This is a genomic window from Paraglaciecola arctica BSs20135 (genome assembly GCF_000314995.1).
GTDB lineage: Bacteria > Pseudomonadota > Gammaproteobacteria > Enterobacterales > Alteromonadaceae > Paraglaciecola > Paraglaciecola arctica.
The window spans coordinates 1-44,145 of record NZ_BAEO01000049.1 but is presented as its reverse complement, the minus strand read 5'-3'; the positions used below and the strand labels follow the sequence as shown (position 1 = coordinate 44,145).

The following is a 44,145-nucleotide window of genomic DNA, read 5'->3' as shown; positions in this document are numbered from 1 at the left end:
TGTGCTCTCTGTGCCCTCTGTGTTTCAAAATCCTTTATTCTTTGGCTTTTCGACATTTAAAAGCTTTCTACCACAGAGAACACAGAGCGCTGCGCTGCACAGAGGAAAAAAATGTTAAGAACAATTAATTGCAAGAATTTATGGCTTTGTTTTTTTCGGCCAAGCCGCCACTCGCCTTTGCTTTTCTCTGTGTACTCTGTGGTTCAAAATCTTTTTTTCTTTGGTTTTTCAGTATTTAAAAGCTTTCTACCACAGAGAACACAGAGCGCTGCGCTGCACAGAGGAATAGAATTAAATTGGCAGGGATGGTTGTGAGTAACTTTGTTGTTGGTATTAGTGGTGGTATTGGTAGTGGCAAAACTACTGTCACTGATTTGTTTGCAAAATACGGGATTGATGTGATCGATGCCGATGTGATTGCCAGAGAAGTGGTTGAACCTGGAACACCTGCTCTAGAAGCTATTGTTGCTAAGTTTGGTGAGTCAGTATTAGATCAAGCTGGTAGCTTGGACAGAGCTAAACTTCGCACTTTGGTTTTTGAGGATACTGAAGTTAAAAATTGGCTCAATCAACTTTTGCATCCTGCTATAAGAGAACAAATGTTGTTACAGACGCAACAAGCCAAATCGGCTTATTGCCTTTTGAGTGTGCCATTGTTGGTAGAAAATAAATTGTATCAACAAGTGGATAGGGTAGTGATTGTTGATGTAGATGAGCAGACTCAACTGCAAAGAACACTGTTGCGTGACAAAACCAATGAGCCACAAATCCGGGCGATTATGAGTGCTCAAGCAACTAGACAGCAACGTTTGGCAGTGGCTGACGATGTGATTGATAATAATGGCAAAGCTGATGATTTAGGCAAACAAGTTGCGCAATTACATCAAGGTTATCTGCAACTTGCGAAACAAAATACAATCTCCAATTAAATACAGATTAATTTTAGCCTATTGATTTGATTAAAAATTCTTTACAATGTTTATCCACTGCAGTAATTGCAGTTTAATTAAGATAAACAGGTGATCATGTCTCAAGCAATTTACGAATTTCCACTCAATGAAAAGGTGCGTACCTACCTTAGGCTTGAGCAGTTATTTAAGCAGCTCGAGCAAGGAAAAACAGCCAGTGAAGATTGGCAATATATTACTTTTCTAGACAGTCTTTTCACGTTACTTGATTTGTCTGAACGCATCGATTTGCGTAGCGACGTATTGAAAGACATTGAGTCACACGAAAAAAATCTAGTTATTTGGTCGCAACACCCAAATATCGATGACGACGCATTACAATTTGCCCTACAAAAAATTCTACGTTTACGTGAGTCATTAAAAAGTAATAAAAAAGTTGGCGCAGAGCTCAAAGAAGATCGATTTTTGGCCTCGATTAGGCAGCGATTTTCGATCCCCGGTGGCACCTGTAGTTTCGATTTACCTAATTTACACTACTGGTTACAGCAGCCAAGTGAAAACAAACAACAGGATATCAACAACTGGTTGCTAGAGCTCACTCCTATCCAACAAGCAATGGAAATCACCCTTTCATTTTTACGTGAAAGAGGGCGTTTTGGTGCAATTGAAGCTGAGAAAGGTTTTTACCAAGGCATTGCAGAAGATAAAAATGAGTTAATCCGCGTGTTGTGTGCAACTGACGAAGGGTATTACCCTATGTTGTCAGGCAATAAATATCGTTACGCAATTCGTTTTACTTTATTTACTCCTACCATGCAGGGTAATTCATCGGTAGACAGTAAAGTGAGCTTTAAGCTGGCGAGTTGTTAAACCTTTAAATTTCCCATTTTTGAGAATATGTATTTCAATGACCATAGTTAATTGTCCCAATTGCAAAAAACCGGTGGAATGGATCCCAACTAGCCTTTTTCGGCCATTTTGCAGTAAAACTTGTCAGCTAATTGATTTAGGTGAATGGGCTGACGAGGCTAAGTCCATCCCTTGTGGCGCCAACAAAGATCAAGAAACCATTAAATTGCCTGACTTCGATATTGAAGACATTGAGGCAATGCTAAGTGAGCAATCCGAAGATTTTTTTAAAGAATAAATTGATTCAATAATTAGATTAGCTTAATCGATATTAATTATTTTAAATGATTAATCGAACTGTGTATCTTTGTGACATTGATTTTTTATTTACTTATTAACTTACTTACCAATCTATATAGGAGACTAATATGTCTAACCCAAATTTTGCAGACAAATCAGGACAAGCAGTACCACAATGTAGCTTTGCCGCACGTGTAAATGACGAGTGGGTAAAACTCACTACAGACGAATTGTTTAAAGGTAAAACAGTCGTTGTTTTCTCTTTACCTGGTGCTTTTACGCCAACTTGTTCTTCTACCCATTTACCTCGCTACAATGAATTGGCTAAAACATTCAAAGCCAATGGCGTAGACGAAATTATTTGTGTATCTGTTAACGATACATTCGTCATGAATGCATGGGCAGCAGATCAAGAATCAGATAACGTGACCCTTATTCCTGATGGAAATGGCGACTTTACTAATGGCATGGGCTTATTAGTAGACAAGTCTGAAATCGGTTTTGGAAAACGTAGCTGGAGATACTCTATGCTGGTAAAAGACGGTGTGGTAGACAAAATGTTTATCGAACCTGATTTACCTGGCGACCCCTTTGAAGTATCAGATGCAGATACTATGCTGGCCTACGTTGCCCCTGAAGCTAAGGCTTCTGTAGCGACTGCTATTTTAACCAAGCCAGGATGTCCTTTTTGCGCCAAAGCAAAAAAATTACTTGATGAAAAAGGTTTTGAATACGAAGAATTGGTTATGGGTAAAGAAGTATCCTTTACTTCACTCAAAGCACTTTCTGGTAACGAATCTTGGCCTCAAGTTTTTATTGGTGGCAAGTTAATTGGTGGTTCTGACGATTTAGAAGCTTACTTCGCTTAAGACTTTGTTTGTTAAAAATGGCGCATTTATGCGCCATTTTTTATGTGGAATGGTTTAGTACAAGTGGATATAGTAGGCGCGTTTTTATTTATGGAAGCACCTTAACTATGAAGTTATCTACGCTATTTTTTTTAATTGCAGCTAATAGCTCCTTTTTCGCACAGTCCCAAAGCATTGAAGCTGAATTTGATAGGTTTGATAAACTTTATCAACAACAATTAGGCAGCACACAAGGCTGTCAATCTCCTGAACTTAACGTATTTCGAGTCTGTTCCGCAGCATTGAGAAATGACGGCAACGCGCCATTTATTTTACATCATAATAAAGTGACCTCTAAGGTAGTGGTGTTATTTCATGGTCTCAGTGATTCCCCTTTTTATTTGCGTTCTATCGCTAAAGCTTTATATCAACAAGGCAATAATGTGGTGGTTGGTTTATTACCTGGCCATGGCAAAAAACAAGCTGATGTGGACATGCGAGATCCCAATTTAGCTGACCGCTGGCGTCAACATTTTGCTGAGGTTGTCGAGCTTTCGGCTGATCTCGGTGAGAACCTTTATTTGGGCGGATTTTCTACTGGTGGCACAGTAGCAACAGAATACGTGTTGCTACATGCAAATGAGGTCAAAGGCTTAATGTTGTTTTCTGGGGCCTTGGCCTTGGATCCAAAAATTGAATGGTTGTCAAAAATATGGGGAAGCCAACGGTTAGCAAAATGGCTCGATGGTGACTATCAAACTTCAGGGGATAATCCTTTTAAATATCCACAAGTGTCTAGATCCGCAGCCCTTGAATTGGCAGAGATTATTTTTTCCATTAGAGAATTAATAGAGCAAGGCAAGGGACCTAATTTACCTATTTTTGTTGCTCACTCAGTTGTAGACAAAACCATCCCTATTTTAGGTGTGAAAAATTTAATGAAAGCGAATCAGGGACTTAATGTCTTCTTTGAAATTTCTAAAGAATATGATGTCTGTCATGCCGATGTGGTTATTAACCAAACACAGTTCACTGAAGTTGAGTATAAACCAACGGCTTTAGAAGAAGTGTTGCCATGCAGCACACCCTCAATTAATCCACTACATGCAGAAATGCTTGAGTCATTGTTGACCTTTATGGCGACTAACTAATGAATAATTGGTTGCTGCTGTTTCGAGGTATTAATGTTGGGGGCAATAACATTGTTCCTATGAAAAAGTTAACTGAAGTTTTGATGTCGATGGGATGTGCTGAGGTTAAAACTTACATACAGACTGGTAATTTTTTAATAGAACACCAAGAGAATAATCAAAGCAAGTTGTCAGCTAATATCGCTGATGAGGTTGAAAAATCCTTTGGGTTTAAGCCTCAGGTATTGGTTTTGAGTTTAGATGAATTTACACAAGCTGCTAGGCAAAACCCATTTCCCAAAGCTGAGCTTGAGCCTAAAAGTTTACACCTTTTTTTCCTATCTCAAGCTGCCCAGTCTGTAGATCTGAATGATTTGTTTTTACTTAAGAAACCTAGTGAATCCTTCGAGCTTGTCGGTCAAGTTTTTTATTTGCATGCGCCTGAGGGGATTGGTCGTTCTAAGTTGGCAGTAAAAGTAGAAAAACACTTGGGTGTGGCTACTACTGCAAGAAATTGGAATACGGTGCAAAAATTACTAGGGCTTGCTGGAATTGAATGAAAACTAAGGGCAACTATAGCTACCCTTAGTTTTTAAAGCGCCACTCTAAAAATTATCGATACGATGTTTTTTAGAATGGATAGATGTTTTGATCAATTTACCAAATTTACGATCTTTTTGATGAACTTGGGCCAAAGTCATGCTGTTTCTGGCTTGTTCACTTAATATTTTTTGATAGTTCGTTAATCTGCGTTCTTCCAATAATCCTGCTTTTATCGCTTGTTGCACCGCGCAACCAGGCTCTTGATGATGATGACAGTCAGCAAACTTACACTGCCTAGCCAAGTCTTCAATATCAGAAAATACCTCTTTAATGCCGTCTTCGCAGTCAGTTAATTGTAGTTCGCGCATTCCCGGACAATCTAAAATTAATCCGCCTGATACAGCAAAAAATAATGATCTTGAGGTGGTGGTATGTCTACCTTTGTTATCGTCTTGACGTATGGCAGCCGTTTTTTCCTGTAAACCACATAGGGTATTCGTTAGTGTTGTTTTACCCACTCCTGACGAGCCTAATAACACTACCGTTTGACCAACACCACACCAATCAAATAAGCCTTGGCAACTCTCAGAGTCTAAAGCATTAACTGTCAGTATCACTAGATGGGACTGTAAGTCATGTAATTGCTCTAAATACTCATCTAATTGACTTTGGTTAACTAAATCAGCTTTGGTTAAGACCAAAACAGCGACTGCACCAGCTTCTTTACATAAGGCTAGATAACGCTCAATTCGCGACAGATTAAAATCTTGATTAAAAGAACTGACTATAAATGCAGTATCTACATTAGTCGCAATTAATTGATGGCTATTTGCCCCAGGTGATTTACGTTGAAACACACTTTGTCGCTCCAATATAACTGGTATATCGACAGCGTTATTCGAGACTAATAACCAATCACCAATGGTGGTTCCTTGTAGGTTAGGGTATTGGGCTAAGTCTAGATTGAGTTCACCGTCTTCCCCAAGTACTACTAGTCGATTCCTAAATACTTGGGTGATCCTATGGGGTTTAGTTTGTTCCAGATCGTCTAAAGTCAGTTGTTGATTAAAAAATGTTTTCCAGCCTAGTTGGGCTAAAGTGTAATATTTTTCAGACATGATAAATCCTGTTGTCTTTATAGGTAAAAGGGGAGTCCCTCAGACAACGGGTAAAAATCAGAATATAAGACTATTCTGTTAAATAGCTACCCGTCGCACACTTCTAGTAGGGCAGTAACAACAATCATCAAAAATCTCCTTAGGCATTCCATATATTTATTACTGATAAAAATAACAGCGAGATGAAGGGGTGTAAAGCTAAAACCTGTATATGTCTGCCGATGGCTATAAAATTCTATAGTTAATCATCAACCAAAGAAATGGCGAATTGTTGAAAGCGTTTTATTCTAGAGTCGGTTTATATACCTATACCTTAAAACCATGTACTAGACTCAATCATCTAAAGGATAAAACATGTCAGAACAATACACACTTTATGGCTCGCCAATGTCCTTATATACGGGTAAGGCTAGAGCTTATTTGACTTTCAAGGCATTGCCTTACACAGAAGTGTTTTCTTCGATAAAGGTTTATAAAAGTGTCATTGTTCCCAAAACTGGCGTCCGTTTTGTACCTGTTGTCAAAACACCTGAAGATGAATATTTACAAGATACCGCACAAATTATCGATACCCTTGAGCAACGTCATTCTGAACGTTCGGTTATTCCCACAACCCCTAAACAGAAGTTAGTCTCTTACCTTTTTGAAACCTGGGGTGATGAATGGTTAGTGATACCCGCTATGCATTACCGTTGGAATAAAGCCAACTTCCCCTTTATTTATGAAGAGTTTGGGAAAGTTATAGCACCAAATATGCCTGGCTTTATTCGCGCTTTTATCGGCAAAAAAATTGGTGCTAAGTTTAAGGGATTTGTGCCTATGTTAGGCATTACTGATAAGAGTATTCCTGCCATAGAAGACTGGTATGAAAATCATGTGTTGCCTCTATTGGATAAACATTTTTCTGAGCATGATTATCTATTGGGCAATAAACCTTGTTTAGGTGATTTTGGTTTAATGGGTCCTTTGTATGCACATTTATACCGAGATCCCGAGCCTGGGGCGTTAATGAAAAAAATAGCGCCTAACGTGGCCAAATGGGTTGAAAGAATGAATCAACCTCAAGACGTTGAAGGAGAATATTTGGCTGATGATATTATCCCCGAAACTTTACTTGAGCTGTTGTCTCGTATCTTTAAAGAGCAGTGGCCAGTGCTAATTAATACAGTGAAAGAGTTAGATAAGTGGGCTGAGTCCAATCCGCAAGAGGTCGAGATCCCTAGAAGCATAGGAGAACACCAGTATACTATTGGTGAAATATCTGAACAGCGTGCCATTGGCACTTTTCATCAATGGAAAGTGCAACGAATATTGGATTGTTACCACCAATTTGATGAGCAGCAGAAAAAGACAGTTGATACTTTTTTGCAATCCGTTTGTGGATTAGAGAGTATGCAGTTAGATATTAAAAAGAAACTGAGTAGAATTAACAATAAATTAGTATTCAATTAAATTGAATTAAACCCATTAGAGGAAAATAAATGCACATTGTTTGTTCCCATTGCCTTGCAATAAACCGTATACCAGAAGACAAAAGTCATACTCAGGCCAAATGTGGTAAGTGCCAGCAAGCGGCTTACTCTTCGAGCCCTGTTGAGTTGACTGATGCTTCATTCTATCGTTACATCGAAAAAAATGATTTGCCTGTGATTGTGGATTTTTGGGCAAGCTGGTGTGGACCCTGTAAAGCAATGGCTCCAGTGTTTACGAATATTGCTAAACAGTCTGAAGAATTGTTATTTGCTAAAGTGAATACTGAACAAGCGCAACAAGTTTCGGCAGATGCCTCTATTCGTAGTATTCCTACGCTGATCTTTTTTCTACATGGTAAAGAAATCGATAGAGTGTCTGGTGGCTTAAGTGAGTCACAATTAAAAAGCTGGATAATGCAGTGTCTGCAAAAATTGGGTTAACTAATGCTTGTAAATTTCCCCAAACGAATCTTTAGTTTGGGGCAAAGAACTTTATAGGTTACTTGGTTTCTTCTTGCCATTTAACAGCCAACCTATGGGCGTCCGTTGTACTAAGATTAGATAGCTTACTAAACCAATCAGAAGTGTCCCGAAAGAGCTAAGTAAAAATTCAACTAGCAATGGCCATTCTTTATCGAGCAAGTAAAATTGCAACAACAACAATACTGGTAAATGAATAATGTAAATCCAGTAAGAAGAGTCTGCAATTAATTTCATGGTGCTGTTTTGTTTATTAAACAGACTACGTCCAACTATTAACAAAAACAGACTCATAAAGGCACTGATGTAAGCCTGCAAGGTTGCAAGTCCTGTTTGTTTTAAATCAATAGATGGCGAAGTCGCCATAACAGTCATGATTTCTTGCATGCTGTTATGCCTTGGAAACAATTCAAAAAACAGGATGTAGGCGACTACACTAACTCCTAACATTACCCACACATAGGGTCGAAGTTTGTCTAAAAACTCTTGATGACTAAATAATCCAAAACCAAACAAAAAGAATAAACCGAAGAAACCAAAGGACCATAACTGCGGCATAAATTGTTCCGGAGCAGGGATAGGTGCGTGTTGTGTCATTAGAGCGGGTACCAATAAAAGAGGGCCTAACAACAAGAACAGTTTTGGCATTTTGATGAGCCGCGACATCCAATCAAATTTAAGGAATTTCACCACGACCACAGTCACAAAATAAAAAAATGTTAACTGGTATAGAAACCACAAATGCGTAGTGGTGACTGGTGGGGCAGGGGCATCAGGGTATTGTGCCATCATTGCAATAAAACCTAAGATGGGGGATTTTGCTTGAACACTTTCTGTTGCCCAACCAATCAGTATTACAAAAGAGAGGATCACCAAAGGTAGAAATATTACCAAAGGTAAAGTGATCCGAATTAAGCGATTTTTTATCATCGCAGCTAACCCTCTTTTTTGGATCAACAAGGCCGTAAAAAAACCGGCTATCAAAAAGAATAAAGGCATACGGAATGTGTGACTGAAAAAAGCGATAAAATCGACTATCACTGAATTCTGGGGGCTTGCTGTAAACCAAACCTCTTTAAGTGAAGGACTGTAAGCTAATGCTGCGTGGAAAAATATACCAAGTAACATGGCAAACGCCCGTAAATTATCCATATAGTGGACACGACTATGACTACCCATAATGAGCACCTTTTATAGTAAAGTTAAGTAAAATTGAACTAGGTTTTAGTTGGCTTAAATCAGCCTAAGTTAAGGCCTATCTAAAGAAAGCAGGCCTTTCGGGATTTGATGAAAATGGTGGTACCTATGACTATTGCGATAATCAAAATTTCAGCAACAATCAAGGTATAAACGCTTGAATTAAATACGGCTGTTTCGGATTCAATATTGCTGCCAATAGATTGAATGCCGGCAATCGCAAATATAAACATGTTAAAAAACAAGTTAAGTACAATCATTGTCACCATAGTGACCGCCATAGAACCGCTTAACACGCCGGCACAAAGCAATAGTGTAGTCGCGACCAATATTTCTACTGCACAGATTATCAACATAGGCAGCATACCATTTGGTAAATGGCTGAAATATATGATCAGCACAGTGGTGATAACAATGATCCCCCAACTCACCATATAAATAGCTAGACCGCCAATTATTTTAGATAAGGCGTAATCCAAAGGTTTAATCGGCAGTGCCGTGATGAAAGATAATTGTGACTCTTTCTTTTCTGTCACCACTATATTGATGGCTAAATGGGCGCTGGATCCAATCAATACTGTGATTAATCCTATGAAGCCTAAGTAATAAACAGTATAAGAAGGCACTACCATTAGGCCTGCTGAAATAATACCTAGTAGCGCATACCCCAACATATAATCTTTATATAAATGCCAATCTTTGGTGATGAGTTTTGTGATCATAAAGGTATTCATTATTTGGCTCCTATATTCTGAGCTTGTCTGCGGTGATTAACGTTGGCTAAGAAAATTTCTTCTAAAGTCATATTTTCTACTGCTAATACTTTAATATTTTGTTGCTGATATGCCTCTAAAATTGAGTGGCAGAAATGGTTGCTGATCACCGAGGCCAAGCGTCCATCTTGCTCAATTTGTACAATATTACCCATAGGCACCATGGGCTTATCAGAAGGTAATTCGACCTGTATTCGTCGCCAGTTTTCTAAGAAGGTTTCTTTGTCATTGGTATCGATTATTGCTCCGCGATCGATAAAGGTAATTTGATCCGATATTTTCTCAACATCCGCAGTATTGTGAGAAGAAAACAATACGGTGCGTTCCTCATCTTTTAAAATAAGGGCTAATTCATTATTCACTTCTTGGCGTGCTACAGGATCCAGACCAGTTGTTGGCTCATCCAACACCAAGAGTTTTGGTTTACGTGCTAACACCAATAATAACTGTGCTTTGATATGCTGACCTTTAGAAAACTGTTTAATTTTTTGCTCAAGGTTAAGATCAAATCGCTGTAACAGTTCTTTAGCGTAGTTATCGTCCCAACCAGGGTATATCGATTTGATAAACGCCATATGCCAGCCAAGATTTTTACCGCCATATAACTTCATCTCTTCTGAGCTATAACCTACGTGATGTTTAATCTGAGTCTGGAATTTAGGCATTTCTTGCCCTAAAACCGTTGCTGTGCCGTTATCAGCTTGCATTAAACCCATGATGATCCTGATAGTGGTTGATTTACCAGCACCGTTGGCACCAACAAATCCCATTATCTGCCCTTTGGGCAAAGTGAGATTGACATTGTTAAGGTCAAAATAGTTAAAATGTTTATTCACATTTTGTAGTTGGATCGCTAACTCATTCATTGTTCATTTCCAGTGGTATTTAATAACACTTGATTCATTCGTTCTTTGGTTTCATCGTCGCTTAACCCTAGTTGGCGTGCGCTGAATACCACCTGTTTTAACTTTTCATCCAGTTCAGATAACTGTAAATCTGCACGAACTGTTTCAGACTCGGCGATAAAAGATCCCCGCCCTTGCTGGGTCACAATTACGCCCTCAAGTTCCAATTCTGAATATGCCCGTTTAACCGTAATAACACTTACACCGGTCACAGAGGCCATTTCCCTAATAGACGGTAAATGAAATCCTGTTTGCCAGTCACCGACCATTACCTTTTGTTTAATCTGCCCCATGATCTGCTGATACATAGGTCTGCTATCTGTTTGTGAAAGAAACAATTTAATCGTCATTAAATATCGTTGCTGTGTATATCTGATATGCACAGTATATACAGCTATGCACAGTTGACAAGTATTTCGTTTAATATTTATACAAAAACAGCTGAGTAATATTCTAATTGTTCTTAACGTTATGAAATTTAAGGATAAATTAATATTTTAAGTTTGGAAGATATCGATTCGACCTAAATATTAAGTAAATTTTCAAGATATGCCGTAGAGTATGTTGGTGGATTTTTAAACATTATGGCTACACCGGTTAAGGTTTTTTCTGAAGGACTGTGTATAACGGCACAGCTACTGAACCTAAAATAGAAGGAATTATCATGAAAAAAACTGTTTTTGTAACATCTCTTATCTTGGTACTAAACGCCTGCGGATCAGCTGACAAAGGAGTGCCAACACAATCCAATACTCAGCAAGCAAAGGCACAAGAGCAACCGCTTGTGCAGGGTAAATTTGAAGAGGTAATGAATAACATTACAAGAAGTTGGCTAAAGGCATCACCGCAAAGTGCTAGTGCGTTAGGTGTTTCTGAAGATATAGCTGGTGGACGCTACATCGATAGGCTCGGGCTTACAGGCCTGGCCGGTCGTGAACAGACATTGGCACTGGTCAAATCTTTCGTTAAACAACTAGAAGCGCTTATACCTAGCTCGCTAACACAGCAGCAGAAACAAATGGTCGAAGTGCAGCTTTTCCGTTATCGCCAAATCTTGGAGATTGACCAACTTGTCGATTATGGAACCCCTTATCTTACCCAATATGGACCTGTATTTGAGCCCTATGCTGTAGCGCAAATGAATGGTCCTCATGTTGAATTCACTAGTATGCTGGAAAATGATCACCCAGTAACCAATCGTGATGAGGCTGAAGCCTTCATCAAGCGTCTTATCGCCTCATCGGATATGCTGGCTGGCTTGAAAGAAGGAGTGTTAGCCGATGCCAAAAAAGGGGTGGTGCCGCCAGATTTTATTATTAAAAAAACCGCAGCTATGTTGCGTAGCTTGATTGCTGTTGAGCCTCAGGCAAACCCCATTTTTACCTCATTCAAAACACGGGTTGAAAAAAATGCAATTGAGGGTTCTGAAGAACTTCAAGCGCAAGCGCTAGAAGCATTAAGCTCACATACTTATCAAGGTTATGCCGCCCTTGCGGATACTTTGGGATCACTGTTGGCGGATGCGCCGCATACTGCGTCATTATCAAGTTTACCTAATGGCGAAGCGTTATATAAAGCCATGATACAACTAAATACCGATACCCAGATGACCGCAGATGTTATTCATAAAATCGGTTTGGACAACGTGGCGCGGATCCATGCAGAGATGGACTTACTAATGCTTAGCGCTGGTCGAACCAATGGCACTGTGCCAGAACGTTTAAACGCTATGTCTAAAGATCCAACCTTAGTTTATCCCGATACAGAAGCCTATAAACAACAAACGCTGCAGGAAGTGCGCGATATGATTGCAGCCTTCGACAAAGTGGCACCAGAATATTTTGCAACACTACCCAAAGCTAGCGTAGAGGTGCGACGTGTTCCTTCATTTCGAGAAGAAACCAGTGCAGCTGGTTATTACAATGGCCCATCAGAAGACGGCACTCGGCCGGGGATTTACTACCTTAACTTACGCTCAACTAGTCTAATACCTACCTATGGTTTGCCCACTATTACTTATCATGAAGCCGTACCCGGACACCATTTCCAAGTGGCACTTGGTTTGGAACTCAAAGGGTTTCCTCTGCTACATCGCGTTAATACCAACACCAATGCATTTGCCGAAGGGTGGGGCCTGTATGCTGAGCGTCTAGCGTGGGAAATGGGTATGTATAAAGACAAACCGCTAGAAGACATTGGTCGATTATTTGATGAGTTGCATCGAGCTGTTCGTCTGGTAGTGGATACTGGCATGCACGCTAAAGGCTGGAGTCGTGAGCAAGCGATAGAATATATGGCGGCCACTAAGGGATCGGATGCATCCGGTAATGGCTCAGAAGTGGTTTCGGAAATAGAGCGCTATGTGGCTATGCCCGGTCAAGCTTTGGGCTACATGATTGGCATGCAAAAGATATTAGCGTTACGCAGCGAAGCAAAGGCTCAGCTAGGTGATGCTTTTGATATTCGAGCGTTCCATGATGCAGTGTTAACGAAAGGCGGCATGCCACTGCCTTTGTTAGATCAGGATGTGCGAGAAACTCTTGGTTTGTCTAAAGACTAATATAACAGAGAGCTAACTCGAAGTGCGCTGAGTTGAAAGAAGTTGAACATGAATGCGATGAGGATAAATCCGTGAGCAAATATCCTCAACGTTTCATATGCAAAGTGCTAAAAATTTACTGGTGTTTTTCTCAAATTAATTTTACTTCTGTGCTGCTACAACTGAAATTTCAACTAATAATTCAGCTCTAGCCATGGATGCTTGAACGCAAGCTCTAGCTGGAGCATGACCTTCTGGTACCCAGTTATCCCACACCGCATTCATAGCCGCAAAGTCTTGCATGTCTTTAATATACAGAGTGGCTGAGAGCATATGTTCTTTATCACTGCCTGCGTCCAATAACAGTTGTTCAACCTTGTCGAGCATGGTTTGGGTTTGGTGTTCTATGTCTTGAGTGGCATCTGCACAAACTTGGCCACACAGGTAAATAGTACCTTGGTGGATCACAATTCGACTCATGCGTTGTTTGGTTTCTTGGCGTTGAATGCTTGTCATTTTTACAGTTAGCTCCTGATATTTTTGAAACAGAGATCATAGCAAGATTGAGAGTTTTGATTCGTTTTATATAAACATATATGACTCATACGACTATCCATAAAAAAAGCGCCATAACTTATAAAAGAAATGGCGCTTTGAAATACAGTTCTTAGTGGAGCTGCTTTACTCTATATTAAAGCTTTTACAGCCTTAGGAGTGATAGGTAAGTCGCGTACTCTGGCGCCAACAGCATTAAATATTGCGTTACCGATAGCAGGTGCAACTGCAATTAGACCTGGCTCACCTAATCCGGTAGGTATTTCGGTATTTTCTACAAAACTGATATCCAATTCAGGTACATCTGCCATGCGTAGTGGCGTATAGCTGTTTAAATTGGTATCAGCAACTTGACCGTCTTTAATTGCTGTTCCTTCGTGTAATGCAAGGCTAAGTCCCCAAAGCATGGCACCTTCTGTTTGGGCTAATGCGCCATCGGGGTGAACAACAGTGCCACAGTCCATAACACTGGTAAGCTTTAACACTTTCACTTCGCCCGTTTCAGGAGCCACTCTTACATGGGCTACACAGGCACTCCATGTGGGCATATTACGTTCTTGTCCAGCGGCTATTGCTATGCCTAAACCCTCATTTTTAGGTAAGGTTTTACCCCAACCAGATTTCACTTTTATTTCCTTGAGCACATGAGCAAGACGTTTTGCACCACCTACAGCCTCGGGTGCTTTACTAGAGTTTTTACCTTTTGCGTCTAACAATTTCAAACGAAAATCAACAGGATCTGTATTTTGAGCATGAGCGACTTCATCCATAAAAGACTCTACACCCCATGCAATCCAACCTGGACCTACAGCACGTAGCCAACCTGGTACAAAGGTTTTTTGTGCAAGTGTATTGTTGATGGCTCGAACTCTATGGTTGTTGAGGCTGTACCAATGGTCGGCCCCACTAATCGAAAAAGTATCGACTTTGGTTTTTTTATCAACGCTGTCTGGCATAAATCCGGGCGCCATAGTCAAAGTCGGCCAACCCGCGGCGGCGGCATGATCAATACCTTGTAACGCATTGTCGCCATCCCAATAGGCTGCAAAATGTTGTACTGAAGGAGAGCGAATACAGTCGAAACGCGAGTCATCTTCGCGGGTAAATACCAGCTTAACCGGTTTACCTATAGCTTTAGCAGTCAGTGCCGCAGGGATCATGTAGTCTCCAGCTAAGCGCCTACCAAAACCACCACCAAGGTAATATTGATGAATAATGACTTTGTCGTCAGTGAGTCCGACTGATTTAGCCACAACAGGCAAAAATAACGATTGCCATTGGTTACCTGTATGCACATGGCAAATACCGTCTTTAAACTCGACAGCGGCATTGACGGGTTCTAAAGCAAAGTGCAAAACAGAAGATGTTCTGTAAGTGGAATCGATAGATTTTTTGGCTTCAGCAGCTGCTTTATCTATATCTCCGTGGTCGACAAAACGTCCTCCTGAGGTTTTGTCAGCAACTAGTTTTTCACCTTCTTTGATTAAATCTTGTTCACTAACATGGGTTGTCTCACCCGCCTGATATTCCACTTTTATGGCATCGGCTGCGCGAATTGCGCCGTAGTAGGTATCGGCCAATACTGACACCCAACCTTGTAGGATATTGCTGGGATCCTGTAAAATTTCATAGCCTAAGTAACCTTTAACCTTAGTTGCTTTGCTATCATTCACTTTAAGTACCTTTGAACCATAACGTGTTGGGGGTACTAAAGGACGGGCGTACACCATGCCTTCGATTTCTACATCAATGCCATATTTTGCTGTGCCAGTCGTTTTTGCAGGTATATCCAAAGCGTTACTGGGTTTCGACACAAGTCGTCTGGTTTGAGGATCTTTAGGTGTGAACAGGGCTAGTTCTTCTGCACTAAAGGTTCTATCTATATTGCCCTGACTAATTATATCGGCGAAGCTAATCGACTTGTCACCACAAATCACATGACTATTTTGTGCTTTACAGTCACTTGTTTGAACTTTAAGTAATTTTGCTGCGGCTTCAATTAAAACGGTGCGCCCCGCTGCACCTGCTTGGGACATGGGTAAGTAAGATTGCCAAACAGACCATGAACCGCCAGTGACCATATATCCCCATTTGGGATCGGTATCCACATGTTTGATCGAAACTTTATCCCAATCAGCACCTAATTCATCGGCAACAATACGGGCGATGGCAGTACCTACGTGTTGTCCCATTTCAGCTCGCGAAATGTTGACTAAAATCGAACCTGTTTGATCAATTTCAAACCAAACTGTTGGATTAAAGTGTTTTTTATTGAGTGCGGTAGCAGCTGATTCTGAGGAGTATGCAGTCATCACAGGCGCAAAGGCCATAACTAAGCCTGTGCCTACTGTACCTATTAAAAAATTACGACGGCTTTGTTCAATTTTTTCGGTTTTATTGAGGCGAGTCATCTTATACTACCTCCTGTTCATTATTGCTTTCTAGAATACTTTCTCTTTTAGGATCATAAATTTCTACGACACTGGCACTTGCTGAAGACACTTGTTTAATAGCTTCTTTGATACGTTTGTAAGACATACAGCGACAGAGGTTGCCGTTCATGTACTCCACAATTTCCGTATCTGAAGGATTGGCATTAGTGGCCAACAATGCAGAGGCTTGCATGATTTGACCTGATTGGCAGTAACCACATTGAGGCACCTGATGTTCAACCCAAGCCTTTTGTAAAGGATGTTTGTTTTCAAGCCCTTCAATCGTTCTTATTTCACTTCCATCAAGGGCGCTAATTGGCAGAGAACACGATCTAACCGGACTACCATTAAAATGTACAGTACAGGCACCGCACATGGCAATTCCGCACCCAAACTTGGTGCCTTTAAGTCCAAATTCGTCGCGGATAACCCATAATAATGGTGTGTCTGTAGGTGCATCCGTACTCATCTTGTTACCGTTAAGTGTAAATGTAATCATAGTTGTGCCCATAGTCCGACTTAGCAATATGCTCCGTCTTGGTGATTAACAGTGTAGCAATAAAAAACCAGCTTGATACTCATCCTGATGAATATCTGCCTAACAATAATATGTTAGCTTCTTTATAACGTATTTACCCATCCCATTCATTCTACTGATAGGACAATATGTCGAAAGGCTATTTTTTGTTTGGCGTATGGATTGGTAATCTTGGAGTTGGTATGAACTCGAGATCAAATATATGGTTATTCAAAATGCGTTTTTAGACAAGGTTGTATTAATAACAGGAGCTGCCGCTGGGATCGGTGAAGCCGCTGCACGGGCTTTTGCAGCACATGGTGCCAAGGTAGTGTTGACGGACATAGATGAACGTGGCGAACAAGTAGCACAAGATCTGTGTACACAAGGTCATAATGCTGTTTTCCAAGACTGTGATGTGAGTAACAATGGATCAGTAACTGCACTTTTTAGCTTTATTCAAGACTCTTTTGGTCGCTTAGATATTGCGTTTAATAATGCCGGTATTGATATCGAGTCAGGCAAGTTGGCTGATGGCAGTGAGGATGTTTTTGACAAAATCATGGATGTCAATGTCAAAGGAGTGTGGCTGTGTATGCAACATGAAATCCAAAGTATGCTTAAAACTGGTGGTGGGGCGATTGTGAATACTGCCTCAGTTGCGGGTTTAGGCGCTGCCCCAAAGATGAGTATCTATGCTGCGAGCAAACATGCGGTAGTTGGCTTGACTAAGTCAGCAGCTGTTGAATATGCCAAAAAGGGCATCAGAGTTAATGCTATTTGCCCAGCTGTAATAGATACTAATATGTATCGACGTGCGATCGCAGGTGATGAGAAAAAGGCTCATATGATTGGCTCTATGCATCCCGTTGGCCGAGTAGGTACAGTAGAAGAGGTTGTTAGTGCAGTATTGTATTTGAGTTCTGACGCGGCAGGCTTCACCACAGGAGCTACCTTACCAGTCGATGGCGGTTCAACTGCTATCTAGTAGCAACGTTTTATGGCAAGTTATTCAATGCCAATTATTACTGTTAAAACAGCTCGGCTAAAGCAACTTGAACCTGTTAGGGCTGTTTTATTGTTATTTGTAGTTGCCATTAATTAATAAGGAATAACAACTAGATTTGCCATAAAGCACCTCTAATAGTAAAAAGACAATGTGTGATACATGAACGAATCAATATTAATTCTATTCCAGTTCTCTAAGCTTATCTAATAAAGCGTATTTTAATATGAGCTAAGTTTATCAAAATATTCGTATTAAACTAATCAGTTAACTCCAGTGTGACTCTTCTACAAACAATAATGAAATTATTACAATTTTTCAGAATGGTAACTGTGAGGTATAAACTTAAAGTTATAAAATTCAATTGCTTATGTTTACATTAAAGCTGGCGCATATACTGCAGATTACACTGTAATAGTAAGACTAAATACATATGCATTTAAAATAGGAGTCAATTATGTCAAACGAATTAGTGAGAAATATGTGGCAAGCCCTAGCCAAAAGTCCATACCTTATGATTAGCTTAAATAATAAGCCTGAGCACAGTGAACCAATGCGCGCTCAGTTGGAACCAGAAGCAAATGGATATTTCTGGTTTTACACCTCCAAAGACAACAGAATTGCTGATGGTGGAAAAGCCATGGCGCAATTTGCTAGCAAAGATCATCAGCTGTTTGCTTGTATAGCAGGCCATTTAGTGGAAGAAACAGACCAAGAGGTTATTTCTCGTTATTGGTCTAACCCAGTTGAAGCTTGGTACGAGGGCGGCAGAGAAGATCCTAAGTTGAAAATGATGCGTTTTGAACTCGATACGGCTGAAATATGGTCTGTTGATCCAAGCGTAGTGGGAATGCTCAAATTATCCAGTGGTGCAACTTTGTCATCAGGCGATATGGGAAAGCATAACAAGATTGCTTTTTAAACCTGAACCTATGAATTAAGATATCACTCTAGGGGCTTAGTTTGATGAACTGAGCTCCATCTTTTAACTTATTTTAGGTTTAGGATAGGCATGGAAAAGTCCCACGAAGATAACCATCAAGACTCGAATCAGGCACAGCAAAATTCAAAATTAGCTGATATTCCGAGCATCAAATGGATATTACTCTTAGCTGTTATCTATACTTTGTATTTTGCGCAATCGCTCATTATTCCTATGGTATTAACGATACTTGTTGCACTGCTCTTAAGTCCATTAGTGACCTTGTTAAAACGAGTCCATGTGCCGCGATCTATCTCATCCATTGTATTATTAGCTATGCTCGCTGCACCCTTCACTTTAATTGGCCTGCAACTGATTGAACCGGCTCAGAAATGGGCAAAACTAATTCCCAAAGTATCTGTTCACCTCACTCAACAAGTAGAGTCAATCAGTGATGCTTTTGAAAAACAACAAAATGAGGAATTAGTAAAAGCGAAACCGCCTAAAAAAGTTGGGTTTTTTGATTGGTTTAGTAGTGATGAAGATAAACCTCAAATTAAACCTAAAGAAAGCACCAGCGATGTTGTAAACGAGCACATCAAACAAGGCGGCATGGAATTAGTGCTTGAAGCACTAGGAGCGGCACCAATTTTTTTGGCTCAAATTTTAGTCAGCGCTATTTTAATACTGTTTTTACTTATCTTTGGGCCGAGTCTTTTTAATGCCTTTGTTAAGGAGTTACCCTCAGAAGATAAGCGCTTAAAAGCTATCCGCTTAGTGAGTATGACCCAAGCACAGCTGTCTCGATACATTACCACTGTTAGTGTTATTAACTTAGGACTTGGGTTATCAACTGCACTGGTATTATATTTTATTGGATTAGAGGACGCTTTGTTGTGGGGGGTTATGGTGGGAATTCTAAATTTTATTCCCTATGTAGGATCTGTAATAGGTGTGTTGATATTAACCTTAGCCGGCATGGTGCAATATGGTGTTAACGTAGCCGTATTGGTGCCTTTAGGAGCCTATTTAGCGCTAAACATGCTTGAATCGCAAGTTATAACTCCAACAGTATTAGGCCGTAATATGGTCATTAATCCACTCATTGTTATGCTTTGGTTATTGATCTGTGGTTGGTTGTGGGGACTCTCGGGTATTTTATTATCAGTGCCACTGCTGGTATGTATCAAAATTGCACTTTCTGAACTAGGTGTGTGGAAAAACTGGCTGAGGATCATTGAGGCCGGCTGATTAATCCCATTTTCATGAAGTGTTGTATGTATGGATCAGTAAACACCTGAGTTGTGGTAATGCTCAGGTGTTTTTTAATCTGAAAAACTCAGAGTCTAACAAGTGGCATTGCTTATTCACTCAATATATCAACCAACTCCTTTAATTCAGCTAGTTGCCCAGTCAATTCAGCTACTTGTTGTTCCAATGTTAAAATTCGCTCTAAGGCAAGTGGGGTAGTTGAACTTGTTTCTTGATCAATGTCGTTGCCGCTTGTGGGTATTTGCGAGGCGACTAGTAATCCTTGTTCTCCACTAAATAAGTGAGCGTAACGAGAATCTCGCTTGCCGGGTTCACGGTCGAGTTTTACCACTAATTGTTCATCGTTTAAATCCTGTAACTTATTCAGTGTTGCTTCTATTTCGTCAACATTCTCAAAGTCGGCCAAGCGGTTGGTACGTGTTCTAAGTTCGCCAGGGGTTTGTGGACCGCGCAGCAACATCACGCAGATAATAGCCAATTGTTGGCGGCTAAATTTTAAATCACTGAATTCAGTATTACAGAAACGATGTTTATACTTCACAACTCGGCTACCCGTGCCGGTATGTTCAAGGATAAGTTTTTTATCTCTAAGTTCATCTAACACGTTCTGCACCTCAGATTCACTCAGATCCATTACAGGTTCACGGTTACTTTTTTGGTTGCATCCTAGGGTTAAACCATTGAGTGATAGAGGATATTGATCAGGTGTAGTCACTTCTTTTTCGAGTAATACACCGATAAGCCGAGCTTGAATTGGAGTGAGTTGAATTAACATCTAAGTGTCCTTTGGTACTGCAAGTTAGGCTTCATTATAAGGCGCAAATAGACTTTGCATATCCACCTTAGCTTTTAATTTTATTGCTAACAAAAATAACCCGCCTAATTTGCGATGCAAAAATATCGCATTAGCCGAGGGAGTGTGTGCGTATTGTTTTTCTAACCCGAGTTGCATGCCTTGCTGTTGTAACCTAGAAGATAAATCAGACCCAGCAAAGTCGTAAGGTGATGCTGCGTATAGAGGTTCGCAAGCCATGTAGGCCAAATTAGTAATATTTTGCTGAACATTTTCGGGTAAATCTAGCCTGATTAAACCTATATCTAAGATCGCCTGACGAACCATTTCTTTATTATGCTGACTGGCGCCTTGCATAAGCTGCCGATAACCTTCGGCCATCTGAGAGGTGTAAGTGCGGGTCGCACCAAAATCTAAGAGCACAATTTTTTGAGTTTCTTGATCATATTGATAATTGGCAAAATTAGGATCGGTTTGCACTAGTTGGAAATCGAATAACTCTTTAAAAAATAGCCGCATCAGTTGGCTCATAACCTGATCACGGGTTTCTTGTGGAGCATCGATCAACTGCTCTATTGGTAAACCATCAACAAAACTCATGGCAAGAATAGTGTCTGAACTAAATTCTTTATCTAAAACCGGCATAATAAAGGCATCGTCATTTTCGATTACCGCTGCATATTTATCTAAGTAGCGTCCTTCTAGCTCATAATCGGCTTCATCGTGAAGCTGTTTTTTAGCTTCGGCCAATAGCGGTTTAATATCCAAACCTTTAGGTAATAACCCCGTCATTTTTATTAAAGTGGCAACATTATCCACATCGCTGTTGATACTCTGTTTGATGCCTGGATATTGAATTTTAACGGCTAAACGTTTTAAGTCTTGAGTAATGACTTTATGCACTTGGCCTATGGAAGCAGCAGCGATTGGTTGTAGTGGAAATTGGATGAATTTTTTTTGCCAGCCTTCACCCCATTGCGCTTCTAACAAGCCAATAAGCTCTTTTTCTGGCATTGACTTAGCGTCTGAGCGCAGTCTAGCGAGCAAATCTGCGAGCTCGGCAGGCAACATGTCGCCTGCATCCATAGATATCATTTGACCCACTTTCATCGCCGCTCCACGCATTTGCGCAAGTTGATCGGCCACTCGCATCACATTTGAGGGGGTTAATAATAAATCTTTGATTTTAGGGCGATTTCCTTGGATTAACTCGCTGGCCCCTCCAGCTAGCATATTTCCAGCCACTCGCCCTGCTAAAGAACTGAGTTTACTAAAACGACTTAATCGGCTCTTGGGGATAGAAGCTGTATCTGACTTTTTTTGCATAAATAGATGGCCTTATAAACAGACTGATACCATGGTTATTCTGGCGTTGTCATGTCCTGTAGCGCACCCACTTCTAACAATGGTGCGGCATCTAAATTTTCTGCGTCCATCATGGATGCAATACGTTGCATGGTTGAAACTAACTGAGTTTGCTCCCATTCTTCTAGCTTTTCAAAACGATCAATAAAATGAGCTTGTAGTGGTCGAGGCGCATCTTTGACGACTGTTTTTCCTAGTTCTGTAAGGTGTAATCCCACTCTACGTTTATCCGTTAATGAGCGTTCTCGAATAACATAGCTACGTGCCTCAAGCCGGTCTAAAATACTGGTAACTGTGGCCGAGCTAAGATTAATACTTTGGGCTATATCCTTAACCATACAACCCTTATGTTGGTCTATTTCTTTTAACACAATAAGCTGTGGACTGGTAAGCCCACTCTCTTTAGACAATTTTTTCGAGTAAAGGCCTATGGCTCGGGTGACCTTTCTTAATGATACTAATAACTCTTCATATTTTTGCATAACACCTACCTCTACACCTCTTTTAAAACTGGCTGATAAGCGTGTTTTTCATCGCCAGATAAATGTCGCTTAATGTATTGGTAATTAACCTAGAGTTCAATTTTTATATTCAAGATCGGCCACTTTATTTATGGCTGACAAAGTTCAGTGCTATCTAATTGTTACCAGCTAAATCTATGTTATATCTATTATTATGTGGATTTTTAATCATAATTTAGTTAGTATACGAACCATTAGTTTGCTAGGTAATTTTAAGTTAAATATTTAAGAGGACAAAAATGCAGCTTTCAAACCCGTCATGACCTCCCCAAGAGAATAAGCTCTAACATTAGAGGCTCTTCAAATAAAGAATCAGTAAACAGGCACTTATGCCTACATCAAAACAGGCACTTATGCCTATATCAATAAATAAGCGCTGAACGGCGCAAGGTAAGTAGTTAATTACATGAATAGATTTAATTGGAAACGTATTGTTATAAAAGTTGGAAGTGCATTGATCGCACCCCATGGAAAGGGCTGTAGTAGCCAATACTTAAAAAGTATCGCGCAATTTATTATGAGTTGCCGTACTCAAGGTATCGAGGTGGTGTTAGTGTCATCCGGTTCGGTAGCTGCAGGTTCTCATTTATTTCCAGATGAATTACAACAAACTATTCCTATAAAAAAAGCCATGGCAGCTGCAGGTCAAGCTGAGATGATGGGAACATGGGAAAAGTTATTTAATTTCCCCACTGCACAGATGTTACTGACTCGTTGCGATCTCCGCGATAGAGAACGTTATGTGAGTGTTAGAGAGACAATCTTTACTTTGTTGGAGCATGGTGTGCTGCCGATTATTAATGAAAATGACACCATAGTGACCGACAAATTGAAAGTAGGGGATAATGATAATTTATCTGCGATAGTCGCCGCAGCAGCGGATGCTGATGCCCTAATTATTTGTTCTGACATTAACGGTTTGTATAACAAAAACCCTCATAAACACGATGATGCTGTGCTTATTCCGAATATCCCAGAGATAAATGCAGATATCTTCGCTATGGCAGATGGAGCGACCAGTGCAGTTGGCACAGGTGGCATGATTACTAAAGTAGAAGCGGCTCAAAAAGCGACTTTACACGGTATTGATACCTACATAGTAAATGGTTTTACTGAGCAGACATTTGAAATGTTGTTGAATGGCGAAAATCCAGGCACCCATTTTTCTTCAGACCCATCTCCTATGAAAGAGCATTTGCACTGGATGACACATACATCTACCGCTCAAGGTGAAGTCATAGTCGAAGATAACTTTACCGTAAAACTAGACGCCCACAGTGAAGAGCTTACTAGTGATGATTTGATTGAGATTAAAGGTGAGTTTGCTGTAGGTGATACGATATTGGTACGTAAACATGATGGTACTAAGTTGGCAAAAGCCAAGTCGAATTACAGTAGTTGTTTGTTAAGTTTCATTACAAATCAAGAAGATAAGAACTTTGCGAGTGATTTCCAAGAGCAAACAGGACCGATTATTTCAGATAAAAATGTCGCCTTGTTGGAGTCGGACACTCTATGAGTATTATTAGAACGTTAACATTAGGCGCGGTAAAAGCATCTAAGATATTAGCCGTTTTGGAAGAGTCAATTAAAAACCAAGTGTTGCTTGCTATGGCGCTGGCGTTGCGTGAGGAAAAGCAATATATCCTGACAGCTAACGAACAAGATTTGACCCAAGCAACACAAAATGGTTTGAGCAGTTCAATGATTGACAGGCTCACCTTAAATGACGAACGAATTGAAGCTATGGCATCAGGAATTGAAGTGATTGCCGGCTTGGCCGACCCAGTTGGCGCTGAACGAGTGGTTAGCGAACGCCCTAATGGCCTACAAATTCGCAAGATGCGCGTGCCTCTTGGTGTTGTGTGCATGATTTTTGAAGCCAGGCCTAATGTCACCGCAGATGCAGGTGCCTTGTGTTTCAAATCAGGCAATGCAGTTATTTTGCGTGGTGGCAAAGAGGCATTGATCTCTAGTTTAGCTATCGCAAAAGTTTTACAAGACGTATTGGAAAAATTTGATTTGCCTAAAGAGTTGATTACAGTTGTGCCTGATCCTAGTCGTGATTTGATGTTTGAGTTGATGCAACAGCGCGATAGCATTGATGTCATCATTCCAAGAGGTGGCGAAGGTTTGATTAATTTTGTGACTGACAACAGTAAAATCCCTGTTATTCAGCATTTCAAAGGCGTATGTCATCTGTATATAGACAAAGAAGCGGATCTGAAGGTTGCTATGGACTTGTTAGTCAATGGTAAAACCCATAGAACTGGGGTGTGCAATGCGACTGAGGGGTTGTTAGTAGACAAATCAATTGCAGCTGAATTTTTGCCTAAAGTGGCTGTAAAACTCAAAGAAAAACAAGTCAAAGTCAATGCTAGTGCCGATGCTAGTCAATATTTCAGCGATGCCACAGTGATAGCTGTAGAGGATTTTGGTCAGGAATACCTAGATCTTGAGATAGCTATTCGAATTGTTGACGGTGTTGATGAAGCAATGGCACACATTGACAGATTTGGTAGTCATCATACTGAGGTCATCTGTACCAAAAACGAACTAACCGCTAGACGTTTTCAACGCTCTGTAGATGCGTCTGTGGTGATGGTAAATGCCTCATCGCGTTTTTCTGATGGCAGTGAACTCGGATTAGGTGCCGAAATAGGTATAGCTACAACTAAGCTGCATGCTTACGGTCCCATGGGCTTAGAATCACTAACAACCGAAAAATACTTGGTTATGGGCGACGGTCAAATACGCGCTTAGTTAAAGTAGCAATACAGAGCGGACTAAACTGCCGCTCTGTTATTGTTAACTACATAGGTCTGCTGGGCACTCACCAAAAACTCCTTAAGTCCGGGAAACATCACTTGGCTCCCAATATTCTATTCGCCCACCAAATTTTAATAGTTTGTTAATTGCAGATACTTTCGGTATTTTGAACTGATATTGTTCATAACTAACATTTATTATCTCTGTAGCAATATGATCCCACTGGTTTTTCATCCCATTTATAGTCAACTCGATTTAGCGGTACGCCATCGATTTCCCATTGAAAAGTATCAAGGGATCCGCGATAGACTGGCAGAACTTGGGGTTACCGATAAAAGCTTTCAACAGCCAATGCCAGTTTCTCCTCAAGACTTGCGGCAAGTATTTAATCCGCAATATATACAACAACTTGTAAGTGGAACCTTAGATCCTAAAGCAATGCGTCGTATTGGTTTCCCATGGTCAGAACAACTCATTCAACGGTCATTAACCGCGGTTGGAGGTACAGTTTTAACTGCTGAATTAGCCTTACAACATGGTAAAGCATTAAATTTAACCGGTGGTTATCATCATGCTTTTGCCAATTATGGTTCGGGTTTTTGCTTGTTTAATGACTTGTATTTAGCGGCGCTGACTATGTTACAAAAACCGAATATTGATAAAGTGCTGATTTTTGATTGTGATGTACACCAAGGTGATGGAACCGCCAAATTAGCTGAGAGCAATGCACAGGTTTTTACCCTATCTATTCACGGTGAGAAAAACTTCCCCCATAGAAAACAAGTCTCAGATTTAGACTTTAATCTAGCTAAAGGCACTACAGATTGTGAGTATCTAGAGACAGTCGACTGTGCTTTACAGTTGGCTGTTAATAGCTGTCAACCCGACGCAGTTATATATGATGCTGGCGTAGACATTCACATTGATGATGATTTAGGGCATTTAAACGTTAGTACACTAGGGGTGTATCAACGCGACTGTCTGGTTTTTGATACCTGCCAACGCAAAGGTCTACCTATTGCTGCAGTAATAGGCGGTGGTTATCAAAGAGATATAGATGCCTTAGTGAAAGTGCATCTTCAGCTATTTAAAGCGGCAGGGGTGGCCTAACTTAGGTTCCACATTGTTTGCACATTTACTCCTTAGATTGTTTGTTATCTTTGTTTTCAGAATATCGATTATTAGATCGAATTGGTGTTAGCAATTAATGTAATGGGGTAAATAAATGCAAAAAGTCACTTATAAATACAATTGGTCTGTATTAGCAACAATAATATCCACATTGTTGTTGTCTGCTTGTGGTGGTTCATCAAGTACAGATGATAGCGCAACCAATACAGGAACTGACACCGGATCTGAAACAGGAACAGGAACCGATACATGCGACTCACCGATGACAGAGCTTTCAAGTGCTTTACTCGAATTTGTCGCCGCGCCAAATGTGACTGTTGTTTTATCTGAAGACGGTTGCACTGTAGCTCTAGAATCTGCGGGTAAGCCTGATCATACATCTTCCTATTGGGATTCGGGTAACGATAGTGGTTTGTATGTAGAACCTGAAGACGCAACTTTGTTTGATCAACAAAGATCCCCTGGAGATATTGAAGATTATATTAACGATTATAATTTGACTGTCCCAGTGTCTCCTGAGTTAGCTAGCAGTTCGTCGGCAACGCCACTTGGCGCTATTGGCATTTCAATAAGTGGAGCCCCAATTTTTAATGATTCTGAAGGTAACGGTGATGTTTCACTGGGAGTTATTCAAGGTTTTGATCGCAATGGTGCGCATACTGGCCCAGAGACCTACCACTATCACCTAGAGCCGAAAGCCATTTCATATGATGATGACTCCCTTGTGGGTATTATGGCTGATGGATTTTTAATCTTTGGCAGAAGGTGTTATTCATCGGCAGACTACCCAACTGATCTTGATGAATCCAATGGTCATACTTCGGTAACCTTGTATACGGGCTCTGGGGCAGAGGATGCTGAGTATCATTACCATGTCTCAACTGAACAATATCTAAATGGTGACTATTACTTGATTTTCCCAGGCAACTTCCAAGGTACACCTGGTGCTATTAACTAACAAACCTAGTGTAATAGCGCTGCTTTTTTGTTTGTTGGTGGTCGTGGCGGCCATCACTACGACTGTTGAATTTATATCTCCGGCACAATTGGTTATCGGCAAATCGGAAATATCAATTAACCAGCAGGGTCAGCGTGTATACCAAAATAAACCTTTTACTGGCGAAATGTTGAGTTACCACGACTCTGGAAAAGTCGCTACAGCAGACCAGTTTGTTAATGGTAGGCGTCAGGGCTACTCTAAAAAGTGGTTTGCCAATGGGTTGCTGGGTTATGAGTCATTTTATGCTGCGGGCGTTCGAGACGGTGTAACTAAGACTTGGTGGTCCAATAGTAACCTTCGATCCGACTTTTTCTATGTAAAAGGCAAAACTGAAGGGGTAGGCAAACGTTGGTATCGCAGTGGTGCAAAGTTTAAGAAGTTTAATTATCACGCAGGTAAACCTATTGGGTTGCAACAAGCTTGGCGTGAAAATGGTAAGTTATTTTCCAATTTTGAATATAAAAACGGGCGGATTTATGGACTTAGAAAAGCAAATAATTGTGTTGGGCTCAAAGACGAGGTTATCACTCCTGAGTACTATCAACTTCAAGCAAATAATACTCTCTAGTGTTTTATTTTTGTTGGCAGTTTCAGTAGCACAAGCATCTGACAGTTTGCCTTATTACAATAGTGCAGAATTTACACCTCATTGGTTAGAGACTAATAGTACAAAGCTTGAAGATTTTCATCGTATTCCATCCTTTAGTTTTATGGATCAGGATGGCAAAGAAGTCAGTGAAAAAATCTTCGAAAATAAAATTTATGTAGCAGGTTTTTTCTTTAGTACTTGCCCCGGAATTTGCCCTTCGATCAGAACTAAACTTAACAAAGTACAGCAAAAATTCCTTAATGATGCTGATGTGAAAATTCTTCAACATTCAATTAGGCCTAATACAGATACGGTTGATACTTTAAAAAAATACGCTAACGAAAATGGCATAGTCACTGGAAAATGGCATTTAGCTACGGGTGATAGAGAAACGATTTATTCACTAGCTAAAAGTGCCTATTTTGCTAGTGAAGATTTAGGTAATATCCAAAAAACCGATGATTTTTTACATACAGAAAGTCTGCTGCTTATCGACCAAAATCGACATATACGTGGCATATATAATGGTCTAAATAGTGCGTCCGTAAGTTATTTGATTGCAGATATTGAGACCCTTAAAGCAGAAATGCATAACCATTGAGTGATCTTAATAACTAGAATTTGGCGTATTATCTGGGTCTATTTCACCAGATACCTCGTCTGGATCAACGTCATTAATTAACAGCATTTCTCGCACTGTTTGTATGTGGTTCAATACGGTCTGATAGCGATCACCATATTCATATTTAGTGACTTCAATAGCCTTTGGCATATAGCTAAAAGCTATTTTTAGTGCCATAAGCGCGTCGGTGTTTAATTTGTCGGTCATTATATTCTCGATTCTGTTTCTTTAGATGCAATCATAATGATTGCATTGTTTGGCGGACTGATTTAGTCTAGCTACATCTAGTCATTATGAGTCTATCCAGATGGAATACCAAAACAATTTAATTGAAACTCAAATCAATAAAAAACTCGCAGAGTTAACCCATGCTCAAAAAGACCGTTTAGCATTTATTGATTTTAGTTTGCAATTTTTTGGTCATGTTGCTCGTACAGATCTGATCCAACGTTTTAAAACAGGTTTAGCTGCAAGTACTCGGGACTTTAGTACTTATAAAGAGCTTGCCCCTGATAATCTTATTTTGCGACATCAAACTAAAAGTTATCATCGCACTGATGATTTTCAATCAATATTTAAACATGATCCAGAGGTGATTTTGACTTCCCTCAGTCGTGGATTTGGCAATGGAATTTCTACTGGCGTACAGCCCTCAGAGCAGTGTTTTGATGCGGTCAGGCTGATCCATCCAAATGTCGCCATTATTGCCAGTATTATGCGTGCTATCCATAATAAACAAGGGGTTAAGTGTGGTTATGTGTCAGTGTCTTCGGGTGAAACAGAAAGAGCAATAGTGCCTCACTCAATTGTCAACAATGGCCATCGCTGGCATGTGCGTGCTTATGATCGAAAACACAATAGTTTTCGCGATTTTGTGTGCACTCGTTTTACTTATGTGGATCTGATCCAAGGGCCGGTGCATGTACATGAAGCTAGTCCTTATGATCAGCAATGGCAACAAATAGTGGATATTGAACTTGTACCCCATCCTAAGATTAAGCAGCCGCGAGCGATTGAGATGGATTATAATATGTCGGATGGGAAACTTTCGATACAACTAAGAGCGGCCGTTGCTGCTTATGTATTAAGGCAATGGCAGGTGGATTGCTCAGTGGATCATAGCGAGTTACATCTAGGATGTCAGTTGGCACTTGCTAACCCAGAGGTTATCAAATTAATAGAAAATATCTCTTTGGCTCCAGGAATTGCTTAAACCAAATTCAACGAAAACAGATAACACTATCAACGACATATTGAATATTTTCTAGCTTAGATTTTTTTGTCAGCGAAAGTATTGATAATCCTGGGTATTGGGATAAACGTTTGAACAAATAACTGACTTCTTGATTGGCATATTTGTGATGAGCATCTTTAACTGTAGAGCGTCTACCAAACAAAGCATCAGCTTCATCAAAGAATAATATCCAGCTCTCTGATCCAGCCTGAGCTATGAGCTTTGATAAGTTTTTTTCGGTTTCTCCAATATATTTTTCGACCAAATGTTTACAGTCGACAAAATAAACATTCTGTTTCATATAATAAGCAAGGTGATTTAGTTGCAAAGCTTTATCTGTGTTGTGACTGCCGTAAAAAGCCAGCTTTGAACTCATTTTTTTTACGGATTGGGTCATTGCCTGTTTTAACTTGTCTATATCATCTTGGTGAATTGCGGTATCCCGAGGTTCTGCAATAGGTTTAGATAACATATGTATATATGAAGTTGGACCATGATGATATTCACTAAATAAGCTTTTGAAGTGTGTAATTGCCACTACCATTCTCCTCGATTTATGGCTTTATAAAACCATTAAAGGTTGCTGCTTCAACTATAGCAAACCCACAGCATTGGAAAACGAGATAATTTTAAGGGTGCTAAGTTAGTTTGTTAAACACTTAGAGCATAAGCAATAGCCATAATAGCCTTTCTAAATGAGTCAATTTCTGCTATTTTCATCAGCGAATAGACGTCCAGATGTCTCATATTAATATTAATCTAGCCACGTGGAAAATCTCATGAGCAAAGTGTCGTTGCCAAAAGAAAAAATCAAAATATTACTACTTGAAGGTCTACACCAAAGTACCTTAGATACCCTTCATGCTAGTGGTTATGAAAACATTGAATATCTGAAAACATCACTTCCAGAAGATGAATTGATCGCTAAAATTAAAAACGTGCATTTTGTGGGGATCCGCTCCAGAACTCAGTTAAATGAGAATGTAATTGCAGCGGCCAATAAGCTAGTTGCAGTTGGCTGTTTTTGTATTGGTACTAACCAAGTAGATTTAGCGGCTACGCAAAAACGTGGGATCCCAGTTTTTAATGCCCCGTTTTCGAATACTCGTTCGGTGGCAGAGCTGGCGCTTGCGCAAATTATTTTGCTGTTGCGTGGTGTGCCAGCAAAAAATGCCAAGGCCCATAAAGGCATTTGGGATAAAAGTGCGGTTGGATCTTTTGAAGCTCGAGGCAAAACCTTGGGTATTATTGGTTATGGGCATATTGGTACTCAATTGAGCATTTTGGCTGAGCACCTTGGTATGCGAGTACAGTTTTTTGATATTGAAGATAAATTGGTTTTGGGTAACTCAACACAAAGCAAAACCTTAAAACAATTGTTAAACACCTCTGATGTGGTCACCCTTCACGTACCTGAGACTGCACAAACGCAAAACATGATTGGTGTTAAAGAGTTAGGCATGATGAAAGATGGCGCCATACTTATGAATGCTGCTAGAGGTACAGTTATTGATATAGATGCTCTGGTTGATGCCTTGAAAAGTGGTAAGTTAGCCGGTGCTGCTATCGATGTTTTCCCAGTAGAGCCTAAGTCTAACGCCGATCTTTTTGAATCACCACTGACTCAGTTTGACAATGTTATCCTGACTCCCCATGTAGGTGGAAGTACTCAAGAAGCACAGCAAAATATTGGTATCGAAGTGGCCGGTAAGTTAGCTAAGTACAGTGATAATGGTTCGACTTTGTCGGCCGTAAATTTCCCTGAAGTATCTTTGCCTGCACAAGCTGGGCGCTCACGTTTGTTGCACATTCATAGAAATATACCGGGAGTGTTAACACAAATTAACCAAGCCTTCGCTCAGAAAGGTTTGAATATTGCTGCGCAGTATCTACAAACTAACGAAAATATTGGTTATGTAGTGATTGATGTTGAAACTGACCATGCAGATGAGGCATTTGTGGAACTACAAAAAATTGATGGCACAATTAAAACCAGAATTTTGCATTAATTTAAGCACAGCCTAAAATTAAAAATGCCTGCTAATTTAGCAGGCATTTTTAGTTTTAAGAGCAAAAATATTCAAGCCTTGATTTAAAAATTTGCTGAAATCATATTTTGGTCAATTGTAAATTCCCCTGACTTTTTATAGATCCCCGTGTATTGCCTGCAAAGCAGATATAGCGGCGATCGCAGCTGTTTCTGTACGTAAAACTCTTGGCCCAAGTTGTATGGTTTGAAAACCGTTTTGTTCAGTTTGATAAATTTCTTGCTCTGAAAAACCACCTTCAGGTCCAATCAACAATCTAGCTCCAGCAGGAGGCATGGGCACATGTCTAAAGGCTTTATCGGCTCTTGGGTGTAAAGTAAGACGGACTTGGTTAGTGGATAAATTTACCCAGTCAGCGAATGAACTAGGTGCATGTAATATTGGTAGTACGTTTCTGCCACATTGCTCGCAGGCTGCTATCGCCAATTTTTGCCATTGCTCATGCTTTTTAGACCATCTCTCTTTACCTAGTTTTACCCCGCAGCGTTCGGTGATAAGTGGAGTAATTTCTGTAACACCTAATTCTATCGACTTTTGGATCACCCATTCCATTCTGTCGCCTCTAGATATTCCTTGCCCTAAATGAATACTTAGAGGCGACTCAATGCTGATGGAAATTTTTGAATCGACATGAGCTACTACTTTGCGTTTAGCCACCTCAGATAGCTGTGCGCTATATTCGTTTCCGTCGCCATTGAACAACACCACAGCTTGTCCAGTTTTAGCTCGTAAAACATTAGCAAGATGATTAGTGGCATCGTCAGTCAAAGTGACATAAGAGTCAGTAGATAATTCGAAAGGGTAATAAATTCTGATGATGCGCATTTTGCCACTAGGTCAAGGTCAAGATTGATGAATGGTAACAACAGATAGAAATTTAAAGAAGGGATAGCTGTGATAAACAATTAAAAAATTAAGCGTCGGCGGATGGTTCAATTCCGCCTAGCTTTTAATTATAACTTAATTAATTTCAATTACACCTGACGTACCAACAGATTGAGTCGTCTCTTGCTTTTGTGCTATGGCGTTAGCATCTTTTCGAGCAAATTTAGTGTTTTTCCCTTTTTCTCTAGACATCGAAAAAGCGAAAAGTAAAACCAAAGAAATAACTAATAAATAGACTAGTAACATTTTCAATTCCTTTAAAAATATTAGACCACCAAAAATCGGTGACCCGTATTATAGCACTTATTTTTTTATGTTCAAAAACAATTAATTTTATCCAATGAGTTTGTGGAAATTTAAACTCCGCGCAAAGATAAGCTTACAAGATGACAAAAATATGAAGGGCTTTAATTAAAGCTAAAAAAGTTAATAAAAGTAGACTTTTGTCTTATTGATAAATAAAACCTTTCATCTATTATAAATGCAGTATGCAGAACGGCATCCTATTGGTCGCAATATTTTATAAATAAAAAGGAAGGAAGAAGAATGTTTGGATTTGACGCAGAAAAAATGTCTCAGATGATGGATACCTATGTAATCCCTTGGGGAATTAATATTGTAATGGCGCTTGTCATTTACATTATAGGTAAAATTATTGTAGGCATATTAGTTAATGTCTTTGGCAAAGTGATGGCGCGTTCGAAATACGACGATATGTTAATTGATTTCGTTAAGGCCATTATTAACGCTATTCTTATGCTATTTGTAATAGTTGCATCATTAGATCAGCTTGGCGTAGATACCACTTCACTAGTCGCCATCTTGGGTGCTGCAGGTTTAGCTATTGGTTTGTCCTTACAAGGTTCGTTACAAAACTTTGCTGCTGGTGTCATGCTTCTAGTATTTAGACCCTTTAAAGCTGGTGATTTTGTTGAAGCTGGTGGAGCAATGGGCGTAGTAAAAAGCATCAGTATTTTTACAACTGTAATGACGACTGGCGACAATAAAGAAATCATTATTCCTAATGGCGCAATTTATGGCGGCAACATTACTAATTACTCTGCTAAAGAGACTCGCCGCGTAGACATGGTTGTGGGTATTGGTTATGACGCTGATTTGAAAAAAGCGAAAGAAATACTGAAAGAAATGGTAGCTGCAGATGAGCGTATCTTAAAAGATCCGGCACCTACAGTAGCCGTGGCAGAATTAGCTGATAGCAGTGTTAATTTTGTCGTACGTCCTTGGGTTGCTTCGGCAGATTATTGGGCAGTGAAATTCGACTTTAATGAAGCGGTTAAGTTGCGTTTTGATGCTGAAGGTATTTCTATACCTTTCCCACAGATGGATGTGCATTTACACAAAGAAGATTAATTTTTGAAACATTAAAAATGCCGCATTCGCGGCATTTTTTTTATCTGTAAAAAGACTAAATAACCTGAACTCGGGTTAAGACGTGCCGCTTGCTCTAAAGTAACTTTAGTAAAAACAGTGGGTTAGAAAATCACTATTTGTATTTCCGCTTATTTAATGCATCTAGTACTGATATTATTGTGTTTATCAAGGCGAGCTTGTGAAGGAATAGCCAGCTATTGAGAGCAAGTTCAACGAAGATAGGCGCAATAATAGCTGTGCTGGACGGTATGGTTTATCCCGAGCTCAGGTTATATATACTGAAACCCGATTAAGCAATCTGCTTAATAAGTGCAATTCGGTTTAGTGGAAGCAGCTCGGTATGCTTCCATTGCTTTTGGCATATTATTAGTTAAGTTATCAATTCGAGTGGCAGGCAAAGGATGGGTAGAGAGGAGTTCTGGCTGTCGAGCGCCACCGCTGGCTTTGGCCATATTTTCCCATAAGTTAACGGATTGACGGGGATCAAAACCCGCTTTGGCCATTAACTCTAAGCCTATTATATCGGCCTCAGATTCATGAGTGCGACTAAAAGGTAATTGCACACCCACTTGGACTCCTAAGCCCAATCCCGCCATAATTAGACTACTACTGGCAATTTGATTAGCCTGTAAAAGCTGATTAGTGACTTCCATTCCCACGCCAATTAGGGCGCTGCTCGACATTCTCTCGTTGCCATGTTCCGCAATGACATGGCCAACTTCGTGACCAATGACCGCTGCAAGCTGGTGTTGATTTTCGGCAACGTCCATTAATCCAGTGTAAACGCCAATTTTACCACCAGGCAGAGCAAAGGCGTTGACTTGCGGGTCGTCAAACACAACCAGTTCCCATTCACCATTAAATACTGATTTTGGAACATGTTGCGTAATAGCGTCTGCTATACATTTAACATATTGGTTTGAGACTGGCTTGCTTGACACCTTTTGTTCGGTTTTCATGCCATCAAACGCTTGTGCTCCCATCCCAGCCAATTGCTCGCTTGAATAAAGTTTCAATTGATTACGGCCTGTTGGTGATGTTGAACAAGACAAAAGTATTAGGGGGATTAAGGTTAAAAATAAAATTCGTAAATGCGACATATCGTTTACTCCGTGAAAAACATTTAGTGATCATACCTTGAGACAGCCAATTGGTTAAGCTTATGTTGATCAAGTTGCCGCGGGTTTTTGATTAGTGGCCACGAGTTATAGCTATTGGTATTAGATTAGTTTGATTGGAGCCAAGGTTTGCTTATGATGAAATTGCATAAATGTCATCGGAAAATTAATATCTGACGGGCATAAAAAAAGCCTCACATTGAGGCTTTTTAGCTATATTAATATCGCTTAAGTATCAAACACTCGCCTTTAGGCGTTCAGCTATATCGGTTTGTTCCCAAGGAAACTCTTCTCTTCCAAAGTGTCCATAGGCCGCCGTTGCTTGATAAATAGGTCGCTCTAAGTCGAGCATTTTAAGCAGTCCATAAGGTCTAAGTTCAAAGTTGTCACGGACCAACTTAACTAATAATGCATCTGAAACTTTACCCGTTCCAAAAGTATCTATATTGATGGATGTTGGCTCTGCCACACCAATAGCGTAAGACAATTGGATTTCGCATCTGTCGGCCAGTCCCGATGCCACGATGTTTTTTGCTACGTAACGTCCTGCGTATGCGGCTGATCTATCCACCTTTGATGGATCTTTGCCAGAAAATGCACCTCCGCCGTGTCTTGCCATACCACCATAGGTATCGACAATTATTTTACGACCTGTTAAACCACAGTCACCCATAGGCCCACCAATCACAAATCGGCCTGTTGGGTTAATAAAATATTTGGTCTTTTTACTTAGCCACTTTTCAGGTAATACAGGTTTAATAATTTCTTCCATCACGGCTTCACGGAGATCGGCTGTGCTAATGCTTTCATCGTGTTGTGTTGACAATACAACGGCATCAATAGCGACTGGTTGATTATCTTCGTAGATAAAAGTTACTTGGCTTTTTGCATCGGGTCGCAACCAATTTAAGGTGCCATTTTTGCGCAATTCAGACTGACGTTTTACTAAACGATGAGAATAGGTAATAGGTGCAGGCATCAACACATCTGTTTCATTACTTGCATAACCAAACATTAGCCCCTGATCGCCAGCCCCTTGCTCTTCTGGTGATGTACGGTCAACGCCTTGGTTGATATCAGGAGATTGTTTACCTATGGCATTTAATACCGCGCATGAGTCTGCATCAAAGCCCATATCTGAATGTACGTAACCTATTTCTCTGACTGTTTTACGGGTGATTTCTTCTATATCTACCCAGGCCGAGGTTGTGACTTCGCCGCCGACTAACACCATACCGGTTTTTACAAAGGTCTCGCAAGCCACTCTGGCCTTTGGATCTTGGGTTAATATGGCATCTAAAACGGCATCAGAAATTTGATCGGCAATTTTATCTGGGTGTCCTTCAGAAACAGATTCAGAAGTAAATAAGTGTGAGGTCATAAAAGCGCCTTGAGTCAAAGTCGTTATACATATTTATCGGTGTATTTTAACAATTCAAATATAAAATACCAGTCTTTACTTCTAGACGTCCAAACGTCTATGAATTTTATTCTACTAAGGTGTAAAAAAAAGACATATGAAAATAATCAATCATAAAGGATTTAGCATTGCAGTTACTCGCTGGCTAATACAAAATGCACAGCTAACTTAGCTGTCTGTAGCTTTTGGTTACGGCAAGCCATCATTATTGGATCAGTCAGGAGACTACATGTCGTCATCACGTCGAGAACTCGCCAACGCCATTCGCGCCTTAAGTATGGATGCCGTTCAACAAGCTAACTCAGGTCACCCAGGCGCCCCCATGGGTATGGCTGACATAGCGCAAGTGTTGTGGGCAGATCATATGCAACATAATCCAAGTAACCCCGATTGGGCCAACAGAGATAGATTTGTATTATCTAACGGCCACGGTTCGATGTTGATTTATTCTCTATTACATTTGACAGGTTATGCATTACCTATTGAAGAATTAAAAAATTTCCGTCAATTACATTCTAAAACACCAGGGCATCCAGAATATGGATACGCCCCTGGTGTTGAAACTACCACTGGTCCTCTGGGACAAGGGGTGAGTAATGCAGTGGGCATGGCGATTGCTGAAAAAACTTTAGCCGCGCAGTTTAATCAGCCAGATTTTGATGTGGTCGATCATTTCACTTATTGTTTCTTAGGTGATGGATGTTTGATGGAAGGTATTTCTCACGAAGTATGTTCTTTAGCAGGCACATTAGGTTTAGGTAAATTAGTGGCGTTTTGGGATGACAACGGTATTTCAATTGATGGCCATGTTGAAGGTTGGTTTACTGATAATACCCCAGCTCGTTTTGAAGCCTATGGCTGGCACGTGATTGCAGATGTAGACGGACATGACTCCCAAGCTATTGCTGATGCGATTGCAGCTGCTAAAGCTGAAACTTCTAAGCCGACCTTAATTTGTTGCAAAACGATTATAGGTTTTGGATCACCGAATAAATCAGGTAGCCACGACTGTCACGGGGCTCCACTAGGGGCTGACGAAATTAAAGCTGCTCGAGAATTTCTAAACTGGCCCTATGCTCCTTTTGAAATTCCTGCAGATATTTACGCAGGCTGGGATGCAAAAGCCGCGGGTGCTGCAAAAGAACAAGCTTGGAATGAAAAATTTGCTGCATACCAACAAGCTCATCCAGCACTAGCTGCCGAGTTAACGCGTCGTTTGGCTGGTGACTTACCTGCCGATTTTGCTGAAAAAGCCGATGCTTTTATTCAGCAATCACAAGATAAAGCTGAAAATGTGGCTAGTCGTAAGGCTTCACAAAATTCAATTGAAACCTTCGCTACTTTGTTACCTGAAGTATTAGGTGGCTCGGCTGATTTGGCTGGTTCTAACCTTACAATTTGGTCTGGAACTAAAGGTATTTCAGCGGACGATGCCAGTGGTAACTATATATATTACGGTGTACGTGAATTTGGTATGAGCGGCATCATGAATGGTATTGGTTTGCACGGTGGATTCCGTCCATTTGGCGCTACATTCTTAATGTTTATGGAATATGCACGTAATGCTGTGCGTATGGCGTCATTGATGGGTATTCCAAATATCTTTGTCTATACCCATGACTCTATTGGTCAAGGTGAAGATGGTCCTACTCATCAACCTATAGAGCAAGTTGCTAATTTACGTCTTACTCCAAACTTAGCGACATGGCGTCCTTGTGACGGTGCAGAAACAGCCGTTGCATGGAAATCAGCACTTGAACGCAAAGACGGCCCATCGGCGTTAATTTTTAGTCGTCAAGGTTTACCGGCTCAACCGCGTAATGCTGAGCAGTTAGCTAATGTTGCTAAAGGTGGTTATGTACTGAAGGATTGTGCAGGTACACCTGAGGCTATCTTAATTGCAACTGGCTCTGAAGTGGGTATCACCGTTGAAGCTGCTGAGCAATTGACTGCTTCAGGTATGGCTGTGCGTGTTGTGTCTATGCCAAGTACGTCAGTATTTGATAAGCAAGACGCCGATTATCGCGAGTCAGTATTACCAAGATCTGTGACAAAACGGGTAGCGGTCGAGGCAGCTCATGTAGATTTTTGGCATAAATATGTGGGATTTGGCGGCGCAGTAGTGGGCATGTCCACCTTCGGCGAATCAGCTCCAGGCCCAGCATTGCTTAAATACTTCGGTATTACCACAGAGGCAGTGGTTGCAGCTGTAAAAGGCTTAAACTAAAAGTCAGTTTAATACCCCAAAGGCGCTTTTTAGCGCCTTTGTTCTAATATCAAGAAAAAATTAAAGAGTGTTATGTTACGTATCGCAATTAATGGTTTTGGTCGAATTGGACGCAATGTTTTAAGAGCTCTATATGAAACGGGACGCAATACAGATATAAAAATTGTGGCGATCAATGAGGTAGCCGACCCAAAAGGCATTGCCCACTTGCTCAAATACGATACATCTCATGGGCGTTTTGGTTTTCCTGTTGATTTACAAGCGAAGCGTCTAATTGTTGCAGGAGATGAAATTCTGCTATTGCAGCACGAAGATATAGGGGATCTTCCATGGCAACAACTTGATATTGACTTAGTGCTTGAATGTTCGGGTGTTCATAATGATAGGACGGCTGGCCAAGCTCATTTAGATCAGGGTGCCAAAAAAGTGCTGTTTTCTCAGCCTTGTAGTTCAGATATGGATGCGACTGTTATTTATGGAATTAATGACCAACAGTTAAAAGCTAATGATTTAATTGTCTCTAATGGCTCTTGCACTACCAATTGTATTGTTCCAATCATTCAAGTGTTAGATGATGCTTTTAATGTACTCAGCGGCACTATTACTACCATTCACTCGTCAATGCACGATCAACAAGTGATAGATGCATACCACAGGGATTTGCGGCTTACTCGAGCGGCCAGTCAATCGATTATTCCTGTCGACACTAAGTTAGCCATGGGAATTGAACGAATTTTGCCTAAATTTGCGGGTAAATTTGAAGCTATAGCTGTGCGAGTACCTACTATTAATGTCACTGCCATGGATTTGAGCGTGACTCTGGAAAAACATGTTTGTATTGCTGAAGTTAACCAAGCACTAAAACGAGCCAAAGAAGGACGCTTACAAGGAATTTTGGACTACACTGAAGAACCTTTAGTATCGGTTGATTTTAATCACGATCCGCATTCTTGTATAGTAGACGGTAGTCAAACACGAGTGAGCCATAAGCAGCTCGTTAAAACATTAGTCTGGTGTGACAACGAATGGGGTTTTGCTAATAGAATGATTGATACTGCCATGGCTATGTTCAACCCAAATCTAAGCTAAATTTAGAAGTTATTATATACAAGGTAAATTATGACCATTTTGAAAATGACCGAGCTTGATTTAGCCGGAAAAAGAGTATTAATACGTGAAGATTTAAATGTGCCAATAAAAGATGGCAAGGTTACTTCTGATGCACGTATTCGCGCAGCATTACCCACCATTAAAGCTGCAGTAGCGGCTGGGGCGAAAGTGATGGTGATGTCACACTTAGGTCGTCCTACAGAAGGCCAGTACGCTGAAGAGTTTTCATTACAGCCAGTGGTGAATTATTTGCTGGAAAACACCGATCTTAAGGTGCGCTTAGTGCAGGATTATATCGCCGGTGTTGAAGCCCAAGCTGGCGAGGTGTTGATCCTTGAAAACGTGCGTTTTAATGTTGGCGAAAGTGCCGATGATGAAACCTTAGCCAAAAAGTATGCAGCCTTATGTGACATCTATGTCATGGACGCATTCGGTACTGCACATCGTGCGCAAGCTTCAACCCATGGTGTCGGGGTATTTGCGCCAGTTGCATGCGGAGGTCCTTTACTTATAGGTGAACTTGATGCTTTAGGTAAAGCACTGCATAATCCAAAACGTCCTTTGGTGGCGATAGTGGGTGGCTCAAAAGTATCGACTAAGTTAACAGTATTAGATGCCTTATCTAAAATTGCAGATCAATTGGTTGTAGGCGGTGGCATCTCGAATACCTTTGTTGCGGCTCGTGGTTATAACGTTGGTCGGTCGTTACATGAAGCCGACTTAATTCCAGAAGCCAAACGCTTAATGGACTTATTGGATATCCCAGAAACGGTTGATGTACGGGTAGGGAAAAATTTTAATGAGTCAGAGCCTGCTGTGATAAAAGATGTCAGCGAAGTACAAGATGACGAAGAAATCATGGATTACGGCCCTCAAACTGCTGAGAATGTGGCGGCAGTATTAAAAAGTGCTAAAACTATCCTATGGAACGGCCCTTGTGGTGTATTCGAATTTGATAATTTCGCCAAAGGTACTGAAGTTGTGGCTCGTGCGATCGCCGATAGCGATGCGTTTTCAATTGCTGGAGGCGGTGATACGCTAGCGGCCATTGATAAATGGGACTTGAGTGACAAAATCTCTTATATCTCGACTGGTGGTGGTGCTTTTCTTGAATTTGTTGAGGGCAAAGAATTACCTGCAGTGGCGATGTTAGAAGCCAGAGCGGCTAAATAGCTAATCGGCCTTAAAATATAAAACCTTACTAGCCGTTTTGCTCATCGGCTTACAACACAATAAAAAAGGAGTATTGCTCATGGCATCACAAGCCCAACTCGATATGCTTGCAAAAATTAATAACCAAAATGGATTTATCGCTGCATTAGACCAAAGTGGTGGCAGTACGCCTAAAGCTTTAGCTTTGTATGGTGTAGAAGAGTCTGAGTATCAAGGTGACGAAGAAATGTTCGCCAAAGTACATGAAATGCGTACCCGCATTATGACCTCAAGTGTGTTTAACGGAGAACGTGTTTTAGGCGCGATCTTGTTTGAAAACACCCTTGATAGAGATATTTTAGGTCAAAGCACTTCTAGCTATTTATGGAAGGTTAAACAAGTTGTGCCTTTTTTGAAAGTTGATAAAGGTTTAGAAGCTGAAGTAAATGGTACCCAGTTGTTAAAAGCTATCCCTGACTTAGATACTTTGTTGGCCAAAGCCAATGCACAAAATGTGTTTGGCACAAAAATGCGTTCTGTTGTTAAATTAGCTAATGCACAAGGTGTTGAAGCAGTGATTGAGCAGCAATTTGCGGTAGCTAAACAAATTTTAGCTGCAGGCCTTATGCCAATTATTGAACCTGAAGTGGACATTAACAGCCCTGAAAAAGCCGCAGCTGAAGCTTTGCTTAAAGCCTCAATTCTTAAACATTTGGATAATTTAGCCGCCGATCAGCAAGTAATGTTAAAACTAACTTTACCTGAGACTGCGAATTTTTATCAGGATTTGGTCAAACACCCCAAAGTGTTAAAAGTAGTAGCATTATCTGGTGGTTATTCAAGAGAAGAGGCTAATAACAGACTGACCGCAAATAATGGCATGATCGCTAGTTTCTCTCGTGCCTTATCCGAGGGACTGAGTGCAAAACAAAGCGATGCTGAATTTGATGCCACTATGGACTCGTCTATTGAAAGTATTTATCAAGCATCTAAAAGTTAGGTTTAATTTGTGATGAAGAGGGTCGGGTATTTACCCGATCTTTTTTGCTCGGTAGATAGTGTTGATTAGGCTATGATTTATTTTCTGTGACTTTCAATGGATGAAAATTAATAAATATGATGCATGATTTACCCTTACCTTTGTATAAAAAACTCACGGTAACATTTAGAGTAGAGCCAGGATGCCTAGGCCCAGATGGTATTGATCATATTGACGGCTTTTGTAAATTTGCCAAAAAAGAAGTGGCCGGATTAGACGCTGACTTTGTGCGTTGGGTCATCACTCCTCGTTACGATAAATCATTACTTGAAACAGAATATAAAACCAATAACAAACGCCTTGACCATGACAAAGCTGAAAAATACCTGAAGGTCTTCGGTAAAGAGCTTGATGATTTTGAAGAGCATCTGCAAGATAAGTTATCAATATTAATTGATCAATACTTAGGTCGTTAATAGCGCTTTATTGTTGAATGTTCCATTCATAAAACCTTTCCCAAATGTGTAAATATTAAGGATCTGTTACCTTAGAGGCTGACAATCGAGCCAACTCCTATTACCTTATACGACAAATACAAAACAACTAGCGCAGGCTAGTTATCCCATCAAACCTTGGAGTGATGGCAACGGTATGCGAATACAGAATAAACTCTTTGCTATTTTTTTCCTCACTAGTGCGCTATTGGTTATTTCTCAAGTGCTGGTCATGCAGTGGAGCATTGGCAAAGGCATGATCAAGTATGTGAATGAACGCGAGCTTAAAGCGTTAACCGGTGTTGCTACTTCTTTAGCCGAAATTTATCAAAAAGAGGGGTCTTGGCAACAAATCATTGGCAAGCACGGTCGCTTCAAAAACATTATCGATAAAGGTTTGGTCGACTCGGAATTTAGCCTTCCACAAGGTAAAAGACCACCGCATCAGCCAAGACGGCCCCTAGCAGAAACTGCACAAGGTGGACCAGAGTCAAACAGTCAAAGAGGAAAACCTATGGGTCCGCCACCTAACAGGAGTGGTCCACCCATTTTCGAAGTCAGTTATGCCTTGTTAGACCTTGATAAATCGTTCTTAGCTGGAATGTATTCGGATGAACTAAGTTTTAGTTATATTGACATTATTAATGAAGAAAAAACAGTTGGTTTTTTGGCTGTTTCGAAACGAGATCAGTTAACCGCTGGCTATGAGTTAAATTTTGTTGAGCAGCAGCAACGCTATATTTTGTTTATTGCCCTAGGGTTAGTCTTAGTTGCCTTGTTAGTTGCCATGCCATTGGCTGCACATTTTGTTAAACCAATAAAGCGTTTAACATCGGCTATGAGTAAACTCACTTCGGGGGAATATCAACAACGTATCGATCTGAAAAGAAAAGATGAGTTTGCACATTTAAGCCGTGACTTTAATGAACTGGCGGCAACGCTGCAGCAAAATGAGCAGGCGCGAAAACGTTGGCTTGCCGATATATCCCACGAGTTACGCACCCCTGTTGCTGTTCTTAAAGGCGAGTTGGAAGCCATGCTTGACGGAGTAAGGCCTTTATCATTAGAGCGGATTCAATCCGCAAATGAAGAAGTAAAACAACTTGAGCAATTGTTAGATGATTTACATGAATTGACCAGAAATGATCTAGGCACTTTGCATTATCGTAAAGAATCATTAAATTTGATCAAATTACTCCATGAAGAAGTTAAACACTACCAGACCTTGTTGGCAGAAAGTGGCTTTAGTGTGACCTTTTCTGAGCTGCCCGATGCGGTATTGGTGTTCGCAGACGCTAAACGTCTAAGACAACTGATGGTTAACTTATTTATCAATACTGCTAAGTATGCAAATGATGGTGATATTCTCAATATAAGTGTCAATGTATTGCCCCAGTCTCACGAAGTTGAAATCAGATTCGAGGATAACGGTTGTGGAGTCGACGAAGCCAACTTGGGCAAATTATTTGAACATCTATTTCGCGTAGAAAACTCAAGAAATAGAGAAACCGGTGGTAGCGGATTAGGTTT

The 44,145-nt window shown here is 40.4% G+C and carries 44 protein-coding genes; 27 read left to right on the top strand and 17 right to left on the bottom strand.

Features of this window, described 5'->3' with window-relative positions:
• The first annotated feature begins 305 nt into the window (after positions 1–305).
• The 6 genes from coaE (at position 306) to GARC_RS15725 (ending at position 4,595) form a co-directional block, all read left to right on the top strand.
• Entirely contained in the window at positions 306–929 is a 624-nt protein-coding gene (gene coaE, locus GARC_RS15750; protein WP_039989846.1) for a dephospho-CoA kinase, read from the top strand.
• A 96-nt stretch (positions 930–1,025) separates the two neighbouring features.
• Positions 1,026–1,778: a cell division protein ZapD gene (gene zapD, locus GARC_RS15745; RefSeq protein ID WP_007621955.1), complete on the top strand. Its 753-nt coding sequence runs from the start codon at positions 1,026–1,028 to the stop codon at positions 1,776–1,778.
• A 37-nt stretch (positions 1,779–1,815) separates the two neighbouring features.
• A complete protein-coding gene (yacG, locus tag GARC_RS15740; protein WP_039989845.1) occupies positions 1,816–2,055 on the top strand; it encodes a DNA gyrase inhibitor YacG in 240 nt (79 codons plus the stop codon).
• Positions 2,056–2,185: 130 nt separating this feature from the next.
• Entirely contained in the window at positions 2,186–2,926 is a 741-nt protein-coding gene (locus GARC_RS15735) for a glutathione peroxidase (protein WP_007621953.1), read from the top strand.
• Positions 2,927–3,033: 107 nt separating this feature from the next.
• Entirely contained in the window at positions 3,034–4,056 is a 1,023-nt protein-coding gene (locus tag GARC_RS15730) for an alpha/beta hydrolase (RefSeq protein WP_007621951.1), read from the top strand.
• On the top strand, positions 4,056–4,595 hold the full coding sequence (locus GARC_RS15725) for a DUF1697 domain-containing protein (RefSeq protein ID WP_007621950.1): 540 nt from the start codon (positions 4,056–4,058) through the stop codon (positions 4,593–4,595). The genes GARC_RS15730 and GARC_RS15725 overlap by 1 nt, the downstream gene beginning before the upstream one ends.
• A gap of 45 nt (positions 4,596–4,640) precedes the next feature.
• Here GARC_RS15725 and rsgA read toward each other — a convergent pair whose 3' ends face one another.
• A complete protein-coding gene (rsgA, locus tag GARC_RS15720; RefSeq protein ID WP_007621948.1) occupies positions 4,641–5,696 on the bottom strand; it encodes a ribosome small subunit-dependent GTPase A in 1,056 nt (351 codons plus the stop codon).
• A gap of 354 nt (positions 5,697–6,050) precedes the next feature.
• Between rsgA and GARC_RS15715 the strand changes: the two genes are divergently transcribed.
• Together GARC_RS15715 and trxC are read left to right on the top strand one after the other, a co-directional pair.
• Complete coding sequence (locus GARC_RS15715; protein ID WP_007621946.1) at positions 6,051–7,148, top strand: glutathione S-transferase family protein; 1,098 nt, start codon at positions 6,051–6,053, stop codon at positions 7,146–7,148.
• A 29-nt stretch (positions 7,149–7,177) separates the two neighbouring features.
• Entirely contained in the window at positions 7,178–7,609 is a 432-nt protein-coding gene (gene trxC / locus GARC_RS15710) for a thioredoxin TrxC (protein WP_007621945.1), read from the top strand.
• 51 nt (positions 7,610–7,660) lie between these two features.
• Here the strand turns inward: trxC and GARC_RS15705 are convergent, their stop codons facing one another.
• The 4 genes from GARC_RS15705 to GARC_RS15690 all read right to left on the bottom strand — a co-directional run bounded on the left by GARC_RS15705 (position 7,661) and on the right by GARC_RS15690 (position 10,873).
• Positions 7,661–8,827: an acyltransferase family protein gene (locus tag GARC_RS15705; protein ID WP_007621944.1), complete on the bottom strand. Its 1,167-nt coding sequence runs from the start codon at positions 8,825–8,827 to the stop codon at positions 7,661–7,663.
• Positions 8,828–8,907: 80 nt separating this feature from the next.
• A complete protein-coding gene (locus tag GARC_RS15700) occupies positions 8,908–9,579 on the bottom strand; it encodes a hypothetical protein (protein ID WP_007621943.1) in 672 nt (223 codons plus the stop codon).
• Positions 9,579–10,484: an ABC transporter ATP-binding protein gene (locus tag GARC_RS15695; protein ID WP_007621942.1), complete on the bottom strand. Its 906-nt coding sequence runs from the start codon at positions 10,482–10,484 to the stop codon at positions 9,579–9,581. Before GARC_RS15695 ends, GARC_RS15700 begins: the two co-directional genes overlap by 1 nt.
• Entirely contained in the window at positions 10,481–10,873 is a 393-nt protein-coding gene (locus GARC_RS15690; protein WP_039989843.1) for a GntR family transcriptional regulator, read from the bottom strand. The genes GARC_RS15695 and GARC_RS15690 overlap by 4 nt, the downstream gene beginning before the upstream one ends.
• A 314-nt stretch (positions 10,874–11,187) precedes the next feature.
• On the opposite strand from GARC_RS15690, the gene GARC_RS15685 reads away from it, so the two are divergent.
• A complete protein-coding gene (locus tag GARC_RS15685) occupies positions 11,188–13,083 on the top strand; it encodes a DUF885 domain-containing protein (RefSeq protein ID WP_007621939.1) in 1,896 nt (631 codons plus the stop codon).
• Between the two features lie 141 nt (positions 13,084–13,224).
• Here GARC_RS15685 and GARC_RS15680 read toward each other — a convergent pair whose 3' ends face one another.
• The 3 genes from GARC_RS15680 to GARC_RS15670 all read right to left on the bottom strand — a co-directional run bounded on the left by GARC_RS15680 (position 13,225) and on the right by GARC_RS15670 (position 16,548).
• Positions 13,225–13,578, bottom strand: coding sequence for a RidA family protein (locus GARC_RS15680; RefSeq protein ID WP_007621937.1), 354 nt, complete (start codon positions 13,576–13,578; stop codon positions 13,225–13,227).
• A 170-nt stretch (positions 13,579–13,748) separates the two neighbouring features.
• Positions 13,749–16,028 (bottom strand): xanthine dehydrogenase family protein molybdopterin-binding subunit, encoded by a 2,280-nt coding sequence (locus GARC_RS15675; protein ID WP_007621935.1) that lies wholly within the window; start codon positions 16,026–16,028, stop codon positions 13,749–13,751.
• 1 nt (position 16,029) lies between these two features.
• A complete protein-coding gene (locus tag GARC_RS15670) occupies positions 16,030–16,548 on the bottom strand; it encodes a (2Fe-2S)-binding protein (protein ID WP_039989842.1) in 519 nt (172 codons plus the stop codon).
• A 241-nt stretch (positions 16,549–16,789) separates the two neighbouring features.
• On the opposite strand from GARC_RS15670, the gene GARC_RS15665 reads away from it, so the two are divergent.
• The 3 genes from GARC_RS15665 to GARC_RS15655 all read left to right on the top strand — a co-directional run bounded on the left by GARC_RS15665 (position 16,790) and on the right by GARC_RS15655 (position 19,745).
• On the top strand, positions 16,790–17,554 hold the full coding sequence (locus tag GARC_RS15665) for an SDR family oxidoreductase (protein ID WP_007621932.1): 765 nt from the start codon (positions 16,790–16,792) through the stop codon (positions 17,552–17,554).
• A gap of 475 nt (positions 17,555–18,029) precedes the next feature.
• On the top strand, positions 18,030–18,494 hold the full coding sequence (locus tag GARC_RS15660) for a pyridoxamine 5'-phosphate oxidase family protein (protein WP_007621925.1): 465 nt from the start codon (positions 18,030–18,032) through the stop codon (positions 18,492–18,494).
• Positions 18,495–18,584: 90 nt separating this feature from the next.
• On the top strand, positions 18,585–19,745 hold the full coding sequence (locus GARC_RS15655) for an AI-2E family transporter (RefSeq protein WP_007621923.1): 1,161 nt from the start codon (positions 18,585–18,587) through the stop codon (positions 19,743–19,745).
• 112 nt (positions 19,746–19,857) lie between these two features.
• Here GARC_RS15655 and GARC_RS15650 read toward each other — a convergent pair whose 3' ends face one another.
• Genes GARC_RS15650 through GARC_RS15640 form a run of 3 tightly spaced genes read right to left on the bottom strand, consistent with a single transcriptional unit; the run spans position 19,858 to position 22,406 of the window.
• Entirely contained in the window at positions 19,858–20,541 is a 684-nt protein-coding gene (locus GARC_RS15650) for a YceH family protein (protein ID WP_007621918.1), read from the bottom strand.
• A 24-nt stretch (positions 20,542–20,565) separates the two neighbouring features.
• Complete coding sequence (locus GARC_RS15645) at positions 20,566–21,885, bottom strand: ABC1 kinase family protein (RefSeq protein ID WP_007621917.1); 1,320 nt, start codon at positions 21,883–21,885, stop codon at positions 20,566–20,568.
• Positions 21,886–21,920: 35 nt separating this feature from the next.
• Positions 21,921–22,406, bottom strand: coding sequence for a MarR family winged helix-turn-helix transcriptional regulator (locus tag GARC_RS15640; RefSeq protein ID WP_007621916.1), 486 nt, complete (start codon positions 22,404–22,406; stop codon positions 21,921–21,923).
• 445 nt (positions 22,407–22,851) lie between these two features.
• Between GARC_RS15640 and proB the strand changes: the two genes are divergently transcribed.
• The 6 genes from proB to GARC_RS15610 all read left to right on the top strand — a co-directional run bounded on the left by proB (position 22,852) and on the right by GARC_RS15610 (position 28,535).
• Positions 22,852–23,964: a glutamate 5-kinase gene (gene proB, locus GARC_RS15635; RefSeq protein WP_039989840.1), complete on the top strand. Its 1,113-nt coding sequence runs from the start codon at positions 22,852–22,854 to the stop codon at positions 23,962–23,964.
• On the top strand, positions 23,961–25,208 hold the full coding sequence (locus GARC_RS15630) for a glutamate-5-semialdehyde dehydrogenase (RefSeq protein ID WP_007621914.1): 1,248 nt from the start codon (positions 23,961–23,963) through the stop codon (positions 25,206–25,208). Before proB ends, GARC_RS15630 begins: the two co-directional genes overlap by 4 nt.
• 219 nt (positions 25,209–25,427) lie before the next feature.
• Positions 25,428–26,324 carry a histone deacetylase family protein gene (locus GARC_RS15625; protein WP_007621912.1) on the top strand — a complete coding sequence of 299 codons (897 nt, stop codon included), beginning with the start codon at positions 25,428–25,430 and terminating at the stop codon, positions 26,322–26,324.
• 115 nt (positions 26,325–26,439) lie between these two features.
• Complete coding sequence (locus GARC_RS15620; RefSeq protein WP_007621911.1) at positions 26,440–27,303, top strand: YHYH protein; 864 nt, start codon at positions 26,440–26,442, stop codon at positions 27,301–27,303.
• The gene (locus tag GARC_RS15615) at positions 27,290–27,913 is read left to right on the top strand and encodes a toxin-antitoxin system YwqK family antitoxin (protein ID WP_007621909.1); all 624 of its coding nucleotides are present in this window, start codon (positions 27,290–27,292) and stop codon (positions 27,911–27,913) included. The genes GARC_RS15620 and GARC_RS15615 overlap by 14 nt, the downstream gene beginning before the upstream one ends.
• A gap of 10 nt (positions 27,914–27,923) precedes the next feature.
• The gene (locus GARC_RS15610) at positions 27,924–28,535 is read left to right on the top strand and encodes an SCO family protein (RefSeq protein ID WP_007621906.1); all 612 of its coding nucleotides are present in this window, start codon (positions 27,924–27,926) and stop codon (positions 28,533–28,535) included.
• A 6-nt stretch (positions 28,536–28,541) separates the two neighbouring features.
• On the opposite strand, the gene GARC_RS15605 is transcribed toward GARC_RS15610, so the two are convergent.
• The gene (locus GARC_RS15605) at positions 28,542–28,763 is read right to left on the bottom strand and encodes a hypothetical protein (RefSeq protein ID WP_007621905.1); all 222 of its coding nucleotides are present in this window, start codon (positions 28,761–28,763) and stop codon (positions 28,542–28,544) included.
• A 100-nt stretch (positions 28,764–28,863) separates the two neighbouring features.
• Between GARC_RS15605 and GARC_RS15600 the strand changes: the two genes are divergently transcribed.
• Entirely contained in the window at positions 28,864–29,769 is a 906-nt protein-coding gene (locus GARC_RS15600; protein WP_007621903.1) for a WYL domain-containing protein, read from the top strand.
• Positions 29,770–29,776: 7 nt separating this feature from the next.
• On the opposite strand, the gene GARC_RS15595 is transcribed toward GARC_RS15600, so the two are convergent.
• Positions 29,777–30,334, bottom strand: a complete 558-nt coding sequence (locus GARC_RS15595; protein ID WP_226989179.1) for an AAA family ATPase — start codon at positions 30,332–30,334, stop codon at positions 29,777–29,779.
• A 235-nt stretch (positions 30,335–30,569) separates the two neighbouring features.
• On the opposite strand from GARC_RS15595, the gene serA reads away from it, so the two are divergent.
• Positions 30,570–31,799: a phosphoglycerate dehydrogenase gene (gene serA / locus GARC_RS15590; protein ID WP_007621900.1), complete on the top strand. Its 1,230-nt coding sequence runs from the start codon at positions 30,570–30,572 to the stop codon at positions 31,797–31,799.
• Positions 31,800–31,934: 135 nt separating this feature from the next.
• Here the strand turns inward: serA and GARC_RS15585 are convergent, their stop codons facing one another.
• Both GARC_RS15585 and GARC_RS27025 read right to left on the bottom strand, forming a co-directional pair.
• Positions 31,935–32,663, bottom strand: a complete 729-nt coding sequence (locus GARC_RS15585) for a 16S rRNA (uracil(1498)-N(3))-methyltransferase (RefSeq protein WP_007621899.1) — start codon at positions 32,661–32,663, stop codon at positions 31,935–31,937.
• 135 nt (positions 32,664–32,798) lie between these two features.
• Positions 32,799–32,969, bottom strand: coding sequence for a hypothetical protein (locus GARC_RS27025; protein ID WP_007621898.1), 171 nt, complete (start codon positions 32,967–32,969; stop codon positions 32,799–32,801).
• 300 nt (positions 32,970–33,269) lie between these two features.
• Between GARC_RS27025 and GARC_RS15580 the strand changes: the two genes are divergently transcribed.
• Entirely contained in the window at positions 33,270–34,094 is an 825-nt protein-coding gene (locus GARC_RS15580) for a mechanosensitive ion channel family protein (RefSeq protein WP_007621897.1), read from the top strand.
• A 323-nt stretch (positions 34,095–34,417) separates the two neighbouring features.
• Here the strand turns inward: GARC_RS15580 and GARC_RS15575 are convergent, their stop codons facing one another.
• A complete protein-coding gene (locus tag GARC_RS15575; RefSeq protein WP_007621894.1) occupies positions 34,418–35,215 on the bottom strand; it encodes a M48 family metallopeptidase in 798 nt (265 codons plus the stop codon).
• Positions 35,216–35,468: 253 nt separating this feature from the next.
• Positions 35,469–36,614 (bottom strand): methionine adenosyltransferase, encoded by a 1,146-nt coding sequence (gene metK, locus GARC_RS15570; RefSeq protein ID WP_007621893.1) that lies wholly within the window; start codon positions 36,612–36,614, stop codon positions 35,469–35,471.
• 268 nt (positions 36,615–36,882) lie between these two features.
• On the opposite strand from metK, the gene tkt reads away from it, so the two are divergent.
• From tkt to GARC_RS15540, 6 genes are all read left to right on the top strand, one after another.
• Positions 36,883–38,880: a transketolase gene (tkt, locus tag GARC_RS15565; RefSeq protein WP_007621891.1), complete on the top strand. Its 1,998-nt coding sequence runs from the start codon at positions 36,883–36,885 to the stop codon at positions 38,878–38,880.
• Positions 38,881–38,952: 72 nt separating this feature from the next.
• Positions 38,953–39,969, top strand: coding sequence for an erythrose-4-phosphate dehydrogenase (gene epd / locus GARC_RS15560; protein ID WP_007621889.1), 1,017 nt, complete (start codon positions 38,953–38,955; stop codon positions 39,967–39,969).
• Between the two features lie 30 nt (positions 39,970–39,999).
• Positions 40,000–41,163, top strand: a complete 1,164-nt coding sequence (locus GARC_RS15555; protein ID WP_007621887.1) for a phosphoglycerate kinase — start codon at positions 40,000–40,002, stop codon at positions 41,161–41,163.
• A 79-nt stretch (positions 41,164–41,242) separates the two neighbouring features.
• The gene (locus GARC_RS15550; protein WP_007621882.1) at positions 41,243–42,142 is read left to right on the top strand and encodes a fructose bisphosphate aldolase; all 900 of its coding nucleotides are present in this window, start codon (positions 41,243–41,245) and stop codon (positions 42,140–42,142) included.
• Between the two features lie 116 nt (positions 42,143–42,258).
• Positions 42,259–42,597 carry a hypothetical protein gene (locus tag GARC_RS15545; RefSeq protein WP_007621880.1) on the top strand — a complete coding sequence of 113 codons (339 nt, stop codon included), beginning with the start codon at positions 42,259–42,261 and terminating at the stop codon, positions 42,595–42,597.
• Positions 42,598–42,772: 175 nt separating this feature from the next.
• A partial coding sequence (locus GARC_RS15540; RefSeq protein ID WP_039989838.1) for a histidine kinase dimerization/phospho-acceptor domain-containing protein occupies positions 42,773–44,145 on the top strand: 1,373 nt, incomplete at its 3' end.

Coding starts and splice junctions, on each gene's coding strand:
- proB (WP_039989840.1), top strand. CDS start 22,852: ATGAATAGATTTAATTGGAAACGTATTGTTATAAAAGTTGGAAGTGCA.
- GARC_RS15700 (WP_007621943.1), bottom strand. CDS start 9,579: ATGAATACCTTTATGATCACAAAACTCATCACCAAAGATTGGCATTTA.
- GARC_RS15730 (WP_007621951.1), top strand. CDS start 3,034: ATGAAGTTATCTACGCTATTTTTTTTAATTGCAGCTAATAGCTCCTTT.
- coaE (WP_039989846.1), top strand. CDS start 306: ATGGTTGTGAGTAACTTTGTTGTTGGTATTAGTGGTGGTATTGGTAGT.
- GARC_RS15595 (WP_226989179.1), bottom strand. CDS start 30,334: ATGGTAGTGGCAATTACACACTTCAAAAGCTTATTTAGTGAATATCAT.
- GARC_RS15625 (WP_007621912.1), top strand. CDS start 25,428: ATGATCCCACTGGTTTTTCATCCCATTTATAGTCAACTCGATTTAGCG.
- GARC_RS15680 (WP_007621937.1), bottom strand. CDS start 13,578: ATGACAAGCATTCAACGCCAAGAAACCAAACAACGCATGAGTCGAATT.
- GARC_RS15675 (WP_007621935.1), bottom strand. CDS start 16,028: ATGACTCGCCTCAATAAAACCGAAAAAATTGAACAAAGCCGTCGTAAT.
- GARC_RS15695 (WP_007621942.1), bottom strand. CDS start 10,484: ATGAATGAGTTAGCGATCCAACTACAAAATGTGAATAAACATTTTAAC.
- GARC_RS27025 (WP_007621898.1), bottom strand. CDS start 32,969: ATGTTACTAGTCTATTTATTAGTTATTTCTTTGGTTTTACTTTTCGCT.
- GARC_RS15555 (WP_007621887.1), top strand. CDS start 40,000: ATGACCATTTTGAAAATGACCGAGCTTGATTTAGCCGGAAAAAGAGTA.
- GARC_RS15655 (WP_007621923.1), top strand. CDS start 18,585: ATGGAAAAGTCCCACGAAGATAACCATCAAGACTCGAATCAGGCACAG.
- GARC_RS15585 (WP_007621899.1), bottom strand. CDS start 32,663: ATGCGCATCATCAGAATTTATTACCCTTTCGAATTATCTACTGACTCT.
- GARC_RS15715 (WP_007621946.1), top strand. CDS start 6,051: ATGTCAGAACAATACACACTTTATGGCTCGCCAATGTCCTTATATACG.
- GARC_RS15665 (WP_007621932.1), top strand. CDS start 16,790: ATGGTTATTCAAAATGCGTTTTTAGACAAGGTTGTATTAATAACAGGA.
- GARC_RS15575 (WP_007621894.1), bottom strand. CDS start 35,215: ATGTCGCATTTACGAATTTTATTTTTAACCTTAATCCCCCTAATACTT.
- epd (WP_007621889.1), top strand. CDS start 38,953: ATGTTACGTATCGCAATTAATGGTTTTGGTCGAATTGGACGCAATGTT.
- serA (WP_007621900.1), top strand. CDS start 30,570: ATGAGCAAAGTGTCGTTGCCAAAAGAAAAAATCAAAATATTACTACTT.
- GARC_RS15650 (WP_007621918.1), bottom strand. CDS start 20,541: ATGTTAATTCAACTCACTCCAATTCAAGCTCGGCTTATCGGTGTATTA.
- tkt (WP_007621891.1), top strand. CDS start 36,883: ATGTCGTCATCACGTCGAGAACTCGCCAACGCCATTCGCGCCTTAAGT.
- GARC_RS15735 (WP_007621953.1), top strand. CDS start 2,186: ATGTCTAACCCAAATTTTGCAGACAAATCAGGACAAGCAGTACCACAA.
- GARC_RS15605 (WP_007621905.1), bottom strand. CDS start 28,763: ATGACCGACAAATTAAACACCGACGCGCTTATGGCACTAAAAATAGCT.
- trxC (WP_007621945.1), top strand. CDS start 7,178: ATGCACATTGTTTGTTCCCATTGCCTTGCAATAAACCGTATACCAGAA.
- GARC_RS15545 (WP_007621880.1), top strand. CDS start 42,259: ATGATGCATGATTTACCCTTACCTTTGTATAAAAAACTCACGGTAACA.
- zapD (WP_007621955.1), top strand. CDS start 1,026: ATGTCTCAAGCAATTTACGAATTTCCACTCAATGAAAAGGTGCGTACC.
- GARC_RS15630 (WP_007621914.1), top strand. CDS start 23,961: ATGAGTATTATTAGAACGTTAACATTAGGCGCGGTAAAAGCATCTAAG.
- GARC_RS15640 (WP_007621916.1), bottom strand. CDS start 22,406: ATGCAAAAATATGAAGAGTTATTAGTATCATTAAGAAAGGTCACCCGA.
- metK (WP_007621893.1), bottom strand. CDS start 36,614: ATGACCTCACACTTATTTACTTCTGAATCTGTTTCTGAAGGACACCCA.
- yacG (WP_039989845.1), top strand. CDS start 1,816: ATGACCATAGTTAATTGTCCCAATTGCAAAAAACCGGTGGAATGGATC.
- rsgA (WP_007621948.1), bottom strand. CDS start 5,696: ATGTCTGAAAAATATTACACTTTAGCCCAACTAGGCTGGAAAACATTT.
- GARC_RS15580 (WP_007621897.1), top strand. CDS start 33,270: ATGTTTGGATTTGACGCAGAAAAAATGTCTCAGATGATGGATACCTAT.
- GARC_RS15690 (WP_039989843.1), bottom strand. CDS start 10,873: ATGACGATTAAATTGTTTCTTTCACAAACAGATAGCAGACCTATGTAT.
- GARC_RS15550 (WP_007621882.1), top strand. CDS start 41,243: ATGGCATCACAAGCCCAACTCGATATGCTTGCAAAAATTAATAACCAA.
- GARC_RS15645 (WP_007621917.1), bottom strand. CDS start 21,885: ATGCAAAAAAAGTCAGATACAGCTTCTATCCCCAAGAGCCGATTAAGT.
- GARC_RS15660 (WP_007621925.1), top strand. CDS start 18,030: ATGTCAAACGAATTAGTGAGAAATATGTGGCAAGCCCTAGCCAAAAGT.
- GARC_RS15670 (WP_039989842.1), bottom strand. CDS start 16,548: ATGATTACATTTACACTTAACGGTAACAAGATGAGTACGGATGCACCT.
- GARC_RS15705 (WP_007621944.1), bottom strand. CDS start 8,827: ATGGGTAGTCATAGTCGTGTCCACTATATGGATAATTTACGGGCGTTT.
- GARC_RS15725 (WP_007621950.1), top strand. CDS start 4,056: ATGAATAATTGGTTGCTGCTGTTTCGAGGTATTAATGTTGGGGGCAAT.
- GARC_RS15620 (WP_007621911.1), top strand. CDS start 26,440: ATGCAAAAAGTCACTTATAAATACAATTGGTCTGTATTAGCAACAATA.
- GARC_RS15600 (WP_007621903.1), top strand. CDS start 28,864: ATGGAATACCAAAACAATTTAATTGAAACTCAAATCAATAAAAAACTC.
- GARC_RS15685 (WP_007621939.1), top strand. CDS start 11,188: ATGAAAAAAACTGTTTTTGTAACATCTCTTATCTTGGTACTAAACGCC.